Genomic DNA, 56096 nt, shown 5'->3' with positions numbered 1-56096 from the left:
CGCCCCCCCCCCCCTGTTGTTCCCACACCACCCCCCCGGGGGGGGGGGCCCCCCCCCCCCCCCCCCCCCCCCACGGCCGCTCCTACAGGTTCTGTGTTTGCCTTGAAGATGATGCAGGTGGGAGCAACTGTCTTGTGTTGCCTGTTCTGGCCTCATCGCCGGCAAGCCAGCTCCCACAGTACTGCGCAGGCCTCAGGCTGATGCGGTCCCTGTGGGAGCTGGCTTGCCGGCGATGGGGCCAGTTCAGGCTGCCTCAAATGTTTGACTCAACCAAGGAACAGCTTGTACGCCGGGTTATCCGTCTCATCCCAATACCGATACCCCATTTCATCCAGCGCCATCGGCAACCCCGCCACCTCATCCCCTGGTACTTCCAGCGCGGCAAACACCCGCGCCTCGGCCGCGCCATGATTACGGTAATGGAACAGGCTGATGTTCCAGCGTTTGCCCAGCCGCTCGAGAAAGCCCAACAATGCCCCCGGGCGCTCAGGGAACTCGAAACGCAGCACCCGTTCATCCGCACCCGGCGTTGCATGGCCGCCGACGGTATGGCGCACATGCAGCTTGGCCAATTCGTTGTCAGTCAGGTCCAGCACGTTGTAACCCTGTTCACGCAGGCTGGCCAGCAACTGCTCGCGCGGGTCATGCACCGGATGGGTCTGCACCCCAACGAACAGGCGCGCCTCCTTGCCAGGGTAATAGCGGTAGTTGAACTCGGTGATCTGCCGCTTGCCCAGCGCCTGGCAGAATGCGCGGAAGCTGCCCGGCTGTTCGGCAATGGTGACAGCGATGATCGCCTCGCGCTGCTCGCCCAGCTCGGCCCGTTCAGCCACATGACGCAAACGGTCGAAATTGACATTGGCCCCGGAGTCGATGGCCACCAGCGTCTGCCCCTGCACACCGTCGCGTGCCACGTACTTCTTGATCCCGGCTACAGCCAGGGCCCCGGACGGCTCGGTGATCGAGCGGGTATCGTCGTAAATGTCCTTGATCGCCGCGCACAGTTCGTCGCTGCTTACTGTCACTACCTCATCGACGAAGTGCCGGCACAGCTCAAAACAATGGGCGCCGATCTGCGCCACCGCCACACCATCGGCAAAAGTGCCGACCTGTGGCAGGATCACCCGCTCTCCAGCGGCCATGGCAGCCTGCAGGCAGTTGGAGTCCTCCGGCTCGACGCCGATCACCTTCACTTCCGGGCGCAGGTATTTCACGTACGCGGCGATACCCGCGATCAAGCCACCGCCGCCCACCGGCACAAAGATCGCATCCGGAGGTCCCGGGCGCTGACGCAGGATTTCCATGGCCACGGTGCCCTGGCCGGCGATCACGTCCGGGTCATCGAATGGCGGCACGAAGGTGGCGCCTTCGCTGTCGGCCAGTTTCAACGCATAGGCCAGCGCATGCGGGAAGCTTTCGCCGTGCAGCACCACGTGCCCACCGCGCGATCGCACCCCTTCCACCTTCAGCGACGGCGTGGTGGTGGGCATGACAATGGTGGCCTTCATGCCCAGGTGCGATGCCGCCAGCGCCACGCCCTGGGCATGGTTGCCCGCCGATGCAGTGATCACCCCGCGTTCACGCTGCTCGCGGGTCAGGCGGGACAAACGGGTGTAGGCACCACGGATCTTGAACGAGAAGGTCGGCTGCAGGTCTTCACGCTTGAGCAACACCTGGTTGCCCAGGCTGGCAGACAGGGCCGGCGCAGCTTGCAGCGGCGTTTCGATGGCCAGGTCGTACACCGGCGCGGCAAGAATGCGCCGCACTTGCTCCGACAGCAGTTGCTGGGGGGTAACGGGTGTACGAGGAAGGCTGAAGCTGGTCATCGATGACTCCTTGGCTGTTTTCACGTTGCCCAGGAGTCAGAGAGAAAAAACCCGCCTCCAGGGCGGGTTCGGTGCACGTACGCGCTAGCCCGCCAAACTGATAATGGCGGTAATAATAATGGCGTTCACGTGCTGGAAAGTGTTCATGGGGTAGGAACTTAGCCCGCCGCGCCGGCAGAAGTCAACACTTGGCTTGCTGCGCCGAAAGCGGCACATCGAACACTTTGTCGAAGCCCCACTGGAACACGAAGGCGTAAACGAAGAAGAACACGAACAGCGCCAGGTTGGTGAGCAACGCCGCCCACAGGCTTACGTCCAGCCAGTACGCCACCAGTGGCAGCAGGATCAGCACCAGCCCCCCCTCGAAACCCAGGGCATGCAGCAGGCGCCGGGCGAAGGTGCGTTCACGCTTGTTCTGGCGCGCTTCCCAGCGCTCGAATACCCAGTTGTAGCCCATGTTCCAGCTCATGGCGATGCCCGACATCAGCACCGACAGCACGGTCGACTGCGCCATGCCGGCGCCGAACGCCAGCTCCAGCGCAGGCGCCACGCAGGCGACGGCGATGGCCTCATAAAGAATGGCCTGGACGATCTTGCGTGCCTTGCCTTGCATGTTCAGCTCCGTGGGTAGACGACCTGTAAAGTTACAAGAAGCGGCCAACAAGAAAAAGCCTGAATTTTGGACGACCTGCGCCACCACGCCGAATCGAGCAACGACCTGCTGCTGCGCGCCACTGCCCCGTTCCTCGACCAGGGTGACTGGCGCAACGACTGGCGCATCGATGAAGACCAATGGAACGAGCGCTTCCTCTACCTCGACGCCGCCTGGTGGACCCGTGCCGGCGACCACGCCTGGCTGTCGCGTTACCAGCAGGGCCATGCCTGGAAGCTGCCGGGCAGCTCACCGCAGACCATCATGCCCTATGGCTTTGTCGAGTTTTCCAGCCAGGACCCGAGCAACGACTGGCGTCAGGACGCCCGTGCGGGGGTCGGTGTACGCTGGCAATGGTGGTTCGACGACGACCGCTACAACGCCTACCGCGGCTCGCTGAAAGTGCGCGCCGAGTACCAGCAGGCGCTGGGTGGCAACCTCTACGAGGGCGCCAATGGCGTGCTGGTCGGTGCGGAGATGGTGCGCGCCGACCAGGCATTGTACGAGGCCAAGCACAGCGGCAAGGACCGCTTTGTGCTGTGGTCAAGCCAGCTGGCAGATCAGGGTTAGCAGGCCCGGCCCTTTCGCGGGTGAACCCGCTCCCACAGGAGACCCCATGGATCTGGAACGATGCACAAAACCTGTGGGAGCGGGTTCACCCGCGAAGAGGCCGGGCCTGCTAACGGATCAACCAGCAGGCAAACGAATCCTGAACTGCGCCCCACCCAACGCCGACTGCGCCACGGTCAAAGTCCCACCCTGCCCCTCGATCGCCCGCCGGCTGATTGCCAACCCTAGGCCAAACCCACCCGTATTGCGGTCCCGGCTCCGGTCCAACCGATAGAACGGCTGGAAAATCCGCTCCCGCTCTTCAACCGGAATGCCAATCCCGTCATCCTCAACTGTCAGCAGGCAGCCGCCATCCGCTTCCAGGCGCAAGCGCAACAGCAGGCTTTCATCGCAATAACGCATGGCATTGCGCACCAGGTTCTGCACCGCCCGGGCAGTCAGCCGCGGGTCCAGTACAAAGCGCGGCAAATCACCCTCGGCCTGCACTTCCCACTGGATGCCACGACCATCCAGCTCCTCGGCAAAGCCGCCCAGCACACTGTCGACCAGCTCCAGCAACGACACCTCGACCCGCTCACGGGCCTGGTCGGCGTTGTACAGGCGGCTATAGGACAGCAACTCCAGCACCAGCTCATCCAGCTCGCGCACATGCCCGACCAGTTCCAGCAAGCGCTTGCGGCTGGCCGGCGGTACCTCGTCGAACAACAACACCAGGCCAAAATCCAGCCGGGTCAGGGGTGTGCGCAACTCGTGCGAAACCGCATTAAGCAGCTCGCGCTGCTGGTTGACGTGGCGTTCCAGGTCGCTGGCCATGGTGTCGAACACCCCGGCCAGTTCACCGATGTTGGAGTGTGGCGAGATGTGCGTACGCTCGGCCATCTGCCCCTGGCCCAGGCGCCGGGCGGTTTCCTTCAGGCGCTCCAGGTCACGCCAGTGCGGCCATACCCACAACAGCAGGCAGCCAAGCATGGCCGCGCCGATCAGCACAGTCACCCCCCACGACAACACGTTGATGTCCAGCGGGTCTGGCGGTGAGTGCAGGCGCACCAGCCACTCCTTGTCCAGCGGCGCCAGGATCGTCTCGTAATAGCCCCAGTCGGCAATCCGCACGGCGTACAGGCCATGCTCCAGGCGTGCCTGTTCTTCTTCGCTCAGGTCGGCCTGGTTCACACGCAGCAGTTGCAGTTGCAGCGGCGCGAAATCTTCGGCCAGCTCCTGTTCAACGGTTGGCCACTGCTCACGCGGCGCCTGGCGGAACTGGCGCACGACCAACGACTGCACACCCTTGGCCTGGTCCAGGTTGTAGGCCATGAAACGGTCGTGGAACATGCCGACGATGGTGTCGGGGATGAACAGCAGCGCGCCGGCATAGGCGACGATAATCACCAGGTACAGCCGCACCAGGATCTTGAGCATGGCCGATCAGCACTCCCACTCGACGCGGCTGAACAGATAGCCCTTGCCCCATACGGTCTTGATCTTGCGCGCTTCACCGGCGTTGTCGTCAAACTTGCGCCGCAGCTTGGAGATGGCCACGTCCACCGAACGGTCGGTGCCGTTGAACTCGATGCCACGCAGTTGCTGCAGGATGCGGTCGCGGTTCATCACTTCGCCGGCATTGCGCGCCAGCACCACCAGCAGGTTGTACTCGCCGCTGGACAGCTCCACCTCGTCGCCACGCCAGCTGACCGAGCGCTCGGCCAAGTCGATGCGCAGGCCGCCGATCAGGATCAGGTCGTTGTCCAGGCGCGGCTCGTTGACGCTGCTGCGGCGCAGCAGGGTACGCACCCGGGCCAGCAGCACGCGGGGCTCGCAGGGTTTGGTCACATAGTCGTCGGCGCCCATCTCCAGGCCCAGCACCTGGTCATGGCTGTCGTCGCGGGCAGTCAGCATCAGGATCGGCAGGCCTTGCGACTCCTGGCGCAGCAGGCGGCACAGTTGCAGGCCATCGATACCCGGCAGCATCAGGTCGAGGATGACCAGGTCGGGCTTTTGCCGACGGTACTCGTCCAGCACATGATCGCCCCGGGCGATCACCTGGACATGGAAGTCGTTGCGTTGCAGGTAGCTGGCGATCAGCTCGGACAGGGCGCTGTCGTCTTCGACCAGGAAAATATTCGGCATAGGCGGATCAAGTCTGGATTGAGGTATGCCCATGTCGGCCCTTGTGCGATCCCTGTGGGAGCGGGTTCACCCGCGAAGAGGCCGGCACAGGAATACTCAGGATATAGAACACTGCGCAACACAGGATTGTTCTTCACACTTTTTCACACTCGCCCTACAGGTATTAACAGCCGCCCAGGCAACGCCTGCCGTAGCATATACACGGTCATCATCGGAAGATCCGCATGTCTACTACCCTCCCCCTGCGCCCGTTGGCGCTCCTGGCGTTCATGAGCCTGGCCCTGGCCGGCTGCAGCGACAGCGCCGAGCAAGACGAACAGGCCCCCACCCCGCAAGTACGGGTGGAAACCCTGCAACTGCAGCCCTTGGCCATCAGCAGCGAACTCAGCGGCCGCATCCTCGCCCCGCGCACTGCCGAAGTACGCGCACGGGTCGCTGGCGTGGTGCTGAAGCGGGTGTACCGCGAAGGCAGCGACGTCAAGCAGGGCGATGTCTTGTTCCTGATCGACCCGGCACCGTTCAAGGCCGACCATGACAGCGCCCGCGCGACCTTGGCCAAGGCCGAGGCCACCCGCTACCAGGCCCGCCTGCAAGAGCAGCGCTACCGCCAGCTGGTCGACGACAAGGCGGTCAGCCGCCAGGAATACGACAACGCCAAGGCCAGCTTCCTGCAGGCCGATGCCGCAGTGGCCGAAGCCAAGGCGGCGCTGGAGCGCGCCCGCCTGAACCTCGGCTACGCCACCGTGACCGCGCCCATCTCCGGTCGCATCGGTCGCGCCCAGGTCACCGAAGGCGCGCTGGTCGGGCAGAACGAGACCACGCCACTGGCGACTATCCAGCAACTGGACCCGATCCACGCCGATGTCACGCAGTCGACCCGCGAGCTCAACGCCCTGCGCCGCGCCTTGCGTGCCGGCGAGTTGCAGCAGGTAGGCGCCGGCCAGGCCCGCGCTACGCTGATCCAGGACGACGGCAGCGCCTACCCGCTACCGGGCAAGCTGTTGTTCTCCGACATCAGTGTCGACCCCAGCACCAACCAGATCACCCTGCGCAGTGAGTTCCCCAACCCGGACCTCGACCTGCTGCCCGGCAGCTACGTGCGCGTACGCCTGGAGCAGGCCGTGCAGCCCAAGGGCCTGAGCGTGCCGCAGCGCGCCATTTTGCGCGACAGCGCCGGCGTACCCAAGGTGCTCGTGGTCGACGCGCAGGCGCGGGTCAGCGACCGCCAGGTGGTATTGGGCAGCGCCCAGGGCGACCGTTGGATCGTCAGTGAGGGCCTGGCCCCCGGCGAGCGGGTGGTCATCGAGGGCCTGCAACACGTCAAGGCCGGTGACCAGGTACAGGTCGACAACACCCCTGGGGCACCGCCCATCGCACAGCACACCGGCCAGTGAGGGCCTGATTCATGCCGCAATTCTTCATCGACCGCCCGGTATTTGCCTGGGTAGTCGCCCTGTTCATCCTGCTTGCCGGTGCGCTGGCCATCCCGCAATTGCCGGTGGCCCAGTACCCCAACGTGGCACCACCGCAGGTAGAGATATACGCCGTGTACCCGGGCGCCTCGGCGGCGACCATGGACGAAAGCGTGGTCAGCCTGATCGAGCAGGAACTCAACGGCGCCGACAACCTGCTGTATTTCGAGTCGCAGAGCAGCCTGGGCAGCGCCACCATCACCGCCACCTTCGCCCCTGGCACAAACCCGGACCTGGCCCAGGTAGACGTGCAGAACCGCCTGAAAGTGGTCGAGTCGCGCCTGCCGCGCCCGGTCACCCAGCAGGGCCTGCAGGTAGAAAAGGTGTCCACCGGCTTCCTGCTGCTGGCCACCCTTACCTCCGAAGACGGCAAGCTCGACGAAACCGCCCTGTCGGACATCCTGGCGCGCAACGTGATGGATGAAATCCGCCGCCTCAAGGGCGTCGGCAAGGCCCAGCTGTATGGCTCGGAACGTGCCATGCGCATCTGGATCGACCCGCGCAAGCTGGTCGGCTTCAACCTCACGCCCAACGATGTGGCCGAAGCCATCGCCGGCCAGAACGCCCAGGTGGCCCCTGGCAGCATTGGCGACCTGCCCACCCGCAGCACTCAGGAAATCACCGCCAACGTGGTGGTCAAGGGCCAATTGAGCAGCCCCGAAGAATTCGCCGCCATTGTGCTGCGGGCCAACCCGGACGGCTCCACCGTCACCATCGGCGATGTCGCCCGGGTCGAGATCGGTGCCCAGGAGTATCAGTACGGCACCCGCCTGAACGGCAAACCGGCCACCGCCTTCAGTGTCCAGCTGTCGCCGGGCGCCAACGCCATGGAAACCGCCACCCTGGTGCGGGCGAAGATGCAGGAGCTGGCGCGCTATTTCCCGGAAGGCGTCAAGTACGCCATCCCTTACGACACCTCGCCCTTCGTCAAGGTGTCGATCGAGCAGGTCATCAACACCCTGTTCGAAGCCATGCTGCTGGTGTTTGCAGTGATGTTCCTGTTCCTGCAGAACCTGCGCTACACCCTGATCCCGACCCTGGTGGTACCGGTGGCGCTGATGGGCACCTTCGCCGTAATGCTGGCGATGGGCTTCTCGATCAACGTGCTGACCCTGTTCGGCATGGTGCTGGCCATCGGCATCCTGGTTGACGACGCCATTGTGGTGGTGGAAAACGTCGAGCGCATCATGGCCGAAGAAGGCCTGCCGCCCAAGCAAGCCACGCGCAAGGCCATGGGCCAGATCAGCGGCGCCATCGTCGGCATCACCCTGGTGCTGGTGGCGGTGTTCCTGCCGATGGCCTTCATGCAAGGCTCGGTGGGGGTGATCTACCAGCAGTTCTCGGTGTCGATGGCGGTGTCGATCCTGTTCTCGGCGTTCCTCGCCCTCAGCCTTACCCCGGCGCTGTGCGCTACCCTGCTCAAACCTGTGGGCAAAGGTGAGCATCACGAGCGCAAGGGCTTCTTCGGCTGGTTCAACCGCCGCTTCGAGGGTATGAGCAACGGCTACCAACGTTGGGTCATGCAGGCACTCAAGCGCAGCGGCCGCTACCTGCTGGTGTATGCGCTGCTGCTGGGGGTGCTGGGCTATGGCTTCAGCCAGTTGCCCACGGCGTTCCTGCCCACTGAAGACCAGGGTTATACCATCACTGATATCCAGCTGCCCCCCGGCGCCAGCCGCATGCGCACCGAACAGGTGGCCGCGCAGATCGAGGCGCACAACACTGAAGAACCCGGGGTGGGCAACACCACGCTCATTCTCGGCTTCAGCTTCTCCGGTAGCGGGCAGAACGCGGCGCTGGCCTTCACTACGCTCAAGGACTGGTCCGAGCGCGGTGCCGACGACAGTGCCCAGTCGATCGCCGATCGTGCGACCATGGCCTTCAGCCAGCTCAAGGACGCCATCGCCTTCTCGGTGTTGCCCCCCCCGATCGACGGCCTGGGTGAATCGACCGGCTTCGAATTCCGCCTGCAGGACCGTGGCGGCATGGGCCACGCCGAGCTGATGGCGGCCCGTGACCAGTTGCTGGAGACCGCCGGTAAAAGCAAGCTGCTGACCAACGTGCGCGAAGCCTCGCTGGCAGAAAGCCCGCAGGTGCAGCTGGAAATCGACCGCCGCCAGGCCAATGCCCTGGGCGTGTCATTTGCCGATATCGGCACGGTGCTGGACGTTGCCGTAGGCTCCAGCTACGTCAACGACTTCCCCAACCAGGGCCGCATGCAGCGCGTGGTGGTGCAGGCCGAAGGCGACCAGCGCAGCCAGGTCGAAGACCTGCTGAAGATCCATGTGCGTAACAACAGCGGCAAGATGGTGCCGCTGGGCGCATTCGTCCAGGCCAAGTGGGTCAGCGGCCCGGTGCAGCTGACCCGCTATAACGGCTACCCGGCGGTGTCGATTTCCGGGGAGCCGGCGGCGGGTTACAGCTCAGGCGAAGCCATGGCCGAAATCGAGCGCCTGGTAGCGCAGCTGCCAGCCGGTGCCGGCCTGGAATGGACCGGCCTGTCGCTGCAGGAGCGGTTGTCCGGCAGCCAGGCACCGATGCTGATGGCACTGTCGCTGCTGGTGGTGTTCCTGTGCCTGGCGGCGCTGTACGAAAGCTGGTCGATCCCCACTGCCGTGCTGCTGGTGGTACCGCTCGGCGTGCTGGGCGCAGTGCTGGCGGTGACCCTGCGCGGCATGCCCAACGATGTGTTCTTCAAGGTCGGCCTGATCACCCTGATCGGCCTGTCGGCGAAAAACGCCATCCTCATCATCGAGTTCGCCAAGCACCTGGTCGATCAGGGTGTGGACGCGGTCGATGCCGCCGTGCAGGCCGCACGCCTGCGTTTGCGCCCGATCGTGATGACCTCCCTGGCGTTCATCCTTGGCGTGGTACCACTGGCCATTGCCAGCGGCGCAAGCTCGGCCAGCCAGCAGGCGATCGGCACCGGCGTGATTGGCGGTATGCTCAGCGCCACCTTGGCGGTGGTGTTCGTGCCGGTGTTCTTTGTGGTGGTGATGCGGTTGGCGGGCAAGGGCAAAGCCAAAACCACAAGCGAGAAGGCTCCGGCCTGACGCCAGTCAATCAAGCAATCCGGGGCCGCGTTGCGGCCCATCGCCGGCAAGCCAGGCTCCCACAGGTTCGGCGTATGGCTCGAATTCAATGCAGTCGAGGTGGGAGCTGGCTTGCCGGCGATGGGCTGCGAAGCAGCCCCAACTGGTTTGACTGACTGGCATCAGGCTCCAATCACCTTTCCGGTCATTTGCTTGGTTTAGGTTTCTGACGGGGGTGCTCGTTGAGTTTGACGGCGTCCTTCAATTTTTTACCGGCCGTGAATTTGGCATTGGTCGCAAGTTAGCGCGCTGCGCCACGTCAGCTACCAGTTCCGATTTGTTCAAAAGTCTTCTCCTTGTTATCGGCCTTGGCACCATCGCAATGCCAAGGTTCCAGCTGTATTGAAGGGAGAAGGCGCGCCCGGCACAACTGGCAAAAATGTCAGGTCGGTGCAAAGCGGACGCCCGCTTGCTGGACAACGCTTGCCCGCCATGGGAGGGTTGCCACCTGCCCTAGCCTGGAACTGCAACCATGACCACACCCTTGCCCGCCAGCTCAGCCCTGATTCTCGCAGGAGGCCGTGGCCAGCGCATGGGTGGGCGTGACAAAGGCTTGGTGGACTGGCAGGGTGAACCCTTGATCGCGCACATGCACCGTACCGTAAGGCCACTCACTGATGACCTGGTGATTTCCTGCAACCGCAATCAGGCTGTCTACCGCGCTTATGCCGACCAGTTGGTGGGCGATGCCGACGCAGACTTCCCCGGGCCGCTGGCAGGGGTGATTGCCGGGCTCAAGGTGGCGCGGCATGCATGGGTGGTGGTGCTGGCTTGTGATGCCCCGCTGGTTGACCGGGCGCTGGTCGAGGACCTGCTGCGTGCGGCGGCGGCCAATGACAGGGCTGCCATGGTGCGCCAGGGTGGGTACTGGCAGCCGATGTTCAGCGTGCTGCCGCGTCGGGTGTTGCCGGTGCTGGAACAGGCCTGGGCCGAGGGGGAGCGGAGTTTGCAGAAGGCCCTGCTGCGCGACAGAGTACAAGCGCTGGAGTGTGCCGAGGGTGATCGCAGATTGAGCAATTTCAACAGCCCGGAGTTGCTGCAGGGCTGAGATTATCTGCAGCCAATTCCTCGATACTGATCTCACGCATCCTGAACTTCTGTACCTTACCCGTCACCGTCATCGGGAATTCATCGACAAAGCGGAAGTACCTGGGCACCTTGAAGTGCGCAATCCGTGCCCTCGCCCACTCACGCAGTTCTTCCGCGCTGGCGGTATCCCCCGGGTGCAACCGTACCCACGCCACAATCTCTTCGCCGTACTTGCTGCACGGCACGCCAATCACCTGCACATCGGCCACCGCCGGGTGGGTGAAGAAGAACTCTTCCAGCTCGCGCGGGTAGATATTCTCGCCGCCACGAATGATCATGTCCTTGCTGCGCCCGACAATACGCACATAGCCCTGCTCGTCCATCACCGCCAGGTCACCGGTGTGCATCCAGCCGTCCTCATCGATGCATTCGGCAGTGGCCTTGGCATTGTTCCAGTACCCCAGCATCACGCTGTAGCCGCGGGTGCACAGCTCGCCGATCTCGCCGCGTGGCACGCTGTTGCCATCGGTATCGACTACCTTGTTCTCCAGCCGTGGCTGGGTGCGGCCGACGCTGGTTACGCGACGTTCCAGGTCATCAGTGGCACCGGTCTGCAGCGATACCGGGCTGGTTTCGGTCATGCCGTAGGCAATCTGTACCTCAGCCATGTTCATCTCGCTCATTACCCGGCGCATAACCTCGATCGGGCAAGTGGCACCGGCCATGATCCCGGTACGCAGGCTCGACAGGTCGAAGTCACCACGCTGCGGGTGGTCCAGCTCGGCGATGAACATGGTCGGCACGCCATACAGCGCAGTCGCCCTTTCCTCTGCCACCGCGCGCAGCGTGGCCAAGGGGTCGAAGGCATCATTGGGGTAGATCAGGGTGCTGCCGTGGGTCATGCAGCCGAGGTTGGCCATGACCATGCCGAAGCAGTGGTACAGCGGCACCGGTACCACCAGCCGGTCATGCTCGGTCAGGCCCAGGCTTTCGCCGACCATGTAGCCGTTATTCAGGATGTTGCTGTGGCTGAGGGTGGCGCCCTTGGGAAAGCCGGTGGTGCCCGAGGTGTACTGGATGTTGATCGGGTCGTCGCAGCGCAGTTGCGCCTGGCGTTCGGCCAGGGCTTCGCGGCTGACCACCTCGGCGCGGGCCTGCAGGTCGTGCCAGGCAAGGAAGCCCGACGGTGGTGTGGCGGCCAGGCTGACCACACCGCGCAGTTCGGGGAAGCGCTCGCAGATCAGGGCGCCCGGTTGGCCGTTGGCCAGGCCCGGGATCAGGGCGAGCAGCATGGCATGGTAGTCGGAGGTCTTGAATGCATCGGCGCAAATGATCCAGCGGCAGCCGGACTGGCCAAGGGCGTAGTCCAGTTCGCTGGAGCGGTAGGCTGGGTTGATGTTGACCAGGATCGCGCCAACCTTGGCGCTGGCGAACTGGGTAATGCACCATTCGGCGCAGTTGGGTGCCCAGATGCCAAGGCGGTCACCGGGTTGCACGCCCAGCGCCATCAGCCCGCGGGCGTGCTGGTCGACGGCTTCGGCCAGCTGCTGCCAGGTGTAGCGCAGGGCCTGGTGGCGGACGACCAGGGCCTCGCGGTCGGGGAAGCGGGCGACGGTGGTGTCGAAGGCGTCGCCGATGCAGTGGGTAAGCAGGGGCTTGTTCTGGTTGCCCTGGGAATAGCTTGGTTGGCTCATCGGATTGCGCACCATTTGAGATTGCCGGGGGCGCTGCGCGCCCCTTTCGCGACACAAGGCCGCTCCTACATGGGTACGCCGCGCCCTTGTAGGAGCGGCCTTGTGTCGCGAAAGGGCTGCAAAGCAGCCCCCTACGATCTAACGGACGAACACCTGCGGTGTAGTGGTAGACATGTCCCCCCCCGGCAACTTGATGTTCTTCACCTTCTGCAGCGTATCCGGATTAAACACCGCCAGGTCGTTGAAGGTGCCGCCCAGGTACAGCTTGTCACCTTTCTTGTCGAAAGTGACACAGTAGTAGGTGTGCTCCAGATTAGCCGCCTTGATCAGCTTGCGCTCCTTGATGTCGTACTTGGCCAGGCGGTTGAGCACGCCGTAGATCTGGTTCGGGTCCTTGGGCGAGCGCAGGCCGGTGAAGTACAGCTCGGTCAGGTCGGCAAACTCCTGGGTATGGGTCTTGCCGGTCTTCAGGTCGACGCTCAGGTAACCGTACAGCAACTCGGCCTCGTTCGGGTCCTGCTTGGCATCCTTGAACTTGGCAATGGTGTACAGCATCGAGAACTCGTGGCGCGGGTTCTGGTGCGGCCAGAAGTACAGCACGTCCGGGGCGCTGTAACCCTTGCGGTTCCAGTTGCGCAGCGGCAAGGCCACCGAATGCTTGCCGGTCTTCACGTCCATCTTGTAAATATCGGGCCCGGCGAAATACAGGGTACCGTCGTCGGCCGTGCGCATCAGGTATACCTGGCGCGGCATCGGGTAGGTACGCACCGGTTTGGCGGCCAGGCCATCCACGGTGCTGAACACTTCCAGCCGTGGCGGCTTGACCACGTAGTGGTCGTTCAGGCGTTGGGTGGGGTTGACCGTGGCGTACACTTCCTTGCCGTCCGGGCTGATGGCGAACGAGTACATCGAGCGGCCCACCTCGCCCGCCACGCTCGACAGGTTGGCGTGGAAGGTGTTCTTGCAGGTGTCCAGGTCGATGCCGTAGATGTCGCCGTAATGGTTATTGAGCACGTAGGCGGTGCGGTTGTCCGGCGCCATCATCGCGGTGCCGGGGCCGAACTTGTCAGGCATCACGCAGCTCTTGTACACCGTGTCAGTGGCCACATCGACCACATGCAGGTTGTTCGGGTAGTTGGTCACGATCATGTATTCGTGGCCAGCCTTCAGCGCCGGCCCGGTGTCGTCGGCCTGTGCCAGCCCGGCACAGGCCGTGGCGGCGATGGTGAGCGCGAGTGGTGCGCAGCGTCCAGCTTTCATGCGGTTTCCCCTTGTCATTCTTGTTGGGCCGGTCACTTGTCTTTCGGGAACACGGTGCCAAGGTTGCGCCAGTCATCCGCCGAGTTGGTGGCCTGGGCGTTCCAGTCCTGATAGGTGCTCATCATGTCCGGCACCTGGGCCGGCCACCAGCAAGGGTCGGAGCAGCCATACAGGTCGGCCTCCATCGGCTGGCACAGCGAACTCACGCCGCCAAAGGCGTCCACTTCCCAGCCCGGGTCGGTGGTGGCGGTGCAACCCGCCACGGCGCTCATGGCCATGACGTCTTCGACGCGGTCTTCGGCGGCGGCCTGCTCGAGGATGCGCGCCTTGTTGTTCAGGGGCTTCAAGTGCTTCATGTCAGTGCGCCTTCCGCGGGGTGATGTAGCGGTCGATGAAGGCCGGGTTGGCGGCCATGATGCGGCTGTAGACCTCGATGCCAAAGTCGACCCAGTCACGCATCAGTTCGCAGTAGTGGTAGGTGGGGTGCTGCGGGTCGCCATAGCGCGCATAGCTTTCGTGGTAGCAGCCGCCCGAGCACAGGTTGCGGATGCGGCAGCTTTCGCAGCCGGTGTTGCTGCGGTCCAGGCGCTGCGACAGGAAGTCGTTGAGCTGCGCCTGCTTCACGCCCTGGTGCACGTTGCCGAAGGTCGGCAGGTTGGAGCCGGTGAAGCGGTGGCACAGGTTCAGCTCGCCCTTGTGGTCCACTGCCAGCATCTTCAGGCCGGCACCGCACGGCAGGGCCTTCTTGTGGCCCTCGTGAATGTCGGTGATCAGCTGGTGCAGGTTGGAGAAGCCGATGTTGCGATGCTCCAGCGCCGCCTCCAGGTATTTGCGGCCCAGCGCCTTCATGTTGACGAACACCTGCACCAGCTCTTCGCCAGTGAGGTTGAAGTCGGCCATGTCGCCGGAGGTGACCGGGGCAAAGCCGACTTCGGCGAAGCCCATTTCGTTGAACAGGTGGTTCCAGATGGTTTCGACGTCGGTGATGCCGCGGGTCAGCGTGACCCGCGCGCCCACCGGGCGGCTGGTGTAGCGCGACAGCAGCAGGTCGGCCTTGCGCCGCACCACATCATAGGTGCCCTGCCCGCCCACGGTGATGCGGTTGCGGTCGTGCACGGTCTTCGGGCCGTCGATGCTGATCGACAGGCCGAAGCGGTGGGCGTTGAGCCAGTCGATGATCTCTTCGGTGAGCAAGGTGGCGTTGGTGGTCATGATGAACTCCACCTGCTTGCCCGCTTCAGCAAAACGCCGCTCGCAGTACGCCACCATGTGCTCGATCAATCGCCGGTTGGACAACGGCTCGCCACCGAAGAACACCACGCTGTAGCGGTCCTCGTTCGGCGATTCCTTGAGCAGCATCTCCACCGACGCTTCGGCGGTGACAGTGCTCATCTTCTTGCCGGCGGAAGGTTTGTCCAGGTCTTCCTTGTAACAATAGGTGCAGCTCAGGTTGCAACCGGTGTTGACGTTGAGCACCACAGTGTTCAGCGCAGTGCGCTCGACCTGCTTGAGGGCGATTTCCGGGGTCAGTGGCGAGCCGTCGCTGACCAGCTCCAGCGCGATCAGCTCGCGCAGGGTGTCCTGGATATCGTCGCCGGCAAACTGCTGGCCAAGGCGCTGTGTCAGCTCCTCGGCCGAGCAGCCCTGTTGGCGCAAGGCATCGATGATGCTGCCGGTCACCGCATCGGTGGCAAACAGCGAACTGCTGGGGATATGGAACAGCATGCGGTCGGCATCGACCTGCACTTCATGCAGGTTGCGTTCGACCAGGTTCAGTAGTGCGCCCATGGCGACCTCCCGATAATCGATTCGTTGGAAAACCGTTGCGTCTTGCCGTTACGGCAGCGGCGGGTTGTTCCAGCGCTGAACGGTGACGATCATGTGCCCTTCGCCGGTCTGGCCACCGTCGGCCAGGGTAGCGATGACCTTCAGGTTGCCGGCGTTGTTGGTCATCATCTTGCGCGCGGGGTTGGGGCCAGCACCGCCTGGCACGAACACGCCATCGGCCTGCATCTGCCCGGCGAACTTGACGTCTTCGTCCTCGACCGCCCGCTCATTGAACGGCTCGACCTTCCAGCTGGCCGGTAGGTAGCCGATGCGCAGTGGCTGGCCGTTGGCGTCCTTACCCCAGGCTTCGGCCTCGAAACGGCCCTGCACCTTCGGCACCGAGGCGCCGTTTTCGCCAATGCGGGCAATGGAGAACGCCGGCACTACCTTCACTTCATCGACCTTGTCGTAGACCGCCAGGTTGACGCCTTTGAGCGCGCCCACTGCAACTTCGCGCTGGCCAGGCTTGGCATCGGCTGCCGCACGGGCCTTGACCCGCACCAGGGTCGGGGTCTGCTCCAGCACTTCGGTCACTTCCACCCCGGCGCCAAGGTCCGGCTTGCCGCTCAGGCCACTGCCGACCAGGGTGATTTCGCTTTCGGCGCCAGCCTTGATAAACGCCGGCTGTATCGCCAGCAGCTGCGCGTTGCCTTCTTTCACGGCGCTGAAATCCAGGCCGCGCTCATCGTGCTCAGCCTCGAACATGCGGCCTTTCATTTCGCCATCCAGCGCGGCGAACACCTGACGCAGGCTGGCATCGCCGACCTTGACGTTGCCGCGCCATTCATAGCCGTTGTAAAGAATGGCCGAACCGCTGCCGTTGAACGGCGTGCCGTCGGCGTAGGCGCCCTTGACCTCGACCTTGAACGTGTCGCCCTGGTCGGCGGTAACGCTCATTACCCCGCGCACATCACCCTTGGCCAGCATATGGCCGCTGAAGGCCCACTGCCCGGGTAATGCGTCGGCTTTGGGCCTGGCTTTCTGCCATTCGGTCCAGGCCGCGTTTTCCATCGGGTAACGTTTGGCCAGCTCGGGTACTACTTGTTGGAGCGCAATCGGCAGCCAGTCGCGGTCACGCGCCTGGGCCTGGTATTCAAGGGACGGCCATTGGCCGAGGTGGAAGTTGACCAGGTGTTCCCATTCCTTGGCCGGGCGCCGTTGCAAGGCAACGCGGGCACCGGAGTGGCAACGGCCACAGGTTTCGCTGAGCTGAGTGTCGAAGTGCTCGACGGTATTGAGCCGGCGTTCCATGGCATAGCGCACGCCCTCGGTTTCGCTGGGCGCCAGGCCCTGCTTGTCGGCCAGGTACTTGACCAGCGTGCGACGGTCGTCGTCGCTGATCTGCAAACCGTGCATCACCTGCATGCGGGCGATGCTCATCAGCCAGCCTTCCGGCGTCTTGCGCTGATGGCTGATACGGCTATAGGTATCGTTGCCTTCGGGGATATGGCACCCCATGCACTTGTTCTGCAACAGGCTCGGGCCCTGCTCGGCCGCCATGGCCTGGGTGCTCAGCAGCGCGGCGGCGACCAGCGCCAGTTTGCCCGCATGCCGCCGGAGTCGAGTCGTCTTCAAGGTCAGACCTCCACGGTTGTTGTTCTTATCGTTTTTCGCACGCTTTGGTACAGCAGGTGTGCATGTGACGGTTGTGATACAGGAACTGTGCCAGGTCAGACAAACGTGTTGTATTTCAGGTCATTAGCCGGTTTCAAAAGCGGTGTCAGCCCGTTGCCCAAGAGGTTGGAGCGTGCCATTTCGCGACAGGGTGTTTCATCCTGAGACAAGGGCCTGCTGCGCAGTCCAATCGCCGGCAAGCCAGCTCCCACAGTTACAGCACAGGTCTTCAAGGCAGTGGTTAACCTGTGGGAGCTGGCTTGCCGGCGATTGGCCCTTGTACCCACTGTTTCACCACCGTCTCACACCGTCTCAATGTGCAACAGCGCACGCCTGCAATCACCGCCGCGCATCCAGACAAAACCCAACACGCTCAACACCTTGCGGCCTTCTGCCCACCTTGGCACGGCCATTGCGCCAGTGCCCGTCACATCCAATGACAAGAGGCACAGCCCCATGCTTTCCGACCTGCCCATCCTGCCCGCCACCCGCGCCTTTCTCGCACGCAAGCTGAAGATGCGCATCGGCGCCGACTGGCAGGACGCCGCCAGCGGTCGCACCCTGTCGTTCCGCAACCCGGCCACCGGTGAAGTGCTGGGTGAAGTGCCTGCTGCCGAGGCCGAAGATGTCGACCGCGCCGTGCGCGCGGCACGCCAGGCCTTCGACGACTCGCCATGGAGCCGCCTGCGCCCACGTGAACGGCAGAACCTGCTGTGGCGCCTGGCCGACCTGATGGAACGCGACGCCCGCCAACTGGCCGAACTGGAATGCCTGAACAACGGTAAGAGCGCGGCCGTGGCCCAGGTGATGGACGTGCAACTGGCCATTGATTTCCTGCGCTATATGGCGGGCTGGGCCACCAAGATCGAGGGTAGCACCGTCGAAGCGTCCATGCCGCTGATGCCCAACGACCAGTTCCATGGTTTCGTCCGCCGCGAAGCCGTCGGCGTGGTTGGCGCCATTGTTGCCTGGAACTTTCCCTTGCTACTGGCCTGCTGGAAGCTCGGCCCGGCCCTGGCCACCGGCTGCACCGTAGTGCTAAAGCCCGCTGATGAAACCCCGCTGAGCGTGCTTAAGCTGGCCGAACTGGTAGATGAAGCCGGCTACCCGGCAGGCGTGTTCAACGTGGTCACCGGTACCGGCCTGAATGCAGGTGCCGCGCTTAGCCGCCACCCCGGCGTGGACAAACTGACCTTTACCGGCTCCACCGAGGTTGGCAAGCTGATCGGCAAGGCGGCCATGGACAACATGACCCGCGTCACCCTGGAGCTGGGCGGCAAGTCGCCGACCATCGTCATGCCCGACGCCAACCTGCAGGAAGCCGCCGCCGGCGCAGCCACGGCGATCTTCTTCAACCAGGGCCAGGTGTGCTGCGCAGGCTCGCGGCTGTATGTACACCGCAAGCACTTCGATAACGTGGTGGCCGATATCGCCGGCATCGCCAATGGCATGAAGCTGGGCAACGGGCTGGACCCGGCGGTGCAAATGGGCCCGCTGATCTCGGCCAAGCAGCAGGACCGCGTCACCGGCTACATCGAGCTGGGCCGCGAACTGGGCGCAACCATTGCCTGTGGTGGCGAAGGCTTTGGGCCGGGTTACTTCGTCAAGCCGACCGTGATCGTCGATGTCGATCAACGCCACCGCCTGGTGCAGGAAGAGATCTTCGGGCCGGTGCTGGTGGCGATGCCGTTCGATGACCTCGACGAAGTGATCGGCATGGCCAACGACAACCCTTACGGCCTGGGCGCGAGCATCTGGTCCAACGACCTGGCGGCCGTGCACCGCATGATCCCCCGCATCAAGTCGGGCTCGGTGTGGGTCAACTGCCATAGCGCGCTGGACCCTGCCTTGCCGTTTGGTGGTTACAAGATGTCCGGGGTTGGCCGTGAGATGGGTGCGGCGGCCATCGAGCATTACACCGAGCTCAAGTCGGTGTTGATCAAGCTCTGATCGTTTCCTGTTCTGGCCCTATCGCCGGCAAGCCAGCTCCCACAGATGACCGCTGCCCTCAGGTCCTTCGCCGTACTTGTGGGAGCTGGCTTGCCGGCGATAGGGCCAGAACAGGCAATACAAAAACGACAATAAAAAAACCATGGAGCAACCCCATGAGGCACACACTCGCCTGCACATTGGCCCTGCTGCTAGCCGCACCCGCCACCCAAGCCTACGAGCTGTACAACCAGAACGGCACCACCCTCAACGCCGACCTCGAAGCCCTGTTCGGCGTCTTCCACAGTGACGAAAGCTTCAACCAGGCCGGCAACCGCCAGCCCGGCAGCAGCGCGTGGCAAGAGGGCTACATCAAATACGGCCTCAGCGGCAGCCAGGCCCTGGCAGACAGCGGCGCGCTCTACGGCGCCTTCAACCTGCTCAGTTCCGCCACCTGGGGCGATGGCGACGCGGCCGGCCTGACCCTGGGCGATGAGCGCCGTACCGCCTTCGAAGACCTGTACCTGGGCTGGCGCTCGGCCAACCTGTTCCCGGCCCTGGGCGAAGACGGCGTGGACATTTCCGGTGGCCGCCAGGTGGTCACCCTGGGTGACGGCTTTCTGATCCAGGGCGACCCGGTCAACCTCGGCAAGGTCGACCTTGGCGCCAACTTCGACCGCGGCGGTGCCTACTACCTGGCCGCCCGTAAGGCCTTCGACCGTACCGCCGTGCTACGCTTGGGTGGCAAGCAAGGCTGGCGCGGCGACCTGATGTGGCTGAAGTCCGACAACCACTACCAGGCCGACACCTCGCTGGCGGTGGCCAACCTGGAACACGTCGCCGACGCCGGCACCGTGGGCGTGAGCTGGATCCGCGGTCTCGACGTGGACCAGCGCTACGCGCAGATCATGGGCCTGGAACACCGCGACGGCATGGACACCGCCAGCCTGCGCGGGCGCGGCAACCTGGGGGTGAAGGACCTGGAGCTGGCAGCCGAGTACGTGACCCAGGACAAAACCGGTGGACGGGAGAACGCCTGGTACCTGGAGGGCAACTGGACCTTCTCCGAACTGCCCTGGTCGCCCACCGCCACTTACCGCTACAGCCGCTTTTCAGAAGGGTTCGACCCATTGTTCTATGGCCTTAGCCGCGGCTATGGCACCTGGTTCCAGGGTGAAGTGGCGGCCAACTATGCCGGGCCGTTCAACAAGAACAGCCAGGTGCACCACGTGGCGCTGAAAGGCAAGCCACGGGACAACATGACCGTTGGGGCGCTGTATTTCGACTTCGATACGCTGGACACCGACCAAGGCAACCTCGGCGGGCGGGAACTGGACCTGTATGTGGAATGGATGGTCAACGACCACCTGCTGATCAGCCCGGTGGTGGGGTTTTACAAGCCGGAGCGTAGTGCGGCGAATGGAGGGACGCAGTTGGGGGGGACGGACACCGGGACTTACATGCAACTGATCGTCGGGACCTTCTTCTGATGTGAAGGCCCTATCGCCGGCAAGCCAGCTCCCACACATACTTGCACTGATTTCGAACTCACACTGTGCCTGTGGGAGCTGGCTTGCCGGCAATGGGCCGCACAGCGGCCCCAAGATCTCAAACCAACCCCTGCTCCAACAACCACCGCCGCACCATCATCTGCTGTTCACCCGCCAGGCCCGCCAACACTGCCTCAACCGGCCGACCACTGCGAATTTCCCGCACCACCGACGCCAATTCCACCCCCTGCAAATGCCACACCCCCAACGGCTGATCCGCCGTCACCACCACCTCGGCCTCATCCACCAGACCATCACGCAGTACAGGCCGCCGTTCTACCCGTATCGCATGCCAATCAGCTGCCTGATGTAATGGCTGCGCATCCGGCCAACCTTGGCGCCGATCCCAGAACGGCTGCCCCGCCCGACTCTGCTCCTGCCCGTAGAAATCCCGCCCGATCCGGGCAAAGCGCAAGAACAGCTGCTCGACCCGCTGCTGATGAAACTGCCGTGCCAATGCAGCCCGCTGGGGCCGGCGCAGCAACGTATTGATCACCACCGGCGCCTGCAACGCCGATGACAGCGACTGGAAAATCCCGTTGCCCGACAGCGGGTCAACCGCCATTGCGGCATCACCTACCCGTATCCAGTCGTGCCCGACACATTCGCCGGCCAGAATCGCAGTACTGCTGCGCGCATGTACCTGTGCAGGCTCTAACGCCTGCTCATCGAACAACTCAGCCACCTGCGCACTGCGGGCTCGGCGCTGCGCACAGTAGTCCGCCAACCCGGCCCTGCCCGGCAAGCCTGCGGCATCCAGGGTGACCTGCCAGTAGCAGCGGCCATCTTCCAGCCGCGCCATCCATGCCCAGCCATCTTTCAGGCTCTCCACCGCCGACGCCGGCGCACCGGGGCTACCCTGCCAGACATTGAGCAGGCTGACCGTCTCCGGCCCACGAAGGCGGTCTGCAGCCAGCGGTGCCTGGCGGCCCCGGGCCTCGACCAGGAAGTCGGCAGCCAATACCTGCCCATCCTCCAGACGAACACGATGACCACCCTCGTGAACGACCTCACGCACCCGCCCCTCGACCATGCTCACAGCTGCACGCTGAAGATCGTCGCGCAACGCCCGGTCAAAGCATTGCCGGTCGATCAGAAACTCCTGATTCATTTGCAGGTGCTGGCCATTCCAGCGCACTTGACGGCTGGCCGGCATCGAGGCCTGGCTCAAGGCTCCGCCAAGGCCAGCGTGACGCAGCCCTTCAAGCACCCGCAGGGAAACCCCTTCGACGGCCGCAAAGCGGCGCCAATCCGACACCACCGTCACGGCATAGCCCAGCCGCCGCAGGCCAATAGCCGTAGCTGCACCGGCAGGGCCAGCGCCCAACACCACAATGCGCGGTTCAACCATGGCTGGCACCTCGTCGCTCGGGGCCCTTGAAGGCCGCATGGTCACGCAGCCAGTCATGCACCTGCTGGCGGTCCATGCCCGGTTGATCACGCAGCAAGGCCGCAATCCTGCCGCTCAAGGCCGCACAGCCGAGGCTCGCCCCCGCCCTGCCGCCCTCGCCCACGTAACTGCCAAAATCCGCTTGCCGTGTACCCAGCCACGACCACTGGCCCGGTGCACAGCGGGCATCGCCGGTAATCCGGATGACCCCGGGGTAGCTGGCCGGGTATACCGGTCCACCCTGCGCAGGGCTGGAAGCGCACAACAGCACACCGGCGGCCAACGCCTCGGCGCAAGCCTGGTGCAACACAGGCCGATCCTGCTGCAAGCCAAGGCTGAGGTTGACCAACGTCGCCCCCGCCTCCATCAGCCACAGCAGCGCGGCTGCCACCTGCAAGGCACTGGTGCTGGCCTGGGCGCTGAATACCTGGGCCACCAACACTGGCACCGGCCCGGCCTCACGCTGCAAGCCAGCAAGCACCGCACTGCCGTGGCCAAGCTGGTCAGGCAGCATTGCACCTTCGCGCAACTGGCCGTCTTCCAGCCAGAAACGACGGGCACCCAGCAAATCACGGGCCTGCTCCTGCGAACAGCCACTGTCGATGACGCCAACGCGCAGGTCAGTGCCCATGCTTGATCACCTCCTGCGCCAGCACCTGCAATGTGCCGTCATGCAACTGCAAGTGCAGGTCGGCATCGGCCAAAGTCGAAGCGCGGTGGCTGATCAGGATGCGCGTACGGCCGGCGAACAATTCGTCGATAGCCGCGATCACCTCGCGCTCGGTAGCTTCGTCCACTGCCGACGTGGCTTCGTCCAGCACCAGGATCGCCGGTGCCTGCAATACCGCGCGGGCAATGGCGATGCGTTGCTTCTGGCCACCGGACAGCTGCTGGCCCCGCTCGCCCAGCAGGCCGTCCAGGCCCAGCGGCAAACTCTCGACCAGGCTATCCAGGCGCGCCAGGCGCACTACCCGCTCCAACGCTTCACGCGTGGCCTGGGGCACACCATAGGCAAGGTTCTGTGCCAGGGTGCCACGGAACAGCACAATGTCCTGGCTGACCACCGCGATACGCCGGCGCAACGCAGCAAGGTCCAGGTCGCGCAGGTCGACCCCGTCCAGCAGAATGCGCCCGGCGTCCGGGTCGTAGAAGCGCTGCAACAGGTCGATCAGGGTCGACTTGCCGACCCCCGAAGCGCCGCTGATGGCCACCTTCAGGCCGCCCGGCACGCACACCTGCACATTATTCAGCACTGCGCCCTGGCGCCCCTCGTGGGCAAAGCTCAGCGCCTCCAGGCGCAATTCGCCCGGGCCATCGGGCATGGGTTGCGGGTTGGCTGCCGGGCGCACCGCTACCGCCTCCTGCTTCAGTTCCATCACCCGCCCCAGGCTTACGGCCATGCGCTGCACCGCCACATACAGGCCCAGCAGGCTCTGCACCGGCCCGACCGCCATGCCCATGTAGGTGGAGAACGCAATCAGCGCGCCCAGTTGCCAGGTGCCGTGGATCACCCACCAGCCACCGACCAGGAACGCGCAGGCACGGCACCACGAGGTCAGCGTGCCGGGGATCGCCTGGGTAAAGAATTCGGTCACCTGCACCTTCAGCAACTGGCGCATGTAACCTTGGCCAAGTTGGTCCAGCCGCCCCGCCTCGCGGTGTTGCTGGCCAGCCGCCTGGATGAATTTCATCGCCGGCAGGGTCTCGACCAGGAACGACGACACATCCGCCGAGCGCTCGCGCAGGTTGCGCACTTCGCGCTCGACCTTGCGCCGCATCCAGCGCAGCCACAACACCTCGATCGGCACCAGCAGCGCCAGCAGCAACGACAGTTGCCACGACAGCATCAGCATCAATGCCACGGCCCCCACCAGGCCAATGACCGCCGACACCGCAGAAAACAGCGAGTCCACGGCAAAGCGCTGGATCTCCGCCACATCGCCGTCCAGCCGCGAAAGAATGTCGCCGATACGCCGCCGGCCGTAGAAGGTCGGCGACAACTGCTGCAGGTGGCGGTACAGGTCGTCGCGCAGGGCAAACAAAATGCGCCCCGACAAGCGTGTATGCAGGTAGCGGTTGACCCCGGCCAGCACGGTACCCAGCAGGCCGGCGCCAATCATGATCGCCGCCATGTGCCAGAGGGTCTGGTAGTTCTTGGCCAGCAGCCCCTCGTCGATCAGGGTCTTGACTAGCCAGGGTTGCGCCAGCGCCAGCAGCGAGGCCCCCAGCGACAAGCCGAGCAACAGGCCGATGGCGCGCCGGTGCGGGCGCACGAAACCATACAGCCAGGCCAACGCCTGGCGCATGAGTACAGGGTCGCTGGAGTCCACCAGCCTTGCGAACAGGCCGCCCACGTCAGCCGCGCAACTGTTTGAGCTTGCGGTACAGCGTGGCGCGGCTGATACCCAGTGCCTCGGCAGCGGCAGAAACGTTGCCTTGGTGACGCGCCAGCGCACCGCGGATCTGTTCCAGTTCGGTGTCCTTGAGGCTGCCGGAAGGCGCCGTGCTGCTGGCCAGTTCGTGCAGCAGGCAGTCGGTGAGGTGGTCGAGGGTCAGCACCTGCTCGCCGTCCTCACGCATGGCCAGTGCGGTGCGCACCACCATTTCCAGCTGACGGATGTTGCCAGGCCAGTCGAAGCCTTCGAGTAATGCGCTCAGCGCAGGGTCGAGGGTAACGCCGCGGGCTTCGGACTTGTCCAGCAGGCCCTGGATGATCGCAGCCAGATCATCGCGCTCGCGCAATGCCGGCAGGCGCAGCGACACGCCGTTGACCCGGTAGTACAGGTCTTCACGGAAGTGTTGTTCCTGCATGAGGCGCTTGAGGTCACGGTGGGTGGCGCAGATCAGCGCCACGTCGATGTCTTGTTCGTCACCTGCGCCCAATGGCGCTACGCGACGCTCCTGCAATACCCGCAACAGGCGCGCCTGCAAGGCCAGCGGCATGTCGCCGATCTCGTCGAGGAACAGCGTGCCGCCGTGGGCCTGCATCAACCGCCCGACCATGCCACCCCGGCGTGAACCGGTGAAAGCGCCCTCGCGGTAGCCGAACAGCTCGGACTCGATCAGCCCTTCGGGGATTGCCGCGCAGTTGACTGCCACGAACGGTTTATCTGCCCGGGGACTGGCCTGGTGTAAAGCACGCGCAACGACTTCCTTGCCGGTACCGGTTTCGCCCAGCAGCAGCACTGGCAGGCCATTGCCCAGCCCCTGGCGGGCCATGCGCAGGTTGCGCGCCAGGCGTGGGTCGCCACCGGCCAGCGCGTCCAGTGCCGGCGACTGCTTGCTCGACGCCGGTTTGCTCACCGGCGTGCTGCCGTTGACCCGCCCATGGCGTGGCAGCTGCAAGGCGCGGAAGTAAAACTCGCCTTTGGCGGTTTGCACACTGCTCACCCCGCCTTGCCATAGGCGGGCAATGAAGGCTGGCGAGCGTTCGCCCAACAGGTCAGTGCTACGCCGGCCGATCAGTTCATGGCGCGGCACCTGCAGCAGCTGGCAGGCACTTTCGTTTGCCGCCAGCACTTCACCGTCCAGGCTCAGCGCCAGCAGGCCATGCCAGGCACTGTTGAGGTACTGCGGGCGGCTGTGGAAGGCCAGCACCAGTTGTTCCGGATGGCACAGGCCGAACAGGCGGCTTTCGATGTTGCCGGCCGCCAGCATCAGTGTTGTCAGGCTGTCCTGTGGTTGCGCCATCACCCCTTCACGGGTGATGTCGAGCACACCGATCACCTCGCCACGCGGGTCGCGCAGGGGGACGGAGGTGCAAGAGAACGGGCTGAGGCGGTCGAGGTAATGTTCGCCGCAGTTGATCAATGTCGGGCGGCCTTCCACCACGGCGGTGCCGATGGCATTGGTGCCGCGCAGCGATTCGCTCCAGCAACTGCCCGGGTGCAGGTCGCGCAGGCCCTCGCGGCTGAGTACATGCGTCTGCCCCTCGATGGCCAGCACGTTGGCCTGGGCATCGCCGAGGATGACGATGCCCGCCTTGCCCTGGCGTGCGACCAGGTAATCCAGTTCCGGGGTAACGGCATCGACCAGCAGGCGGTTGCGCTCCAGCAGTATGCGCAGGTCATGGCCCTGCTCCAGGCCCAGGCCAACCTGTTCGCCTTGCAGGCAATCCAGGCCATGGCCAAGGCTGCGCCGCCAGGAGGCGTCGATCTCGTCGCGCAGCATGCCCAACGGCAGTTCGCCATCGCTGGCCAGTCTGAGGCGGGCCTGGCGGGATTCATGCAGCGGGTCGTGGGCGTTTGTTATTAGTTGTCGCGCCATTTTCTACTCCGGCTGTGCTCCGCAAGGTGGCGGGGTACGGGCTTGGGAATTTTCCGCAGTGTGCGGGAGAAATGGCGGGGCGTCATCTGGTTGATGGATCGCGTAGTGGCTGGGGGTGTATGGCTTGGGTTCTGGGTGGGGCTGACATCGAGCGCCGCCCGCGCGGCGCTTCGCGGGGCAAGCCCGCTCCCACATCTGTTTCGGGCCAATCACTGCTGTGAGTTCACCGCTGCCCGCCCTGTTTATTCCATTCGATATCGGCTGCGCCCCTGCTTTTCATCAATTTCCAGCCATACACCCAGGGTGCGCGCGCCAGAGGCACAGGCATAATTGGCCCGAAACAAATGTGGGAGCGGGCTTGCCCCGCGAAGCGCCGCGCGGGCGGCGCTCGATCTCACAGGCGCCGTATCTCTATCGCCAGGCGCTTAGACCGACACCACCTTCCCCCGCCCGGCCAGTTGCTGCCTCTCCACACCATCCAGCAACGCCTCCACCACCGCCTTGGCCGAATCCAGCCCATGGTCATTGCTCAACAACAAATCACGGCAGGTCCCCTTGGCCAGCTCCAGCGCCTTGAGGTTGGTTGCAAGCGCCGGGAGCCGCCACAAATCGCTACCAAACGAAAGGGTGACGGCTGTATGCAGGTTGGTCAACCGGGAATCAAGGAAACCGGCGCGCACGGAGGCGCCCCACGCACAGCCGCCATAAAACGAAACAGCCGGGCACAAAAAAAGCGCCAACTGTATCGCAGAGCGGGCGCTTGTGCGCCTTGATTGAGCGCGGGATACCAAATCCGGAAGGCCAACCCAAAACTCTGGTTATCTACCAAGAACAAACCGCCTATTTTAAGGGCGCCTTACCTCTACAGCCCGGACTATTAACTTATTAAAAGAGCGCTCATAAACTTTTCTTGACGCACCGTAATACTCATCGAAATCGACCCCTGCCTGCCAGGTTTGGGATTGCCTTCTGCGGACTTCAAACACCTGCGCCGGGCTCTTATGGAGATTTTCTCGCTCCTTAGAAAATCTTTCTGCCACAGAACGACGCCTCGAAAAATAAAACCCAGCTCCGTCCAGGTCGTTCCCACCGATTTGAGGCTTAATGCCAGCTTCCAGCGAGTTCTTAAACTTTTCAACAGAACCGTGATAACCTTCAAATACAGTGCCGTCGAGACTAGCCCGCGGATTGGCCCGAGGACTACCGGTTGGTGAGGTTATCACGTTGTTAGTGCCAGGCCCTTTGGTGACGGCGACACTGACCTCTCCATTGTACGCAACATTATTCGAGGGCTTTGACTTCGACTTGCCTCGAACAAAATTGAAGAAACGCGAGAATAGCTTTCCTATAGAAAAATGTCCGCTCGGATCTTGCAGGTTTATTGGATCACCTAAACAATAAGCATAAGAATTCAAACCACCGCGCGCAAATGGACTCATATTATCTGCAGAAACGAAACGCATCATGGCCGGACTGAAACCCCTATAGCCTTTCCCTAACAGATAGTTCTGCGTCATCAAATCTGGACGCTCACCATTAAAACCAAGGATGCTATTCGACCGGCTTGTTGCAGCATTGAAACCATAGGCAGAATATTGAGTGGTTTTCAACAGCGAGCCAACCAAAAATGTATTCAGCACTGACCCCTGCTGATCGCCCGCCAACAATACGGCAGAACATTCACCACCTTCACGGCGGTGTTGCGCCACTATCTGACCTCCCCCTTGAATAATTGAAACACCCGAGGCGCCCTGTAGTTCTGTAGACAATCGATTATTGCAGTAAAAAGATTGCAGCACACCGGCCTGCGGCTTTGCTTTATTACCTGTACCCGCTGGCCAACTACTCACTGATCTGACTGGTCCATATGACATAAAAGCGCTCCACTCTGAATTTCTGTCGCTTCAGTCTCTCAATTCAGATTCAGATCGCATACTGGTAAAAATGATAGTTTTACCCTGTCGCTAACTGTTCAATCCCTGAGACCCATGACGTACCGTAGAGAAGGCTATGGCAGTAGTGATTCAGGAAGCCAAACCTGCCACAACCGCCGCTCAATCCCCTGCGCCAGCAAATACCCCACCGCCGTCGACTGTACCCTTCGCTATATTGCAAAAGCGAATCAAGGGGTTTGCATGCGTGTGGTGACACACGCTTGACGAGCTGCAAGAAATCACTGGTTATGACGAAGGGCACCCGCGGGATGGCTTGGTGCAGTGCATGGCTAACCTGATCAGCGACTTCGATAAAAAGCACTTTCCCACCCCCGACGCCACCGGTGTCGAAGTGCTGCGTTCCCTGATGGAAGAGCACGGGGTCAGCCAGCGCGACCTTCCCGAGATCGGCAGCCAGTCGACCGTCGCCCAGCTGTTGTCGGGCAAGCGCAAACTCAACATTTGCCAGATCCGGGCGCTGGCCGACCGCTTTTGTGTGAACCCGAATGTGTTCCTTGGCTGACGTGGTCGCCACCGTCGGTGACCACCGACTCACTGACGATTACCTCTCGTGTACAGCCCCCATCCGCAGCAGCTTCCCTGGGTCTCGGGTTCGGTCTTGCGCCAAGTCCAAGTCGTTGCAGCGCAGTGATGAAAATAATATGTCGCCTGCACCGGCCTCTTCGCGGGCGCGCCCGCTCCCACAGGTCCTGTGCTGGCTGCAAGTTAGCGCTAAACCTGTGAGGGCGGCGGTGCGGTGATCTAATTCACCCGCGAAGAGGCCTTTGAGGTCAGGCGCCCGGCGTCAGCTTCCCCCGCCCGGCCAGTTGCTGCCTCTCAACCCCATCCAGCAACGCCTCCACCACCGCCTTGGCCGAATCCAGCCCATGGTCATTGCTCAACAACAGATCACGGCAGGTCCCCTTGGCCAGCTCCAGCGCCTTGAGGTTGGTCGCAAACGCGCCTTTCAGCAGCGTGGACAAATGCACCAGCGCATCTTCGTAGTCCACCCCCGAGCGCACGGCAAACAACGGCGGATGGCTGCATTCACAGGTAGAGAAACTGGAGGCCGCCGTGGTGGCGCGTACGGGAGGATCAGGTAAGCCTTTTGTCATTGTGTCGCTCCTTGATTCACGGGAGCCGCCACACAACGTGACCAAACGAATGGGTGGCGACTGTACGCGGGTTGGTCAACCGGGAATCAAGGAAACCGGCGCGCACGGAGGCGCCCCACGCACAGCCGCCATAAAACGAAACAGCCGGGCACAAAAAAGCGCCAACTGTATCGCAGAGCGGGCGCTTGTGCGCCTTGATGATTGCGGGTGACCAAACCCGGCTGCTGGACTTACAGCAGCGGGCAAAGATTACTGGTGTCGGGGAGGCGTTTCAAGCGCGGGGCATGAGCAGTAACACTTCTCTCGCCGGACTTCACTTCCTCACCCGCTGACGCGGTCGATGCTGGGGGAAATGGCTGGGCGTCATCTGGTTGATGGATCGGGGGATGTCTGGGGGTGTATGGCTCAAGCTTTGGGTTGGGGCTGACATCGAGCGCCGCCCGCGCGGCGCATCGCGGATAAATCCGCTCCTACATTTGTTGCAACGTGGCCATGCCTGTCAGGCCATGGTTGTCAGCCGGTTTGCAAGACTCAAGACCTGCACCAGGGCAGGCGACCATGGCGTAACAGGTTCGGCACGTTGCAACAAATGTAGGAGCGGATTTATCCGCGATGCGCCGCGCGGGCGGCGCTCGATCTCACAGGCACCAGATACCTCAAGCCAACCACCCAAGCCATTCACTGCGGCTGATTCTGGCTCAGATACTTGTCCACCGCAGCCTGCCCCGCCCCCGCATCCCCCGCCACCTGCCACAACCGCCGCTCGATCCCCTGCGCCAGCAAATGCCCCACCGCCGACTCGATCGCCGACAGCACGCACAGCTGCGCCGGTTCATTAGTGGTGTACCCCACCTCAGCCTCCAGCAGCTTCTTGAACTCGATGAACTTGAACACCCCGGCACTGCGGCCGACCGAGTAGATGGTCTTGCTGGTCATCACGTTGGCCAGCACCTGCCCGGTGCGCACGTCCACCGCGCGCAGGTTCACGGTCACCTGGTCGACGCGGTACTCGCGGGAGATGTCTATCCCCAGGTAACGGGCACCCTCGCCGCCGCTGCGCACGTTGGTGTCATAGGCGATGATGCCGCCCTCCAGCATCAGGTTGGCAGCCTGCAGCGGGGGCAACTCGCCCATGATGTTTTCCGCCACATCAGGCTTTTTCTGCGAAGCACGGATGATCTTGCGCTCGGTCAGCAGGTTTTGCAGGCCTTCACGCTCCAGCACCACGAACCAGCCGCTGGCACTCAGGGCGTCCATCAGCATGCTGGCCGCACCCTGGGTAACGCTGGTGGAAAACGAGCTGGCCGGGGTCGGCTTGTACTGCCCGGTCTGGTCGCGGAAGCCGTACACCACAGCCATCAGCCGGCCCTTGGGCCGGGGCATGTTGATCAGGTCGTAGTAGGTCGAGGCCCGAGGGGTCAGGGTCGGGGTTTCCGAGTCCTGTTCGGCCGACATGGGTTCGCGCAGGCTGCAACCACTTTGCAGGCCCAGGGCGGTGAGGATCAGCAGCGTGCTCAGCAGACGTTTCATGGTGTTCTCTCCCCAACATAAAAGCCCTTCCCTCTCAGGGGTTCAGGCCGCTGACCTCAATGATCGAAATTTCTCCAGTGGCACGATCGGTAACCTTGATGCTCAAGGCCCCGGAATCGTCGATGACGTCGATGAGAAACGCATCGGTCGCCATGCTGCCGGTGCTGCCGTTACTGATGTTGTCCAGCAATTGCGACAACATCCGCGACTCCAGCTGGTTGCTGAAGCGCTCCAGGGCCGTGGTACCGGTAAAGGCCGAGGCACGGTCCTTGAGGTCGGGGTCGTCGTAGTCGTTCTGCGCCTGGGCGTTGTTCAGCAGCCAAGTGCCATTCAACGGGTTGCCGCCAAACGCCGGGTTGACCGGGGTGTACACCAGCTCGGTGGCCTGGGCAGCACAAGCGCTGGCCAGCAGGCAGGCGGCGATGCAACGGGGTATGCGGTGGTTCATAGCTCGTCCCTCTCCAAGTCGGTGGTGTCCTGCAGCAGGCGTTGCAGCTTGCGTTGAATGATTTGCTGCTTGACCAGGTCCGCCGCTGCGACGGCCTCGTCTTTGAGTTCAGTGGTGTTCGGTGGCAGGAAGCGCCGGTACAGCACCTCGCGGTCGAACTCCACCGTGACCAGGCTGCCCCAGCGGGCATCCGGGCGCTCGCGCACCACCAGGTTGAAGTCCAGACGGCTGGTGGCGCGCAGGCGGTCGGCGAAGTAGTAGTAAAAGTCGTGACCGATGTGCGAGATGGTGTTGTCGACGATAAAACCCTGCATCTCGTCTTCCTCACCGGCCTTGGCCGACGTGGCCAGCACGGCCAGCACGGCCAGCAACAGCAGGCCCAGGTACAGCGCGGCCAGGCGGTTCATGGTGTGTCTCCCGGGCCGCTGTGGGTTTGTGCGCCGGCGGCGCTTTCGGTAAACGCCTGCTCGGCGACAAACTGCCAGTCGCTGTAGTGCTCCAGCCCCTCGAACCCGCTCCATTCGGTGCGAAAGCCACTGCGCTTGAACGGGGTTTGGTCCGAGCGGCTGTACACACCGGTGATGCGGCCGTCGATTGAGCGCAGCAGGCCCCACTCGTCGCTGTTGCTGATCGGGTCGGGGTACAGCCGGCGAATGTGCCGCTGGGCCTGCGGGAAGCGGTTGTCCTGCAGCAGGTCGGCAAGCGCCTGCGGGTACTGGGCCAGCCCCGGCGAGGCGCGGTAGTAGCTGCGCAGGGCCTGGGCATACTGGCTGCCGACCCACAGCAGCTGGCGTTCGCGGTCGCGCTGGGCGGCGCTGGCCCAGATGGTGCCGGTGGCGGCCAGGGCCACGCTGCTGACCGCAATCAACAGCAACACGCCCAGGTAGGTGAAGCCGCCGTCGGCCTTACCATTCAGCGAAGAGGCTGCCATCACGCGCCCTCCCTGTAGCACCGCTCTTGATATCAGCCACGCCGCCGGCCACGCCTTCAGGCGGCGGCACCAACTGCCAGGCATCGCTGCGCTCGGTGATTGGGTCGATCGGGGTATTGCGCAGGTAACGCAACTCGACCAGCTGTTCCAGCGAGTCGGGGTAGTGCCCGGTGTCGCCGTAGAAGTGGTCCAGCGACTCGCGCAGCACTGCCAGGCTCTGGCGCAAGGTGGCTTCGCGGGAGCTTTCCAGGCTGTTGAAGTAGCGCGGCATGGCGATGGTCATCAGCGTCGCGATGATCGCCATCACCACCAGCAGTTCGATCAGGGTGAAGCCTTTGCTGCGTTTCATGGCTGTCACCATTGCCCGTAGGGGATGTTGTTCAGGCCTTTGCCGCGGGCCTTGGAATACACATCGAATACGTCCTCGCCTTCGCGCGGGCTGTCGGGGCTGCTGTCGTAGGCGCGCAGGCCCCAGCCACCCTGGTCTTCGTCTTTGGCCGCCAGCAGCGGGTCGTGCGGGATGCGCCGCAGGAAGTAGAACTTGGCGCCTTTGGCGCTGCGCACATCACGCACGCCTTCCACCAGCACCTGCAGGTTCGGCGGGTAGCCGCTGGCATCCAGGCGCTTCTCGATGTAGCCGGCGTCGAAGGCGCGCTTGTAGGTGTCGATGGCGTCGCGAATCTGGTACAGCGCCTCGCGCAACTGCTGCTCTTTACCGCGGCGTACCACGGTTTCGGTCAGCGGCGCGGCCATGCTGGCCAGCAGGCCGAGCAATGCCAGGGTCAGCACCACCTCGATCAGGCTGAAGCCGTGCGTGTGGCGTCGGGCTTTCATGGCCGTGGGCTCCCGTTGACCGGGGCGACCGCCATCTGGCTATCCACAACCGGGGCGTCGGTGGTTGGCGCGTTGCCAGGTACGTCGATCGGTGGCAGCGGCGCCATCTGCCGTACCTGCATGGCCGACTCGGTGCCGGTGGCGAACTCCATGTCCGACGGGCTTTGGTAAGGCAGGTTGCGCACGATGCGCGGGGTAATTGCCAGCACCAACTCGCTCTTGCTCATGTCGTCCTTGTTGCTGCCGAACAACCGGCCCAGGCCAGGAATGTCGCCAAGGCCAGGAATCTTGTTGCCGCTGGCGTTGTGGTCGTTGCGCACCAGGCCGGCCAGCACCTGGGTTTCGCCATCGTGCAGGCGCAGGCTGGTCTGCGCGTTGCGGGTGTCGACCTGAACCGGGATGGTGCCCTGGCGGGTGGCTTCCAGCGGCGTGGCGTTACTGACCTCGAGCGCCACCTTGATCGCCACTTCGTTGTTCAGGTGCACGGTCGGTTGCACTTCAAGCTTCAGACCGACGTCCAGGTAAGTGACGCTTTCGGTGATCACGGGGCCCTGGGTGGACGGCACCGAGGTGGCGCTGATGATCGGGACCCGCTGGCCGATATGGATGCGCGCCTGCTCGCGGTTGCTGACGCGGATTACCGGGCTGGCCAACGTGTTGATGTCCTTGTCCTGGGCGTTGATCTTGGCCTGCGGTGCCGGCGCAATGCTGATGCGGCTGGAGTTGATGCCGCGCAGCTGGTCGAGCACGCTGACCGGGTTGCCATCGTCGCTCAGCACACCGAACGTGTTTGGCCATTGCAGGCCCAGGTCGAGAATGCGCGAGGTGGCCACTTCCATTACCTCCACTTCCAGCACCACCTCGGGGTTGGACTGGTCCTGCGACTGCAGCAGCTTCTCGGCCATGCGCACGGCATCCGGGGTGTCGCGCATGGTCAAGGTGTTAAGGCGCTCGTCAACGAACACGTCGCGGGTCTTGAGCATGGTCTTGACCATGTTCAGGGCGGTGTTGGCGTCGATGCTGGTCAGGTAGAAGGTGCGCATGACCAGTTCCTGGTAGTCCTTGGTCTTTTGCGGCGAGTCGGGGTAGATCATCAGGGTATTGTCGTTGACGATCTTCTGGCGCAGCTGGTTCTGCTCCAGCAGCAGCGCCACGGCGTCCTCGATGCGTACTTCACGCACGAAGATGGTGGCTTTCATGTCCGGGCGCAGGTCCTTGTCGAAAATGAAGTTGATGCCGGCCACCTGCGACAGCACTTCGAAGATGGTCTTCAGGTTGGCGTCGCGAAACTCCAGGGTCACCGGCCGCTCCAGCTTGCTGCGCAACTGCGGGAATGGCTGCGCGGTGCGCGCCTGGACGTTTTCGATGTCGCTGCGCAGGGTCATGCCTTTCTGGTTCTGCGGGTCCAGGCGCAGCACTTCGCGCATGTAGCGCTCGGCACCGAACAGGTCGCCCTGGCGCAGCGCCGCCTGGCCCAGGGCCACGCGCTCGTCGAGGGTGCGGATCAGTTCCAGCTGGCGGATACCCTCCTGGGCGCGGCGGTTGTTCGGCTCCAGGGTCAGCACCCGGCCATAGCCCATGCGGGCGCTGGCGAAATCATGGCGGACGCGGTCGGCATCGGCCTGGCTGATCAGCGCCTCGACGGCGGCCTGGCGGCTGTGGGCCAGGGCGATGTTCAGTTCGGTGTCGCGCGGGTCATCGCGCAGGGCCTCTTCCAGACGGGCGATGCCGGCCTCGTACTGGCCTTCCTTCATCAGCTGGTCGCTGTCCTCGCGTACGGCACTGGAGCCGCAACCGGCGATGGCCACGCACAGCGCCACCAGCAGGAACGGAGCAGGTTTGCACAGCTTTGACGACTTCATGGTGCGCTCCCTACAGACAAAGTCTGCGACTGATGCAAAGGCAGGTAGACCAGGTTCAACTCGCTGGCCGAGACATGGTCGAGGCGATAGGTGTCTTCGATGACGTCGCCCTGGCGCACGACGTAAAGCTTTTCGCCGTTCTGCAGAAAGATCTGCAGGTCGTCGCGTTCGCCCATGCGGCCGATGAACTGGAACGGCAAGGCAGGGGCGGTGGGTACCGGGGCTGCGACCGGGGCGGTGACAACGGGTTGTTCGGTGACGGTGGCCAGGGCTTGGGGTTTGGCCCATTGCTGGGTTGGGAACAGGTCGCGGGAGGCCTGTTCGGGCCTATTCGCGGGTGAACCCGCTCCCACAGGTTTGGCGGTTTGCACTGCCCCTGTGGGAGCGGGTTTACCCGCGAAGGCCGCGACGCCGTCGTCCTGCCCAAACCAATGGTCCGGCGCCCAGGCCAACACCGCACTCACGCCGAGGAAACCGGCCCAGATGACTGCACGTTGTGTGTTCATCATGACCTCGACAGGTAAAGGGTCATGCGCAGGCGGGCGTTCAGCTCGCTGTCGCCGATGCGTTTGCGTTGCAGCTCAAGGTCTTCCAGCACCAGGGTCGGCAGTTGCTTGAGCAGGCCCTTGAGGAAGCCGCGAATCTGCGGATAGCTGCCGCGTACCGGCAGCACGATCTGGTAGCGCGCCAGCTGGGTCTTGGGGTCGACGCCCAGGGCATACTCACCACGGGCCAGGCTGATGTGCTCGGCGCTGGCCAGGTGATACAGGCGTTCGATCAGCGCGCTGGCCTGGGGCTGGCCCGGCAACTGCTGGCGCAGGCTGTCCAGCGCCTGTTGCTCGGGTTTGACGGCAATCTTCAGCTCGCCGCGCTTGACCCGCTGCACCTGCACGCTGGCGTCCGCTTCGGTGGCACGCAGCTCACGCACGTTCTGCCACTGCGGCAGCACCCCGGCAGCCATCACGCCCATTGCCAGCAAACCGACGGCGACTGCCGCCAGGCCGACCGGGCCGACACGGCGCAGGCGTTCCTGAAGGATCAGGCTGTTCAGCGATTCAAGGGCGCGCATGGCCGGTCTCCCAGGTCGCAGTGAGGGTAAAGCGCACCGGGTGCTCGGGCTGCGCTGCCAGCACCTCGTGGTTGAGCAACGACACATCGCTGAGCTCGTCACTGGCGTCCAGCCGCTGGTGGTACTGCAGCATCGCTTCCAGGTTGCGCGCCTCGGCGGTAATGCGGACCTGGCCCTTGCGCGCGTCCGGGGTCAGGCCAAGCAGCGCAACGTCGTCCTGAGGCATGGCTTCGAGCATGGCGAACAGCTGTTGCCAAGGCCGTTGCAACTGCTGCGAAACGTTTTGCATCTGTGCCAGGCGCTCGGCCTGCTCACGGCTGGCGGCGCTGCTCAACGGCGCTGCAGTGGCCGGGCGGCGGCCCAGTTGCAGCTCCAGGCTGTGCACGCTGGCCTCCAGGTCGACCTGTTCGGCCTGCAAGTGTTGTTGCAGCAGCACCAGGCCGGCGACCACGGCGCTACCCAGGGCGAGCAGCGACCAGGCCAACGGGCTGCTGCGCCGGGGCTGGAATTCCAGGTCGAGGCGGCGCATGTCAGGCCACCGCCCGCCACATGGCGCACAGCGGGTCGGCTTCGCTGGCCGGCTGGCACAGCTGCACCGCCGCCAGTTGCGGCACGTCGCCCCGGCCCGGGGCATGCAGGTAGACCCGTGGCAGGTGCTCGCCGTACAGCTCGCAGGTGCGCTCGATCAAGGCCTGCAGGGCCTGGTCGCTGTCGGCGCAGCCCTGCGCCAGCACTTGCTGCCAGGCGCCACCGGCGGCCAGCAGCAACACGCTGCGGCGTGGCTCGGCCAGCACGAACAGGAAGTCGCCCTGCTCCAGCTGGGCCGAGCAGCGGTTGTAGGCGGCCATCAGGTACGGCTGCACCGAGCGCAGGTTCAGGCGGCTTTCCCGGCCCAGTGCCTGCAGCCGTTGCAGCAGCGCTTCGGGAAGCGCCGTGGCGATGCGCGCGGCGCCGGCAGGCTCTGGCGACAGCACGATGCGCCAGTCGTCCAGCGGCTGCCCATACAGGTTTTCGAAGCAGGCCCGGGCGTAGGCATCCAGCTCACGCGGGTGGCCGATGGCATCGCTCCAGGGCACCAGGCAGAAGCGGCTGTAACGGGCCGACAGCAGCACGCGCAACTGGGCACCGCGTACGGCATGCTCGGCCAGCAATGCGGCCAGTGCATCCACGGCGGCTTCCCAGGCCGGTTGTGCGGCATCGCAGCTCAACGCGCGGCTGCCCAGCCATTGGTGGTTGTTCTTGTGCCAGCGACCCAGGCCGACACCTTCGGCGCCGAGTACTGCGCAGTAACGGTCAGATGAATGTGACACGGTTGATCTCCTCAAGGGTGGTGCGGCCATCACGGACCAGGTCCAGGGCCGAGGCCCGCAGCAGGCGCAGGCCGCGCTGGCAGGCGGTTGTCTTGATCTGCGACAGGGGGCGGCGCTCGACGATCATCTGCCGCAGGTCGTCGTCCAGGTGCAGCAGTTCGGCGATGGCACTGCGCCCGCGGTAGCCGCTGCCACGGCACTGGCCGCAACCCTGGGCGCGGACGAACTTCCAGCCCGCCACGCCTTCGCGGGTCAGGCCCGAGCCGAACAGGGTGTCGTCGTCGTGTTCGCAAGGCGTGGCGCAGTGCGGGCAGGCCAGGCGGATCAAGCGCTGGGCCAGCACCGCGTTCAGGGCAGACACGAAGCTGTAGGGGTCGACCTGCATCTGGCTGAAGCGGCCGATTACATCGAACACGTTGTTGGCGTGGATGGTGGTGAACACCAGGTGGCCGGTAAGCGCCGACTGCACGGCAATCTGCGCGGTGTCCGGGTCGCGAATCTCACCGACCAGGATCTTGTCCGGGTCATGGCGCAGGATCGAACGCAGGCCGCGGGCGAAGGTCAGGCCCTTCTTCTCGTTGACCGGGATTTGCAGCACGCCGGGTAGCTGGTACTCGACCGGGTCTTCGATGGTGATGATCTTGTCCACGCCGTGGTTGATCTCGCTGATCATGGCGTACAGGGTGGTGGTCTTGCCGCTGCCGGTGGGGCCGGTGACCAGGATCATGCCGTAGGGCTCGGCGGCCAGCCGGCGCAGGGCGCGCAGCGTCTCGTCGGCAAAGCCCAGGGCCTGCAGCTGCACGCCGCTGACCCGGTCGGACAGGTCCTGCTTGTCGAGCACGCGCAGCACCGCGTCTTCACCGAAGATGCTGGGCATGATCGACACCCGGAAGTCGATTTGCCGGTCGCCCACGGCGACCTTGAAACGGCCGTCCTGGGGTACGCGTTTCTCGCCGATGTCCAGCTCGGCCATGACCTTGATGCGCGAGATCACCTGGTCGGCGAAGGCGCTGCCGCTGGCCTTGCCGGCGCCGTTGAGCACACCATCGATGCGGTACTTGATGGTCAGGCCCTGGCCGGTCATGCCCAGGTGAATGTCGCTGGCGTGCAGCTTGAGGGCGTCGTACAGGGTGGAGTTGACCAACTTGACCACGCGGCTCTGGTCTTCGCTGATGCTGGCCAGCGACAGGCGTTGCAGCGGGTCGCTTTCGCTGCTGGCCTCGGCGTCGTGGTCAAGGGCGTCGACGGCGTGGAAGCTTTCTTCGTGGCGGGCCAGGAAGGTGGCCAGTTCGGCGGCGTGGGCCAGGTACAGCGGCGCGCCTTGCAGCACGTCGTCGATCCAGGCCAGGCGGGCATGGTCGAACGGGTCGGCGAATACGCCGAGCAGTTGGCCGCCCTGCTCGATCACTGCGAATTCGCGCTTCAGGCACATGGCCAGGCTGACCTTGTCGAAGCGTGGGCTGCTGGCCAGCAGGGTGTGGCTGTCCAGCACCGGGTAGTGCAGGGTCAGGGCCAGGCGTTGGGTGAAGGTGGCCGGGGTGTCGCAGGCCAGGCGTTCCAGGCAGTTGAGCAGGCGCTCGTCGCTGGCTTGCAGGCGGGCCTGGGCCAGGAGGTCGCGGGGGTAGGCTTGAAGTTGTTTTGCCTGCCCAGGCCCAATCGCCGGCAAGCCAGCTCCCACAGGTACGCCACAGGTCTGAGGGCTGCATACATCCTGTGGGAGCTGGCTTGCCGGCGATTGGGCCGTAACAGTTGCATCGAGTACTTCTGGCATGGCCTGCGACTCCGCTCAGGGGCACGTCGCAGGCTGGCTCGGCCAGGGGTGCGGGCGCCGCTATTCCCCTGTGAGCAGTTGATCGTCGTCGGGCCCTGGCGGCTTGGCGCCATTACGGCGGCGGTCGGCCAATACCCAGCTTCCATCGTACAACTGCAGGGGGAACGATTCGTTCCTGTTCTGGCGTCGTTCGACGAACCCTTCTGCCGGGTTGTCCGTGGCCCTGCGCCGGCGCTCGATGCCCATCAGGTCGAAGATTGCACGGGCCAGTTCCGCCAACGGGAACGGCTTGAACAGGACATGGCTCACACCCAGTTCGGCGGCCCGCTCACGCACCTCGACGGTGGGGTGGGCGGTAATCAGCACGAAGTGGCACTGCCTGTTCTTGCGTACAGCCTCCAGCACCTTAAAACCTTCCATGTCGGGCAAGCGGTAATCCAGCACGACTACTTGCGGTGCCAGGCTTACAGCCTGATCGATACCACTGGCACCGTCGTGGGCAACATGAACTTCCAGGCCTTGCGCCTGCAGGTACGCTTGCAGGTTCTGCGCAAGAGTCTGTTCGTCATCGACTACCAATACTCTGTTCACCAAGGTCGACTCCCTAGAACTGCCCGGTTACCCGGTCTGCGAAGTGCGCCCTTGTACAGGCTTGAGCAGGCTTCGTGCCAGGCGTGAATAGTCATGTTGCACCACTGTAACTTACTGATTTTATTGGGGTGCCGGCCAGCACCGGAAAACTATTGGGCAGGCACACCCCGCCGGTTCCCCACATGCGGGGAAAATGATGGCACATTGCCAAACACCGATTCCCCAGCTTTGGGGGCAACCCCATCAGGCGCTTCAGTCAGCGACCTCCACTGTAGCGGATTCGCGCAAACGTTGGCGCACGAATTGACGCGCCTGCGCTTGTGTTTGACTGATGAGCAAGGCCCTGGCCAACACCAGGCCCTGTTCGCGTATGACCGAAGGGTTATCACTTTGGTTCTGCGCTCCTTGCAGCCTTACTCGGTTGGCATCATAAAACGCCTCCACCTGGGCCTGGCTCGGCGCGTCGACTGCGCTGAGCCGGGCATACACCTGCTGCGCCGCCATCTCGCGCCGGGTGTATTCAGTGTACTGCGCCCGATCGAAGCCCGCCTCTGCCAGACGCTGCTCGAAAATGGCCGGGCTGCCAAAGGCGGTTTCCACCTCACCGACGTGCGCCGCTACCTGCTCATCGCTGATGGCGATGCCTTGGCGTTGCGCTTCCTGCCACAGCAGTTCCTTGTCGATCAGCTCGTTCAGCGCCTGATCGCGCAGGCGCTTGTACAGGCTCGGGTTGCGGATACTGGTCAGCGCACGGCCCTGGGCATTCAGGTACTCGGCAAAATAGCGCTCCAGGCGCATCAGCTCGATCTCAACGCCATTGACCCGGGCGGCAGGCACGTCAGCCCAGCTTACCCGCGCCATCACCAGCAACAGGCACAACAATACAATACGCATGGCAACCTCCGTTCAAGGGCTGTCCGCTACTGGCCGGTAGGGGCTAACCGAGGTGAACTGCGGCCCCGGCAGGGCCACCGCCACCACATGCGCCCCGGCCATGCCCTGGCGGCGACCGGGGCCGAAGCCCAGTGCCGGGGTCAGGCCGGTGGACACATCGTGCAAGCCTTCCAGTGCGGCGATCAGTTGCTCGCGGCTGGCGTCGCGGCCAATCTGTTTCAGTGCTTCGCTCAACAGCCGCAGGGCGCACAGGGTATTGACCTGCAGCGACGCCTGGCGTGGGTCAAGGCCCTGACGCTGTTGCAGCCCGGCCAGGGTTGCCAGGCCTTGCGCGGTCCAGTCCTCCGGCACATACGGGTAAGCCAGGAACAGCCGTTGCGACCACTGTTCCGGCAGCCGCGCCACAGCCCCGGCTACCTGGCTGGAGGCGGCGAACAGGTAAGGTTGGCGGCCCGCCACCTGCAACGCCGTGGCCAGCTCGGCAAAGGCCTGGGCGCGGCCAAGGAAGACAATACCCTGCCCGCCCACAGCCTGGCCGTCGAAGGCCTGGATCGCGGGCGGTGTCCACCCCTGCTGCTGCAAACGTTCGCGCAGCTGCTCGGCCAAAGCTGCCTGTTCATTGCCGGCATACACCACGCGCAGGTCGCCGGGGGCCAGGCCCAACGCCGTGCGAGCATGGCCGGCCAGGCTCAGCAACTGCTCGGGCAGGCCGGGTAGCGGGTCGAAAATCTGCGTACTGCCGCCACTGCGCGGTGTGCTGCCAATCAGCGGTACGTTCTGCGGCGCCAGCAAGGCAGCCAGGCGCTGGTCGAGCATCGGCGCCAGTGGCGCGATCAGGGCGAATACCCGCTCCTGCTCCAGTAACTGCCGCATGGCGCGTTCGGCGCTGGCCGGGTCGGGACCTGGGTCGAGCACCACCAGCTCCAGGCGCCGGCCGTGGATCCCGCCTTGCTGGTTGAGTTGCGCCAGGCCATCTTCCAGCACCGCACGGATCACCTGCCCGGCTTCGGCAAGCGGGCCGCTGGCGGGGATCAACGTGCCCAGGCGCAGCACGCCTTCCTCTACGCCGGGGTCGCGTTCCTGGGCCAGACGCTTGAGGTAGGCGGTGAGATTGCGCTGGTCGGCCAGGGTCAGCTCGAAGCGTGGCATGGCCGGGTCCAGGCGGTTGCCGGCAGGGTCGACGCCCTGCTGGACGGCCCGGGCCAGGCTGCTGTCGGTGTAGGCCGGGTAACGGCGCCCATTGACCTCGCGTTTGCCCTGGCCGATTGCCAGGCGTTGCCAGTCGAGGCTGGGCGGGCGCACGCCGCCCTCGGCCCGGCCGCGGCCATCGCTGCCGTGGCAGCTGGCACAGGGCAGTACGCTGGCGGGGACGCGCATGTCGCTGGCGCCGACCCGGGCCTGCAGTTGTGCGTCGCTGTTGGACAGGCCTTCGCGGTAGAGGCGCTTGCCGGCTTGTTCGTGGTCGGTGAGTTCAAGGGCGAATGCCGAAGTGCCTAGTACCAGGCTAGTGAGCAGGGCCAGTATTGCCCAGATGCCTTTTTTAGCCTGTTCGGGCCTCATCGCCGGCAAGCCAGCTCCCACAGGGGTATCACAACCTTCAAGAGCGGTATCAACCCTGTGGGAGCTGGCTTGCCGGCGATGAGGCCAGCAGAACCAGCATAAAACCGTCCAGGTATTCATGCTGCTCACCGACCCGCCAATGGCTGGGTCAGCAGCTGCATGCGCTGGGCAATCGCCGCAGGGGGTGCATCCGGGCGGATCTTGCTCCAGCGCTTGCCGGCCACATCACCGGCAATCAGCTGCGTCGAATGCTGCTCGGGGCTGGGCAGGAACTGCCCAATGCGGCCAAGCACCAGGTCGACACTGGCCTTGTCGCCGGTCAGGAACAGCCAGTTCGGCCCATCCACTCCCTGCTTTTCGGCAAACGCCTTGAGCGCCTCAGGGGTATCGTTCAGCGGGTCGCTGCTGATCGACACAAAGGTCACCTGGCTGGCCAACTGCGGCCCCATCGCTTCGCGTACTTCGCGCAGCTTGCGGGTAATCAGCGGGCAGGCGTCGGTGCAGTGGGTGAAGATCACGTTGAGCATCACCACCTTGTCCTTGAGCACGTCGCTGTAAAAGCGCAGCTCGCGGCCGTTCTGGTCTTTCAGCACGGTGTCGGTGAACCAGGTCTGGGCATCGCGGGTACCGCCGCCACTGGTCATCGCCTGCGGCGCCGGCTGCGGCGCAGGCGCCTGCTGGCCATGGCCTTCGTGGGCAAACGCCACCGACGCAAGAATCCACAGGCAGCCGCCCAGTACCAGCCAGTCGAAACCCCGCATGCCCGCGCGACGAGCGCTTGCTGTGCTCATGGTTGCACCTCGTGGTGGTCGGCAATTGCCGTGCTCTTGGCATGTACCCGGCGGGCGCTGAGGCGGTTGATTTCCTCGATCAGTAGCCCAGGGTCGGTGAAGCCGTAGTAGCGCGTCCAGTGCCCGCTGCGCCCGTCACCCACCAAAATCAGCGGCGGGTGCTGGCTGAGGTCGGCGCTGAAGCTGCCCAGGCCCTTGAGGGTTTCGGTGATGGCGTATGGGGTGCCGGTCAGCCAGCTCCAGCCTGGCCCCTTCTGGAAGGCCTTGGCGTAGTTCAGCAGGCGCTTGGCGTCGTCACGCTGCGGATCGACGCTGATCGACACCAGGCGGATTTCCTCGCCCACCCGGCCGCCCAGTTGCTGCTGGACCTTGCCCATGATCGATGACACCACTGGGCACACGGTGGTGCAGCTGGTGTAGATAAAGCCCATGACCACCAGGTGGTCGCCAACCAGGTCTTTCTCCAGGCGCACCGGCATGCCGTCCTGGTTCAGCAACGACACATCGGCAAAGCGCACGCTGGCCTTTTCCTGATGCGCTGCTGGCGGTTGCTCGGCATGGCCGCTGTGGTCGTGGCCGGAGTGGGCCAGGGTCAGGCTGCTGGGCAGTACCAGGCTCAGCGCCAGGCTCAGGGCCAACAGTGTGAAAGCATGCTTGGCGTTCATCGCACATTCCTCACGTCAGTCTGGGAAGCGTTGCTTGCTGCGGCCGGCAGGACGCGCAGGCTGGTGTAGTTTTCTTCGGAAAACCTGTGCCCCAACGAGGGCGACTGCACATGCAGGTACCAGGCGCCGGCCTCGGGCAGGGTCAGCGCCGCCTGGTACACGCCCTCGCCCACTTCCTGCAGCTGCAGGTTGCGCGCCATCGACGAGGGTGCCAGGAAGTAGCGCAGGCTCAGGTCGTTCAGGCCCAGGCGTGGCTGGCCGTCGTCACCGACAATGCGCACCCGTGCAGTGAGGTTGCTGTGCTGCGGCAGTGGCTGGTCAAGGCCGATGAACTCGGCATGTGCGCCTTTGCGCTTGCTGGCGTTGGGCGCTTCTGCCACCTCGGTGCTGAAGCAGTGGATGATCTGTGGCTGGTTGAGCAGGAAGGCCACGTCGAACTTGCCGGCGGCGGGCAGCTTCACCGTCGAGCCGTACACCCCGGGGGCCACCTCACGCAGGCTGCGGTCGACGACAATGGCGGCACGGGCCTGGTGGCCGCGGTTGTTGTAACCGGACATCGGCGCGTTCATGCCTTCGGCGTAGAAGTAAGTGGTGTTGTCCACCGGGTTGACCACGAACACCGAATTGTCATCACGCGACACCGACAGGCCCTGTGCCAGCGGCAAGTTACCGGCCTGGCGCGGTGCCGCCGGGCCTGCCTCGAAACTTTGCACGATAGGCGTACGCCCTTCACCCAGGCTGGCCAGGTTGATCATGCTGACCTTCGGCGAAGCCAGGCCACGAATGTAGGCGTAGCCTTTGGTAAAGGTCAGCTGGTAGGGTTCGGCCGCCACCGCAATGGTGTGGATCAGCTTGTCGGTGCTGGCGTCGATCACCAGGGCCTGGTTTTCCAGGGTGTTAAGCACGACACCGTAGCGCCCATCGCTGCTGAAGCGCATCGGCCCCAGGCCCTGCGTGGCCTTGACCGTGTGGCGCAACTGCTGGCTACGGGCATCGAACACGCGCACGTTGCCCTCTTCGCCATCCACCACATACACCGCCTGGGACAACGCCGAATAGCTGACCGACAGCGGGTGCGGGCCAACCTTGAGAGTCTTGACCAGGCGCAGTTCAGGGATGTCGATGACGCTCAGGGTGCCGCTGTCGCGGTTGCTGACGTAGGCATAGCGCGAGTCAGCGCTGAAGGCGATTTCGTGGTGCCCGCTGCCAGTATTGAATGTTTTCAGCATGCTGCGGCTGGGCACATCGATGACGGTAACCCCACCCTTGGCCGCATCGCTGCTGTTGTTGCCCACCCACAAGCGCAACTGGTCAGGCTGCAGGGCCACGCGCAAGGGCTGCTCGCCAGCATCCATGTCGGCCACCCGGGTGAAGGTTTCGGTGTCGATCAGCGCCACCTTGCCGCGCTCGGGAATCGACACGAACACCTGTTTGTCGTCGGTGGTGGCCACCCAGTCCATCGGCCGCCCGGGCAGGTCGATGCGCGCCAGGGTGCTGGTCACGCCGCCCACCGACACGGTCGGGTCGATCACCGTCAGGCTAGCATCGTTGTTCAGCACCAGCAGAAAGTAGCTGTTCAGGTCGAGCAGCGGCCTGGCGCCGATGCTGCTCTTGAGAAACAGCGCGACCCGCGATTTGCAGCTGTGTGCGCGGTCGCCCAGGGGGGCTGACTGCGCCGGGTCGATCCACGCCCCCGGGGCCATGCCCGACAGTGGCTGGCCGCTGGCCTGATCGCTGACCTTGAAACGGATATTGGCGAAACCGCCTTCCTGCAGCGAGCCCCCGGCCAGCGGCCGGGCCTCGAATTCCACGGTCACGCCGTCCCGGCTGAGCCGGTGCAAGGCCTGCGGGTCGGCAGGCTCCTGCAACAGCTCACGGGGGTCGCACCAGAGCTTTTCATACGCCACGCCCAGGCCGATCAGCGCAGCCCCCAATATTACCCCCAGGTAAGCAGGGCGAGTCTTCTTGTTCATGCTCGCGCTCCCCTTCTGTTACTGCGCCGGGGCCGTTGCCGGCGGCGCTTCGTTGGTCACCCGCAAGATCCCCCACAGCCCAGAGAGGTTGCCGTAGGCGGCGTAGTCGCGGAACAGGTAGTCACCCGCCACCGCGTTGGCCCCGCCGGCACTCGGCAGCATGAAACTGAAGTGCGCCGCTGGCAGCACGCTTTCCTGGGCACCGATGTACATGGCCATGGGGTTGTAGCCGAAGCGCACCGAACCGATACCCGGCAGGCTCATCGGGTAGCCATCCACATCATTCTTCTCGGCCTGGTAGTTGTGCAGCGGCCAGACGTGGCCGTCCAGCTGGTACACCATGCCGCGGCTGCCGCCACTGGGCATCACGATATGGTTGCGCACGGGCTGGCCAGGCTTGGCGTACAGCACTGGGGTTTGCGGGTCGCTACCGACCAGGGCGTTGGCATAGGCCATGTGGGCGTTGGGCACATCGCCAAAGCCAAGGCCGTTGGCGCGGCCAAATGGCGAGTCCGGCGCCATGCCGAAGCGCAGCCACAACGGCTCGGTCTTGTAGTTGACAGCCATGTTGCCGTTGTCCTGCGGGTCACCGGCGGCGCCGTTGCCTTCGGTGTTGATGCCTTCTACCGGGCGGCCATCGGCCCAGCGCATGTTCAGGGCCCGCTGCCAGACCGTGACGAAGTCGCGGTAGTCCGGCTGCCCGCTGACCTTCACCGTGGCCTGGGTACGGGTAGCGCCATCCTCGGTCCAGGTGGCGGTTTGCGGCAGGATGCTCATGGCACCCACCAGGCCTTTCTGCGGCTGTTTGATGAAGTCCGACGGGGTCAGGTTAAGGCCGCCAAACTCGATCGCGGTGGTGTTGATGTTGTCCACCGTGCGGCCCAGTTGCGACACAGGCTTGCCTTCACGCTCCAGGTGCCCGGCGTAGTACTGGTACACCTTGGTCGGGTAGGCGCCGCTGGTGCCGGCCCGTGGCGGCACGGTCTGCACCGGGTTCAGGCCGACGTTGGCACCATCGGACTTGGTGATGTCGTAGGCCAGCAGTTGCGCATGCAGGCCAACATGGCTGGACGGCCGCATCAGGTTGTTGGCAAAGGCTGTGGCGCCTTCGCTGCCGAAGCGGTCACGCTTGACCACGTTGTGCATCACTGCAGTGCTCGGCAGGTCCGGCATGACCAGTGGCAGGCGGTTCTCCAGGGTGATGCTGATGCAGTCGCCCGCGTTGGCGCGCAGCACCAGCGGCTCTACCGGTACACCCGCCTTGAGCTTGCCGGTGGTAGCGTCCAGGTCGGCCTTGCGCACATACAGGATCGCGGTCGGGTCGTGCAGCGGCGCGCTGTGGCCGCCGATGGTGAAGGGTTCCCCATCTTCGGGGTCTACCCCACTCACCAGCGGGATGGCAGTTTTGCGGCTGTTGAACACCAGGGTGCCGCCGTTGGCCTTGAGTACACCGCCGACATGCTGGCCGATACCGGCCGGGTCGTTGATGCTGACGCCGTTGCGGTTCTCGAGGATGTCGTTGGCCAGTGCCGCAACGATCTCGTAGTTGCGCTTGACCGTGGTGCGGGTGCCGATGCCGTTGGGGTTGGCCGTGGTTTTCGGGCAGATGCCGTCAAAGTTCACGGTGTTGCGCATGGCCACCGGCTGCGGGTTGTTGGTCAGCGGGAACAGGTCGGCACGCTGCGTGGTGTAGTTGCGCATGATGCCCCAGATACCGTTCCAGTAGCCTTCCAGGGCGGCGTCCAGCGAGTACAGGTAGTCGCCGTTGGTAGCGGCTGAGCTGGAGATCATCGACACCGGCGCCATGAAGCCCAGCTGCTCGGAAATACCGATCATCTGCGACGACTTCCAGCCCGAGTTGGAGCTATTGCCGTAGCCGGTCCCGTTCTGCAGCCACTTCACGCCGTGCAGGGTTACGTTGTGCTCTTCTTCATGGCCACCGGCATGCATGCGCAGGCGCACGTTGTCACCGGAGTAGGTACGCAGCATTGGCGTGAACGGGTCACCCGGCTCGCCGCCGGCCTGGTTGATGTGCGGCGGGAACAGCGTTGTGCCACCGGTTGGGCCGACTGCCGAGGTGATCGCCGACGGTGCCAGGTTCATCGCCGGAATGGCGCGGTCGGTGCGGGTTTGCAGCGCATAGCTGAGGTCGCCGGCGAGGCCGTCGGCCTGCATGCCGCGCTTGCCGTCGGGGCCGACCTTGTTCGGGTCGTAGACACGCAGGGCCAGTGGTTCGTTACGGTAGTTGACGACGAACATGCCCGGGTCATCCACCGAGATCGCCTGCGGACATGGCCGGCTGGGGCAGCCCGGGTTGATGCCGCCGCGCTCTTCGACAATGGCTTCCAGCAAGTTCGACGCCTTGCCACGCACCGGTGGGTTGATGGCGTAGCGGAAGCTGTCGGCAGTGGCCGGGTAAGACTGTGCATTGGGGATGCCATCCGGCCCTGCCCCCACGTACACGCCGGCTTCATAGGCATGCTGGAAGTCGCTGTACTCCAGGAAAAACTCACGGTAGCTGTCGTTTTTACCATCGCCATCGTGGTCGCCGGTCTGGATCACCGCCTGCCACGAGGTCGGCCCACCGTCCTGCCGCGTGCCCGGGTTGTACAACTGTTCGCCGGTTTCGGCGTGGTACCAGGTAGAGCCGGCAGGTTCGGCCAGTACGGTGGCATACAAGCCAAGCTGCTGGTGCGTCGATGGGCCGAGGTGGTCGTGGGTGAAGATGGTGCCCAGGCCACGGTCTACGTTGTACACGTTCACCAGCGGGTCGGCGAACCAGCGTTGCATGGCCGTGCGTGCGCCCAGCCAGTCGGCCCGGCCAAAGCGGCCAAAGTACGGGTGCTGCTTGGCTTTCGGGCAGGCGGCAGTGCCGTCGCGGGTATCACCTTCGGTGCAGCCATTGAAGGCACGAATGGCATGCACCCGCTCTACCACGCTGCCGGGCGAGAGAATGCCGTCTTCGTAGTTCCAGCCGTTGGCCGAGCCGTCGGCGGCAGTCAGGTCCCACTTGGGCAGGTGAATATGCTGGCCGATCACGTCGGTCGGGGTGCGCACCTGGTAGTCGTCCATTTCATAGACGTTGGGGATCAAGTTGGTGTGCTGGTACATGGTGCAGTCGAAGGTGTTCATGCGCATCACCAGCGGCTCTGGCGGGCGCTGCTTGGTGATCACCGGCCAGGCGTCTTCCCACAGGGCGATGATGCGCGCTTGCGGGAAGTGGTAGCCGACCTTGTTGTACACCGCGTCGAACTGAATGTTGGCGCCCTTGTAGATGCGCGGGCGGTCGGCGGTAAAGGTAGAGGCGCCACGGAAGTTCATGCCGGTCAGGCTTTCGCCACTGACAAACTCGCCCACCCCCGAAGACTGGGTCAGGCGCTTGCCACGGTCATCCATGCACGGCTCGTAGAATGGCGCGCCGGCCGTCGGCAAGGCGCCATTGGTGCGGAACGCCTTGGCCACCGGCTGGCTGCCGGGGATCAGCGCATAGCTGGGGTGCTCGGCCATGGCGTGGAACTGCATGGCCGCCTGCTCGACATCGGTGCCCTCTTCTGGCAGGTAGATGGGCTTGGCCTTGTGCACCACCTTGGTGAAGTCCAGCTTGGTGGTCACCGTTTCGGCTTCGCCGCCGGCGGATACACCGTCTAGCGCGTGGCGGCCAAGGCCACCGTCCCAGCCATCGACCTGGTTTGCGTCCAGGTTGGCCCACAGCGCTTTGCCGCTGTCTTTCAGCTGCCGGGCCAAGGCGGGGTCGAGCATGTCCAGCGGCGGGGTGGGTGGGCGGTTGCCGACGCTGCTTTCCATGCCACCGATCCAGAACGGGTAGCCTGGGTTTTTCAGGGTGCCGTCGGCGTTACGGTTGGCTTCGGTGCGATCGACCAGGGCCAGGGAGCCGATAGCCTTGCGCACGGGGGCCTGGTTGGCGTGGTCGTCATCGCCCTCTTCTTCATCATTGTCGTCGTGATCGTCGTCGTTGGCGGCAACGAGCGCTTCGGAAAGTTTCGGCACTACCACAACCTTGCCTGGCATCGGGGCCATGGCCTTGCCGGGCAGCGGCACGATGGCCGGGATAGGCGTGCCAGCGACGATTTCGCCATCGGGCAGCGCCCGGGCGCCTACCGCTGGCTTGCCGCTACGCAAGGCGAACGGCGTACTGTGGAAACCATTCTCGCCCTGCCCGCTGACCTCCAGGCGGGTGCCTTCCTCGAACACGTCGTGTACCCGCCACATGGCCCACATGCCTTGGGCAAAGTGCGGGTAGAAGTGGCAGTGGTAGATCGCATCGCCGGCCACCCGGTTGCGGTTGCCTGAGCCACCGTTGGCGATTTCGTAGGTGTAGCCGACGCCAGCGCCGATACCCTGGGCATCAATGTAGTCGGAGTTGTCGTCATTGGGGTTGAACAGCCACTGGTGACCATGCAGGTGGAAAATGTGCTGCTCGTGGCCGTTGTGGGTATTGCGGAACTTGGTGAAGTCGCCGATGTAGCTGTGGTGCACGTTGGCCGGTTCGGCCGGGTACAGGGCCATGCTGGCCTTGACCCCGACGGCGCTGGCCGGTGGTACTTCGCCGGGGCGAATGTGCTCGAGGCCGACGTTGGCCGGCACATCCACCAAGGTACCGACGTCGCCCACGGTATGGGCGCTGAGGAAGAACTCTTCGTAGGCACACGACAGGCAATCGTGCATCGGGCCCACGCCCAGGCGGTTGGCGACCACTTCAGCGCCCATGCCACCGGAGCCATAGTTGATCATGAACGCGTCGCGGGTCGGTTCCAGTACATGGCCCATGACCGGGTCGGCCCAGTAGCCGGGGAAGGCTTGGGTGCCGGCGACTTCGTCTGCGAACTGCGAAGCGAAGTCGCGGAACGCTTCCAGCCGGTTGGGCAGTGCCGGGTTGCGCTTGCCCAGGCTTTCCAGCGGGTAGGTGGACTTGGGGAAGCTGCCGTCCGGGTTGGGCCCCATGACGATAGCGTCGGTTTCGCTGTTGATGATCTCGTTGCCGTTGACCATGGCAATGATCGGCTTGCCGGCCTTGCCTTCGGCGAGCCAGGGTTGAGCTTGCGGATAGCGGGCTTCGTAGTCGATCACCGGCTGGCCGGTGGCGGTACGGCCGGTGGTGGCCAGGCGCATTTCTTCTTCGGTAAGGGTATTGCGGTAGGTGCGGCCCAGTTTTGGCACCACCACCACCTGGCCGAACAAGCCGTTTGCGACGTTGCCAGCAGCGCCTTCGCCGCCGAAGGTGGCGGCCTTGCTGGTGGCGGCGAAGGCACCTTCACGCTCGGCGTACAGGGTATAGCTGCGGGTGCTGCCAGGGCTGACGAAGAAATTGCCGTTACGCCCGGTGTAGGCAGAAATATCGGCGATGCTGTTGACCGCCTGCATGCCGTTGACCTGGAAACCGACCATGCGCTCGGCGACCTGTTCATCGGCAACGAAGCCTTCGGCGGCGTGGTTTTCCAGTTCCTCCCCTTCAGGCCCCTCGGCTTCGATGCCATGCTTGTTAGGGTTGGCGCGATAGTCGAGCAGGTTGGTCAGGTTGACGGTAAGGCATTCACCGGCGGCTACCCGCAGCACAATCGGCCGCGGGCGCTTGTCCGGGCGCAGGGTGACCTTGCCCGGCACGGCGGCCCCACCCATGCTGAGGGGGACGTTCTTGTCATCCACCACATCCTCGCGCAGGGCGAACATCATGCCGTTGGCGTTTTGCGCGCCAAGGCGGTTGAACATCAGTGGCTGGTCCAGCGCCACCACGTTGGCGACCAAGGTGCGCTGGCACTGCACGGCCGCCTCGCTGGTCGACTCCCAGCCCAGCAGGGCCAGAACGAGTGATGACAGGATGGGGCCTTTGCGTGGCGTGGGCATGCTACACCTCCGGGGCACAGGAACTCTGTTGGGAGCTGGAGCAAGGTGTATGCCAGGTCTGAATTGTGTTTTTTATCAGGGGGTTGCGCTGAAAAGCGAAACAGATTGGGGAGCAATCCCCAGTGGTATTCCCCGAATTGGGGGTGGGGTTTCAGGTGTTCGGCATCGCATTTTTTGCGCCTGTGAAATCGAGCGCCGCCCGCGCGGCGCTTCGCGGGACAAGCCCGCTCCCACATTTGTTTCGGGCCAGTTTCTCCTGTGCCTTTGGCGCGCGCCCCCTGGAAGATTGATCAAGAGAAACTGCGTCCCCTTCGATATTGAAAGGAACAGACAAGGCGGACAGAGGTGACCTCACAGGAAGGACTGGCCCGAAATAGATGTGGGAGCGGGCTTGTCCCGCGAAGCGCCGCGCGGGCGGCGCTCGATCTCACAGGCACCGGAGATGTGATGGCTAGCCAACCAAGCCGCGTACGCAGAAGTACAGGATCGACGGCCCCATCAAGCACCCCAACCCGGTATGGAAGGTAGCCGTCAACGCCCCATACGGCACCAGCCGCCGGTCCGTCGCAGCCAACCCGGCCGTCACCCCCGACACCGTCCCCGCCAACCCGCCGAACACCATCGCCGAGCGCGGATTGTCCAGTGCCAGTAGCCGCGCCGACACCGGGGTGAACACCATCACCAGAATCGCCTTGATCAGCCCTGTTGCAATCGACAGGGCCATCACATCCGAGCTGGCACCCAACGCCGCCCCGGTCACCGGCCCGACGATATAGGTCACCGCACCCGCGCCGATGGTGGTCATGCTCACTGCATCGCGGTAACCAAAGGCATACGCCACCGCCGCACCGACAATGAACGGCAGCACCGTGCCCAGCAGCAGCGCCACCGCGCCGATCATCCCGGCCCGGCGCGCTTCGGTGGCCTGCACCTCGAAGGCCGTGGCGACGATGGCGAAGTCGCGCAACATGGCCCCGCCCATCAGGCCGATACCGGAGAACAGCGCCATGTCGGCCAGGCCTTTCTGGCCACCGGTGATGGTACCGCCGACCCAGGCCAGCACCAGGCCGATGACGATGGCGATGGCCGAGCCATGCACGCGACCGAAAGTCAGGTACTTCGACAGCAGCACCGACAGCCACATGATCCCCCCGACCACCGCAAAAGCAGTGATCAGGCCGTTGTGTTCCAGGGCGTTGTCAATAAGTGGCCACATGTTCAACGACCTCCTGCAGGGGCAACCTGCGCATTGGCTTGCGGGGTGGGTTCAAGCGCAGGCAAAGGCTCGCCGCGATGGCTGCGGCTGATCAGGGCGATGGTGACACCGCACACCAGCACCGCGCCTATCGCCGCCAGCAGCGCTACCGGCCCACCGTGCAGGGCGGTGACCACGTTCTGCTGGGCGGCCATGGCCACCACCACCGGGATGTACATGGCGCCCCAGAACCCGACGCCGAATTCGCATTCCTTGCTCATGCCGCCGTTGCGGTGCATGTAAAGGCGTGCGCAGATCAGCAGGATCATGGCAATGCCCACCCCGCCCACATTGGATTTGACGCCCAGCAGCACGCCCAGGAAGTCGCCGACGATAACGCCGGCGAGCGTGCAGACCGCCAGCAGTGCCACACCATAGATGATCATTGTTGTTGTCCTCGGATAGTGTCGAAGTTGCTTGTTGTTGTTCTTGTATACACACACTTGTGCCGTCGCTACGGACCTGTAGGAGCGGCCTTGTGTCGCGATAGGGCTGCGCAGCGGCCCCAAGATTTCAGCTTCGCTGCTTAGAATGCCGGGGCCGCTTTGCGGCCCTATCGCGACGCAAGGCCGCTCCTACAATGACCGCGTAATCCTGCTAGTCGGAAGCAGTTGGCATCATCGGCTCTGGGCCACCTCCTGGCGCAGCAGCGCATCCAGGCTGTCCCAGCGGGTACTTTCCACCGCCACCACCCTGCCCTGTTCGAACACCGGCCGCGCCAGGCCACTGAGCACGCTGCCCGGCGGCATTTCCAGGTGCAGGCGTACCCCGCGTTCATAGGCGTTGCGCAATGTCGCACGCCAATCCACCACCCGCGCCATGTTGCCGGCAAGGTCGTCACGCAGGCGCTGGGGGTCGAAGATCGGCCGCGCGCTGCTGCCACTGAGGTACGTGATACTGGGCCGTTGCAGTTCGACCGTGGCGAACGCACTGGCCAACTCCGCTGCCGGGCCATCGAGTAACGGGCAATGCGACGGCACGCTGACCGCCAGCCGCCGTGCTACACCGCGGCCCAGGCTGCGCGCCCTGGCCGCGACTGCAGCCATCGCCGCATCGCTACCGGCAATGACAATCTGGTTGTCGCTGTTGAGGTTGGCGACATACACCTCGCCGCCCACCTCGCCCAGCAAGCGTTCGACACTGGCCAGGTCCAGGCCGCTGAGTGCAGTCATGCCATAGCCTTGCGGCCAGGCGCGCTGCATCAGCTCGCCACGCAGTGCCACCAGGCGCACCGCGTCGGCAAAACCCAGGGCGCCAGCCATGACCGCCGCCGGGTAGGCCCCGATCGACAAGCCCGCCACGTAGTCCGGCGCGGGGCTGCGCTGCATCAGCCAGCGCGCCCAGGCCACGCCGCTCAGCAGCAGGCACAGCTGCACGGCGCGGGTAGATTGCAAGGCTTGCTGGCTGTCCAGCGCCGAGGCTTGTTGGCCGACAACATCACTCGCCTCCTCCAGCAACTGCGCACTTCCCTGCGGCAGACACTGCAGCATGCCGGCCTGCTGGGCGCCTTGACCGGGGAAGGCGAACAGGCTGCTCATGCCGCACGCGCCAAGGCTGCCCACGGGTCGCCGACCAGGCGCGGCCCATGGGCCGACTTGAGCAGCACCCGGCGCGCGAAACCGGCCCACTCACGCAAAGCGACCGCACCTTCCGGGGTTTCCAGCTGCACGTCGATACGGCATGGCGCACAGTCGAGGATATCCAGCAGCGCCCGCGCTTGTGCACGGTCCAGCGGTTGTGGTGTGCGTAGCAGCACGTCCAGGTCGCTGCCGGCGTGGAGCACTTCGATGCCGGTAGCAGTCTGGTAGCCCACACCCCCCGTCGGCCCCCAGGCCAGGCCGCTGCCATTCAACACTGGGATAACCGAGGCCAAGGCTTGCAGTGCAGGCCACGGGCTTTGGCTTTGCCAGCGCAGCGTTTCGGGGCCTTGCTGTCGCTGGATATCGGCGACCCGCATGAAGGCACCCAGGCGCTGCGCCCTGCCTTGGCCACGCACGCCCACCGCCACCCAGCCGGCTTCGCACATGGCACGGCGCACCACTACCGGCTGGCCGCTGGCCAATACGTCCCGCGCCCACTGTGGCGCCTCGGCAGGCAAGCCCGACACGGGCATCCCCCAAAGCAGGTCGTGCGGCCGTGGCGCGTTCATCTCAAGCCCCCTGCCACTGGCGGCGCAGCTGTTCACGCACTTGCCGCGAGGCACTACGGTGTTCACCGGCCAACCGCGACGAGAGGTCTGTCGAGCTGCCGATATCCCGTATGGCGTCGGCCAGGCAGGCACGTACCTGGGCGACGTCAGCGCTGCTTGGCGCCTCGGCATTGCCTACCGTCAGCCGGCGCCACAGCAACCCCAGCGAGGCATAGCTGGCCAGGTCGTAGGCCATTGGCGGTACTTCGGCGGCCAGGGCTTCCAGTTGTTCGACGCTGCGCAGTGTGATCCGCGCTGCTGCCGCCTTGCCCATGGCGTGCACCATCACCCCGGCATCGTCCAGGGCTATCAGCCGCTGAGCCTGGTAGCCGTGGGCCAGGAAGGCGCCGGACATGGCCTTGCCGACCAGCAGGCCGACCACCGGGTGCCCAGCCAGGCGTGCCCGGGCATAAGCCTGTACGGCGCCGGCCAAGGCCTGATGAATCCCCAAGGCTTCCTCGCGACGACCATAGGCCTGGCTGGGCACATCGATGACCGCGACAATCGCACGCTTCTGGCCCTCGCGGTCAGCCTCTACTGCGTCATTCACAGCCTTGGCCAGCCCCCAGCCTTCCAGCAGGCCGACTTCCCCCGAACGGGCCCGAGGGAACGGGTTGTCGGCATCCGGTACCACGGCAATGAAGCGCGCCAGGCGGTTGTCCAGTTCGCCGTCGATGACCTGTAACGATGCAGGGTAGCCCGGCAAGGCTTGCCCGCCGGCCAGGCCCGGCAGCCAGTTCAAGGCACGGTTCATTTGGCTTCTCCTTGGTAAAGGGCACGCACAGCAGCGGCATCCAGTTGCGGGCAGTCAGCCCCCAGCCGGGCCAAGCGTTCGAGGAACCAGGCGTGCTGGCTGGCACGCTCCGTGGCAGGCGTGTCGAGCAGTTGCAACAGGCGTTCGCGCAGGGCATCGATGTCGTCGGCCACATAGCCATCGACCAGCCCGCTGGCATGGCGCTGTTCGCCGCCGCTCAGGCTCCAGATGAAGGGCCGGTCCTTGGCGTCGTACTCGGCAATACCGGCTTCCTGCTCGATCACCTGTGGCCCGTTCAGGCCCAGGCGCGCTTCACGGGTGACCAGCAGGTGGCTGCACAGCCCTGCGGCGATGGACATGCCACCAAAGCAACCGACCGCACCGGCAATCAGCCCGATCACCGGCTGCCAGCTGCGCAGCTCGACAATCGCCGCCTGGATTTCGGCAATCGCCGCCAGGCCCAG

At 64.4% G+C, this 56096-nt stretch carries 47 protein-coding genes and 1 pseudogene (1 of these 48 running past the window's edge); 7 read left to right on the top strand and 41 right to left on the bottom strand.

All coding sequences use genetic code 11. The features are described from left to right. Positions 1-266 precede the first annotated feature (266 nt). Together ilvA and ACI2KG_RS15230 are read right to left on the bottom strand one after the other, a co-directional pair. Positions 267-1826: a threonine ammonia-lyase, biosynthetic gene (gene ilvA, locus ACI2KG_RS15235; protein WP_404662486.1), complete on the bottom strand. Its 1560-nt coding sequence runs from the start codon at positions 1824-1826 to the stop codon at positions 267-269. A 181-nt stretch (positions 1827-2007) separates the two neighbouring features. Further along, a complete protein-coding gene (locus tag ACI2KG_RS15230; RefSeq protein ID WP_400617990.1) occupies positions 2008-2439 on the bottom strand; it encodes a PACE efflux transporter in 432 nt (143 codons plus the stop codon). Between the two features lie 72 nt (positions 2440-2511). Here ACI2KG_RS15230 and ACI2KG_RS15225 point away from each other — a divergent pair. Beyond that, a pseudogene (locus ACI2KG_RS15225) lies at positions 2512-2958 on the top strand (phage receptor); the annotation flags it as partial. Between the two features lie 207 nt (positions 2959-3165). Here the strand turns inward: ACI2KG_RS15225 and ACI2KG_RS15220 are convergent. Together ACI2KG_RS15220 and ACI2KG_RS15215 are read right to left on the bottom strand one after the other, a co-directional pair. Then, on the bottom strand, positions 3166-4464 hold the full coding sequence (locus ACI2KG_RS15220; RefSeq protein WP_404662485.1) for an ATP-binding protein: 1299 nt from the start codon (positions 4462-4464) through the stop codon (positions 3166-3168). Between the two features lie 6 nt (positions 4465-4470). After that, on the bottom strand, positions 4471-5172 hold the full coding sequence (locus tag ACI2KG_RS15215; protein WP_404662484.1) for a response regulator: 702 nt from the start codon (positions 5170-5172) through the stop codon (positions 4471-4473). Positions 5173-5396: 224 nt separating this feature from the next. On the opposite strand from ACI2KG_RS15215, the gene ACI2KG_RS15210 reads away from it, so the two are divergent. The 3 genes from ACI2KG_RS15210 to mobA all read left to right on the top strand — a co-directional run bounded on the left by ACI2KG_RS15210 (position 5397) and on the right by mobA (position 10784). Then, positions 5397-6566 carry an efflux RND transporter periplasmic adaptor subunit gene (locus ACI2KG_RS15210; RefSeq protein WP_404662483.1) on the top strand — a complete coding sequence of 390 codons (1170 nt, stop codon included), beginning with the start codon at positions 5397-5399 and terminating at the stop codon, positions 6564-6566. A gap of 11 nt (positions 6567-6577) precedes the next feature. Then, positions 6578-9697 (top strand): multidrug efflux RND transporter permease subunit, encoded by a 3120-nt coding sequence (locus ACI2KG_RS15205; protein ID WP_404662482.1) that lies wholly within the window; start codon positions 6578-6580, stop codon positions 9695-9697. 511 nt (positions 9698-10208) lie between these two features. Then, positions 10209-10784, top strand: coding sequence for a molybdenum cofactor guanylyltransferase MobA (mobA, locus tag ACI2KG_RS15200; protein WP_404662481.1), 576 nt, complete (start codon positions 10209-10211; stop codon positions 10782-10784). Here the strand turns inward: mobA and ACI2KG_RS15195 are convergent. The 5 genes from ACI2KG_RS15195 to peaA all read right to left on the bottom strand — a co-directional run bounded on the left by ACI2KG_RS15195 (position 10756) and on the right by peaA (position 17121). Further along, complete coding sequence (locus ACI2KG_RS15195) at positions 10756-12459, bottom strand: fatty acid CoA ligase family protein (RefSeq protein ID WP_404662480.1); 1704 nt, start codon at positions 12457-12459, stop codon at positions 10756-10758. The two genes, mobA and ACI2KG_RS15195, sit on opposite strands and share 29 nt — an antisense overlap. A 138-nt stretch (positions 12460-12597) precedes the next feature. After that, positions 12598-13719, bottom strand: a complete 1122-nt coding sequence (gene peaD / locus ACI2KG_RS15190) for a quinohemoprotein amine dehydrogenase subunit beta (RefSeq protein ID WP_404662479.1) — start codon at positions 13717-13719, stop codon at positions 12598-12600. Positions 13720-13751: 32 nt separating this feature from the next. Beyond that, the gene (gene qhpC / locus ACI2KG_RS15185) at positions 13752-14075 is read right to left on the bottom strand and encodes a quinohemoprotein amine dehydrogenase subunit gamma (RefSeq protein ID WP_404662478.1); all 324 of its coding nucleotides are present in this window, start codon (positions 14073-14075) and stop codon (positions 13752-13754) included. Between the two features lies 1 nt (position 14076). Further along, positions 14077-15507 (bottom strand): quinohemoprotein amine dehydrogenase maturation protein, encoded by a 1431-nt coding sequence (peaB, locus tag ACI2KG_RS15180; protein WP_404662477.1) that lies wholly within the window; start codon positions 15505-15507, stop codon positions 14077-14079. A 48-nt stretch (positions 15508-15555) separates the two neighbouring features. Beyond that, positions 15556-17121 (bottom strand): quinohemoprotein amine dehydrogenase subunit alpha, encoded by a 1566-nt coding sequence (gene peaA, locus ACI2KG_RS15175; protein WP_404662476.1) that lies wholly within the window; start codon positions 17119-17121, stop codon positions 15556-15558. 495 nt (positions 17122-17616) lie between these two features. Here peaA and ACI2KG_RS15170 point away from each other — a divergent pair, with 495 nt between their 5' ends. Then, entirely contained in the window at positions 17617-19110 is a 1494-nt protein-coding gene (locus tag ACI2KG_RS15170) for an aldehyde dehydrogenase family protein (protein ID WP_404662475.1), read from the top strand. 155 nt (positions 19111-19265) lie between these two features. After that, positions 19266-20579, top strand: coding sequence for a hypothetical protein (locus ACI2KG_RS15165; RefSeq protein ID WP_404662474.1), 1314 nt, complete (start codon positions 19266-19268; stop codon positions 20577-20579). 118 nt (positions 20580-20697) lie between these two features. Here ACI2KG_RS15165 and ACI2KG_RS15160 read toward each other — a convergent pair whose 3' ends face one another. The 6 genes from ACI2KG_RS15160 to ACI2KG_RS15135 all read right to left on the bottom strand — a co-directional run bounded on the left by ACI2KG_RS15160 (position 20698) and on the right by ACI2KG_RS15135 (position 28145). Continuing rightward, positions 20698-21990: an NAD(P)/FAD-dependent oxidoreductase gene (locus ACI2KG_RS15160; protein WP_404662473.1), complete on the bottom strand. Its 1293-nt coding sequence runs from the start codon at positions 21988-21990 to the stop codon at positions 20698-20700. Beyond that, complete coding sequence (locus tag ACI2KG_RS15155) at positions 21983-22660, bottom strand: peptidase S8 and S53 subtilisin kexin sedolisin (protein ID WP_404662472.1); 678 nt, start codon at positions 22658-22660, stop codon at positions 21983-21985. Before ACI2KG_RS15155 ends, ACI2KG_RS15160 begins: the two co-directional genes overlap by 8 nt. Beyond that, complete coding sequence (locus tag ACI2KG_RS15150) at positions 22650-24383, bottom strand: ABC transporter ATP-binding protein (protein WP_404662471.1); 1734 nt, start codon at positions 24381-24383, stop codon at positions 22650-22652. Before ACI2KG_RS15150 ends, ACI2KG_RS15155 begins: the two co-directional genes overlap by 11 nt. 1 nt (position 24384) lies before the next feature. Further along, positions 24385-26295, bottom strand: a complete 1911-nt coding sequence (locus tag ACI2KG_RS15145; protein WP_404662470.1) for a sigma-54-dependent Fis family transcriptional regulator — start codon at positions 26293-26295, stop codon at positions 24385-24387. Positions 26296-26720: 425 nt separating this feature from the next. Next, on the bottom strand, positions 26721-26948 hold the full coding sequence (locus tag ACI2KG_RS15140; RefSeq protein ID WP_404662498.1) for a hypothetical protein: 228 nt from the start codon (positions 26946-26948) through the stop codon (positions 26721-26723). A gap of 192 nt (positions 26949-27140) precedes the next feature. Further along, positions 27141-28145 (bottom strand): RHS repeat-associated core domain-containing protein, encoded by a 1005-nt coding sequence (locus ACI2KG_RS15135; RefSeq protein ID WP_404662469.1) that lies wholly within the window; start codon positions 28143-28145, stop codon positions 27141-27143. 370 nt (positions 28146-28515) lie between these two features. On the opposite strand from ACI2KG_RS15135, the gene ACI2KG_RS15130 reads away from it, so the two are divergent. Then, positions 28516-28752 carry a type II toxin-antitoxin system HigA family antitoxin gene (locus ACI2KG_RS15130; RefSeq protein WP_404662468.1) on the top strand — a complete coding sequence of 79 codons (237 nt, stop codon included), beginning with the start codon at positions 28516-28518 and terminating at the stop codon, positions 28750-28752. Positions 28753-29020: 268 nt separating this feature from the next. On the opposite strand, the gene ACI2KG_RS15125 is transcribed toward ACI2KG_RS15130, so the two are convergent. The 26 genes from ACI2KG_RS15125 to ACI2KG_RS15000 all read right to left on the bottom strand — a co-directional run. Next, positions 29021-29260, bottom strand: coding sequence for a hypothetical protein (locus ACI2KG_RS15125; RefSeq protein ID WP_404662497.1), 240 nt, complete (start codon positions 29258-29260; stop codon positions 29021-29023). A gap of 762 nt (positions 29261-30022) precedes the next feature. Next, the gene (locus ACI2KG_RS15120) at positions 30023-30874 is read right to left on the bottom strand and encodes a CsgG/HfaB family protein (protein ID WP_404662467.1); all 852 of its coding nucleotides are present in this window, start codon (positions 30872-30874) and stop codon (positions 30023-30025) included. Positions 30875-30908: 34 nt separating this feature from the next. Further along, positions 30909-31322 carry a curli assembly protein CsgF gene (locus tag ACI2KG_RS15115; protein ID WP_016487339.1) on the bottom strand — a complete coding sequence of 138 codons (414 nt, stop codon included), beginning with the start codon at positions 31320-31322 and terminating at the stop codon, positions 30909-30911. Beyond that, the gene (csgE, locus tag ACI2KG_RS15110; protein WP_404662466.1) at positions 31319-31729 is read right to left on the bottom strand and encodes a curli production assembly/transport protein CsgE; all 411 of its coding nucleotides are present in this window, start codon (positions 31727-31729) and stop codon (positions 31319-31321) included. The genes ACI2KG_RS15115 and csgE overlap by 4 nt, the downstream gene beginning before the upstream one ends. Continuing rightward, positions 31726-32253, bottom strand: a complete 528-nt coding sequence (locus ACI2KG_RS15105; protein ID WP_404662465.1) for a type II secretion system protein — start codon at positions 32251-32253, stop codon at positions 31726-31728. Before ACI2KG_RS15105 ends, csgE begins: the two co-directional genes overlap by 4 nt. After that, complete coding sequence (locus tag ACI2KG_RS15100; RefSeq protein WP_400739565.1) at positions 32228-32602, bottom strand: type II secretion system protein; 375 nt, start codon at positions 32600-32602, stop codon at positions 32228-32230. The genes ACI2KG_RS15105 and ACI2KG_RS15100 overlap by 26 nt, the downstream gene beginning before the upstream one ends. 5 nt (positions 32603-32607) lie before the next feature. Continuing rightward, positions 32608-33087 carry a type II secretion system protein gene (locus tag ACI2KG_RS15095; RefSeq protein ID WP_404662464.1) on the bottom strand — a complete coding sequence of 160 codons (480 nt, stop codon included), beginning with the start codon at positions 33085-33087 and terminating at the stop codon, positions 32608-32610. After that, positions 33084-34949 carry a secretin N-terminal domain-containing protein gene (locus tag ACI2KG_RS15090; protein ID WP_404662463.1) on the bottom strand — a complete coding sequence of 622 codons (1866 nt, stop codon included), beginning with the start codon at positions 34947-34949 and terminating at the stop codon, positions 33084-33086. Before ACI2KG_RS15090 ends, ACI2KG_RS15095 begins: the two co-directional genes overlap by 4 nt. After that, positions 34946-35455 carry a hypothetical protein gene (locus ACI2KG_RS15085; RefSeq protein ID WP_404662462.1) on the bottom strand — a complete coding sequence of 170 codons (510 nt, stop codon included), beginning with the start codon at positions 35453-35455 and terminating at the stop codon, positions 34946-34948. Before ACI2KG_RS15085 ends, ACI2KG_RS15090 begins: the two co-directional genes overlap by 4 nt. After that, the gene (gene pilO, locus ACI2KG_RS15080) at positions 35455-36018 is read right to left on the bottom strand and encodes a type 4a pilus biogenesis protein PilO (protein WP_404662461.1); all 564 of its coding nucleotides are present in this window, start codon (positions 36016-36018) and stop codon (positions 35455-35457) included. Before pilO ends, ACI2KG_RS15085 begins: the two co-directional genes overlap by 1 nt. Further along, positions 36005-36547, bottom strand: a complete 543-nt coding sequence (locus ACI2KG_RS15075) for a pilus assembly protein (protein ID WP_404662460.1) — start codon at positions 36545-36547, stop codon at positions 36005-36007. Before ACI2KG_RS15075 ends, pilO begins: the two co-directional genes overlap by 14 nt. A 1-nt stretch (position 36548) precedes the next feature. Next, entirely contained in the window at positions 36549-37328 is a 780-nt protein-coding gene (locus tag ACI2KG_RS15070) for a hypothetical protein (protein WP_404662459.1), read from the bottom strand. Continuing rightward, entirely contained in the window at positions 37312-39099 is a 1788-nt protein-coding gene (locus ACI2KG_RS15065; RefSeq protein WP_404662458.1) for a GspE/PulE family protein, read from the bottom strand. The genes ACI2KG_RS15070 and ACI2KG_RS15065 overlap by 17 nt, the downstream gene beginning before the upstream one ends. 60 nt (positions 39100-39159) lie before the next feature. After that, positions 39160-39693 (bottom strand): response regulator, encoded by a 534-nt coding sequence (locus tag ACI2KG_RS15060; protein ID WP_404662457.1) that lies wholly within the window; start codon positions 39691-39693, stop codon positions 39160-39162. A 249-nt stretch (positions 39694-39942) separates the two neighbouring features. After that, a complete protein-coding gene (locus ACI2KG_RS15055; protein WP_404662456.1) occupies positions 39943-40584 on the bottom strand; it encodes a SurA N-terminal domain-containing protein in 642 nt (213 codons plus the stop codon). A gap of 12 nt (positions 40585-40596) precedes the next feature. Further along, entirely contained in the window at positions 40597-42087 is a 1491-nt protein-coding gene (locus ACI2KG_RS15050) for an ABC transporter substrate-binding protein (RefSeq protein ID WP_404662496.1), read from the bottom strand. A 182-nt stretch (positions 42088-42269) separates the two neighbouring features. Then, positions 42270-42935, bottom strand: a complete 666-nt coding sequence (locus tag ACI2KG_RS15045) for an SCO family protein (RefSeq protein ID WP_404662455.1) — start codon at positions 42933-42935, stop codon at positions 42270-42272. Then, positions 42932-43600, bottom strand: a complete 669-nt coding sequence (locus tag ACI2KG_RS15040) for an SCO family protein (protein WP_404662454.1) — start codon at positions 43598-43600, stop codon at positions 42932-42934. The genes ACI2KG_RS15045 and ACI2KG_RS15040 overlap by 4 nt, the downstream gene beginning before the upstream one ends. Continuing rightward, a complete protein-coding gene (locus tag ACI2KG_RS15035) occupies positions 43597-45573 on the bottom strand; it encodes a cytochrome D1 domain-containing protein (protein WP_404662453.1) in 1977 nt (658 codons plus the stop codon). Before ACI2KG_RS15035 ends, ACI2KG_RS15040 begins: the two co-directional genes overlap by 4 nt. A gap of 18 nt (positions 45574-45591) precedes the next feature. Then, complete coding sequence (gene mnxG / locus ACI2KG_RS15030; protein ID WP_404662452.1) at positions 45592-51435, bottom strand: manganese-oxidizing multicopper oxidase MnxG; 5844 nt, start codon at positions 51433-51435, stop codon at positions 45592-45594. A 451-nt stretch (positions 51436-51886) separates the two neighbouring features. After that, positions 51887-52651: a malonate transporter subunit MadM gene (gene madM / locus ACI2KG_RS15025; protein ID WP_404662451.1), complete on the bottom strand. Its 765-nt coding sequence runs from the start codon at positions 52649-52651 to the stop codon at positions 51887-51889. A gap of 2 nt (positions 52652-52653) precedes the next feature. Continuing rightward, positions 52654-53076: a malonate transporter subunit MadL gene (madL, locus tag ACI2KG_RS15020; RefSeq protein WP_400617909.1), complete on the bottom strand. Its 423-nt coding sequence runs from the start codon at positions 53074-53076 to the stop codon at positions 52654-52656. 231 nt (positions 53077-53307) lie between these two features. Continuing rightward, positions 53308-54228 carry a malonate decarboxylase subunit epsilon gene (gene mdcH / locus ACI2KG_RS15015; protein WP_404662450.1) on the bottom strand — a complete coding sequence of 307 codons (921 nt, stop codon included), beginning with the start codon at positions 54226-54228 and terminating at the stop codon, positions 53308-53310. Continuing rightward, entirely contained in the window at positions 54225-54839 is a 615-nt protein-coding gene (locus ACI2KG_RS15010; RefSeq protein WP_404662449.1) for a malonate decarboxylase holo-ACP synthase, read from the bottom strand. Before ACI2KG_RS15010 ends, mdcH begins: the two co-directional genes overlap by 4 nt. A 1-nt stretch (position 54840) precedes the next feature. Beyond that, positions 54841-55632, bottom strand: coding sequence for a biotin-independent malonate decarboxylase subunit gamma (mdcE, locus tag ACI2KG_RS15005; protein WP_404662448.1), 792 nt, complete (start codon positions 55630-55632; stop codon positions 54841-54843). Continuing rightward, positions 55629-56096: the 3' portion of a biotin-independent malonate decarboxylase subunit beta gene (locus ACI2KG_RS15000; RefSeq protein WP_404662447.1), read on the bottom strand. It continues 381 nt past the right edge of the window; the window shows 468 of its 849 coding nt (coding positions 382-849); the start codon falls outside the window, past its right edge — the gene reads right to left on this strand; it ends in the stop codon at positions 55629-55631. The genes mdcE and ACI2KG_RS15000 overlap by 4 nt, the downstream gene beginning before the upstream one ends.

The sequence above is a fragment of the Pseudomonas sp. NPDC089407 genome (assembly GCF_044900445.1).
Taxonomy (GTDB): Bacteria; Pseudomonadota; Gammaproteobacteria; order Pseudomonadales; family Pseudomonadaceae; genus Aquipseudomonas.
This window is presented reverse-complemented; position numbering and strand designations above follow the sequence as displayed.

Coding starts and splice junctions, on each gene's coding strand:
- mnxG (WP_404662452.1), bottom strand. CDS start 51,435: ATGCCCACGCCACGCAAAGGCCCCATCCTGTCATCACTCGTTCTGGCC.
- ACI2KG_RS15215 (WP_404662484.1), bottom strand. CDS start 5,172: ATGCCGAATATTTTCCTGGTCGAAGACGACAGCGCCCTGTCCGAGCTG.
- ACI2KG_RS15075 (WP_404662460.1), bottom strand. CDS start 36,547: ATGCGCCGCCTCGACCTGGAATTCCAGCCCCGGCGCAGCAGCCCGTTG.
- ACI2KG_RS15195 (WP_404662480.1), bottom strand. CDS start 12,459: ATGAGCCAACCAAGCTATTCCCAGGGCAACCAGAACAAGCCCCTGCTT.
- ACI2KG_RS15205 (WP_404662482.1), top strand. CDS start 6,578: ATGCCGCAATTCTTCATCGACCGCCCGGTATTTGCCTGGGTAGTCGCC.
- mdcE (WP_404662448.1), bottom strand. CDS start 55,632: ATGAACCGTGCCTTGAACTGGCTGCCGGGCCTGGCCGGCGGGCAAGCC.
- ACI2KG_RS15055 (WP_404662456.1), bottom strand. CDS start 40,584: ATGCGTATTGTATTGTTGTGCCTGTTGCTGGTGATGGCGCGGGTAAGC.
- ACI2KG_RS15220 (WP_404662485.1), bottom strand. CDS start 4,464: ATGCTCAAGATCCTGGTGCGGCTGTACCTGGTGATTATCGTCGCCTAT.
- ilvA (WP_404662486.1), bottom strand. CDS start 1,826: ATGACCAGCTTCAGCCTTCCTCGTACACCCGTTACCCCCCAGCAACTG.
- ACI2KG_RS15230 (WP_400617990.1), bottom strand. CDS start 2,439: ATGCAAGGCAAGGCACGCAAGATCGTCCAGGCCATTCTTTATGAGGCC.
- ACI2KG_RS15170 (WP_404662475.1), top strand. CDS start 17,617: ATGCTTTCCGACCTGCCCATCCTGCCCGCCACCCGCGCCTTTCTCGCA.
- ACI2KG_RS15120 (WP_404662467.1), bottom strand. CDS start 30,874: ATGAAACGTCTGCTGAGCACGCTGCTGATCCTCACCGCCCTGGGCCTG.
- ACI2KG_RS15090 (WP_404662463.1), bottom strand. CDS start 34,949: ATGAAGTCGTCAAAGCTGTGCAAACCTGCTCCGTTCCTGCTGGTGGCG.
- mobA (WP_404662481.1), top strand. CDS start 10,209: ATGACCACACCCTTGCCCGCCAGCTCAGCCCTGATTCTCGCAGGAGGC.
- peaD (WP_404662479.1), bottom strand. CDS start 13,719: ATGAAAGCTGGACGCTGCGCACCACTCGCGCTCACCATCGCCGCCACG.
- ACI2KG_RS15145 (WP_404662470.1), bottom strand. CDS start 26,295: ATGGCGCGACAACTAATAACAAACGCCCACGACCCGCTGCATGAATCC.
- ACI2KG_RS15045 (WP_404662455.1), bottom strand. CDS start 42,935: ATGAGCACAGCAAGCGCTCGTCGCGCGGGCATGCGGGGTTTCGACTGG.
- peaB (WP_404662477.1), bottom strand. CDS start 15,507: ATGGGCGCACTACTGAACCTGGTCGAACGCAACCTGCATGAAGTGCAG.
- ACI2KG_RS15010 (WP_404662449.1), bottom strand. CDS start 54,839: ATGAACGCGCCACGGCCGCACGACCTGCTTTGGGGGATGCCCGTGTCG.
- ACI2KG_RS15040 (WP_404662454.1), bottom strand. CDS start 43,600: ATGAACGCCAAGCATGCTTTCACACTGTTGGCCCTGAGCCTGGCGCTG.
- pilO (WP_404662461.1), bottom strand. CDS start 36,018: ATGCGCGCCCTTGAATCGCTGAACAGCCTGATCCTTCAGGAACGCCTG.
- madM (WP_404662451.1), bottom strand. CDS start 52,651: ATGTGGCCACTTATTGACAACGCCCTGGAACACAACGGCCTGATCACT.
- ACI2KG_RS15095 (WP_404662464.1), bottom strand. CDS start 33,087: ATGAAAGCCCGACGCCACACGCACGGCTTCAGCCTGATCGAGGTGGTG.
- ACI2KG_RS15115 (WP_016487339.1), bottom strand. CDS start 31,322: ATGAACCACCGCATACCCCGTTGCATCGCCGCCTGCCTGCTGGCCAGC.
- ACI2KG_RS15155 (WP_404662472.1), bottom strand. CDS start 22,660: ATGGGCACTGACCTGCGCGTTGGCGTCATCGACAGTGGCTGTTCGCAG.
- ACI2KG_RS15165 (WP_404662474.1), top strand. CDS start 19,266: ATGAGGCACACACTCGCCTGCACATTGGCCCTGCTGCTAGCCGCACCC.
- ACI2KG_RS15210 (WP_404662483.1), top strand. CDS start 5,397: ATGTCTACTACCCTCCCCCTGCGCCCGTTGGCGCTCCTGGCGTTCATG.
- ACI2KG_RS15065 (WP_404662458.1), bottom strand. CDS start 39,099: ATGCCAGAAGTACTCGATGCAACTGTTACGGCCCAATCGCCGGCAAGC.
- mdcH (WP_404662450.1), bottom strand. CDS start 54,228: ATGAGCAGCCTGTTCGCCTTCCCCGGTCAAGGCGCCCAGCAGGCCGGC.
- ACI2KG_RS15105 (WP_404662465.1), bottom strand. CDS start 32,253: ATGGCAGCCTCTTCGCTGAATGGTAAGGCCGACGGCGGCTTCACCTAC.
- qhpC (WP_404662478.1), bottom strand. CDS start 14,075: ATGAAGCACTTGAAGCCCCTGAACAACAAGGCGCGCATCCTCGAGCAG.
- ACI2KG_RS15085 (WP_404662462.1), bottom strand. CDS start 35,455: ATGAACACACAACGTGCAGTCATCTGGGCCGGTTTCCTCGGCGTGAGT.
- ACI2KG_RS15100 (WP_400739565.1), bottom strand. CDS start 32,602: ATGAAACGCAGCAAAGGCTTCACCCTGATCGAACTGCTGGTGGTGATG.
- ACI2KG_RS15035 (WP_404662453.1), bottom strand. CDS start 45,573: ATGAACAAGAAGACTCGCCCTGCTTACCTGGGGGTAATATTGGGGGCT.
- ACI2KG_RS15160 (WP_404662473.1), bottom strand. CDS start 21,990: ATGGTTGAACCGCGCATTGTGGTGTTGGGCGCTGGCCCTGCCGGTGCA.
- ACI2KG_RS15130 (WP_404662468.1), top strand. CDS start 28,516: ATGGCTAACCTGATCAGCGACTTCGATAAAAAGCACTTTCCCACCCCC.
- csgE (WP_404662466.1), bottom strand. CDS start 31,729: ATGAACCGCCTGGCCGCGCTGTACCTGGGCCTGCTGTTGCTGGCCGTG.
- madL (WP_400617909.1), bottom strand. CDS start 53,076: ATGATCATCTATGGTGTGGCACTGCTGGCGGTCTGCACGCTCGCCGGC.